The organism is Streptomyces sp. Ru72, from assembly GCF_002920635.1.
Lineage (GTDB): Bacteria > Actinomycetota > Actinomycetes > Streptomycetales > Streptomycetaceae > Streptomyces.
In genome coordinates, this window is sequence record NZ_PQSR01000067.1 from 1 (window position 1) to 44,448 (window position 44,448).

The following is a 44,448-nucleotide window of genomic DNA, read 5'->3' on the forward strand; positions in this document are numbered from 1 at the left end:
CCGACCGCGCCTCCGAGATCTTCGACGGTCCGCTGCCCAGCCCGTACATGCTGTTCGTGCACGACGTGGCCGAGGCGTGGCGGGACCGCATCCCGGCGGTCGTGCACGTCGACGGCACGGCCCGCATCCAAACCGTCGATCCGGCCAAGGAGCCGCTGGTCGCCCGCATGCTCGGTGAGTTCGAACGGCTCACCGGGCTGCCCGTGGTGGTCAACACCAGCCTCAACACGGCGGGCCGGCCCATGGTGGACGATCCGCGCGACGCGCTGGAGTGCTTCGGCTCCTCCCCCGTCGACCTCCTCGCCATCGGCCCGTACGCGGTGCGGCGCGGGGACTTCTTCCGCGGCGCCGACGCGAGGAGCACGTGATGGCCGGGCGCGGAGACGACATGGTGACCACCGCCTACGCCGACGACGCGTACGCGGTGGTGATACCGACGCTGGGACGGCCCAGCCTGAGTGCGTGCCTGCGGGCGCTGGCCGAGGCGTCCGGGCCCCGGCCGGTGCGCGTGGTCCTCGTCGACGACCGCCCCGGAAGCGAGGCCGAGCCGCTCACGGTCGACATCCCGGGGCCGCTGCGCCCGGTCACCACCGTGGTCCGCGGCCGGGCCCTGGGGCCGGCCGCGGCCCGCAACGACGGGTGGCGGGCGGCCGGGCGGATCCCGTGGATCGTGTTCCTCGACGACGACGTGGTGCCCGGCCGTACCTGGGGTGACGACCTCGCCCTGGACCTGGCGGAGGCGACGGAACGGACAGGGGCGATCACCGCCCGGATCGACGTGCCGCTGCCGTCCGACCGCCGGCCCACCGACTGGGAACGCAACACCGCCGGTCTCGCCGACGCGCGGTGGATCACCGCCGACATGGCCTACCGGCGCACGGCCCTTCAGGCCGTCGGCGGCTTCGACGAGCGGTTCCGGAGGGCCTTCCGGGAGGACGCGGACCTCGCGCTGCGGGTGCAGGCCGCGGGGTGGACGGTGACCTCGGGGTCCCGGACGACCACGCACCCGGTGCGCCCGGCCGACCGCTGGGTCTCGGTGCGCCTGCAGGCGGGGAACGCGGACGACGTGCTGATGACCCGGTTGCACGGCCACGGGTGGTGGAGCAGGGCGGGCGCACCACGGGGGCGGCTGCCCGGTCATCTGGGGGTGACCGGAGCGGCCGTGGCGGCCCTCGCCTGCGCGGCCCTGCGCAGGCCCCGGGCCGCCGCGGTCTGTGCCGCCGGCTGGCTGGCCGGTACCGCCGAGTTCGCCCTGGCACGGATCGGCCCGGGGCCGCGCACCCCGGACGAGGTGGCCACCATGGCGGTGACCAGCGTGCTCATCCCGCCCGCCGCCGCCTGGCACTGGCTGCGCGGTCACGTCGTCCACCGGGGAACGCCGCCGCACGCCGCATACGACGCCGCGGCGCAGCCGCCGGTGGGGCGCCGGTCGCTCGAGGAACGGGTGCACCCATGAGCGGACGTACCCTGCCGCCCCGTCACACCGAGGCCGCCGTGCCGTCGGCGACCGGGCCGTGGCTGTTCGACGGAGCCCGGGGCGGCCCGCCGCAGACGGGGGGCGCCGGGCCGGCTGCGGTGCTGTTCGACCGCGATGGCACGCTCGTGTCCGATGTGCCCTACAACGGCGACCCGGCGCGCGTCGTGCCGATGCCGACGGCGCGGGAGGCGGTCGACGCCGTCCGCGCGCGAGGCGTCCCCGTCGGTGTGGTCAGCAACCAGTCCGGCGTGGCCCGCGGCCGGTTGACGCGCACTCAGGTCGAGGCGGTGCGGTGGCGGGTGGAGGAGCTGCTCGGCCCCTTCGACGTGTGGGCGGTGTGCCCGCACGGCCCGGGCGACGGCTGTGGCTGCCGCAAGCCGGCGCCGGGCCTGGTGGTGGCCGCCTGTGCACGGCTCGGCGTCCCGGTGGAGCGCGCCGTCGTCATCGGGGACATCGGCGCCGACATGGGGGCCGCCCGGGCGGCGGGCGCCCGCGGCGTGCTGGTGCCGACCCCCGTCACCCTCCCGGAGGAGATCGAGGCCGCCGAGACCACGGCCGGCGACCTGCTGGCAGCGGTGCGCCTGGTACTGGTCCCCGAGGACGGCTCCGGTCACGGGCCGCGCGCCGCCTCGATCACGGGGGAGGCACGATGACGGACACCCGACGCCTTCCCCGCACCCTGGTCGTGCGCCTCGACAGCGCCGGCGACGTGCTGCTGGCCGGGCCCGCCGTGCGTGCCGTCGCGGCCGGTTCCTCGCACACGGCGATGCTGTGCGGTCCCCGCGGGGTGCAGGCGGCGAAGCTGCTGCCGGGCGTGGACGAGGTGCTGGAGTACGACGCCCCGTGGGTGGGGCTGGAACCGGCGCCGGTCTCCCGTGCGGCGACGCGGCAGCTCCTTCAGAGGCTGACCGCGGGCTGCTTCGACCGGGCCCTGGTGCTCGTCTCGTACCACCAGAGTCCGCTGCCGATCGCGCTGCTGCTGAAGCTGGCCGGGGTCGGCTGGACGGCCGCCGACAGCGAGGACTACCCGGGCGCCCTGCTCGACCTGCGGCACCGCCGGCTGCCGCACCGGCATGAGGCACTGGCTGCGCTGGACCTGGCGCGGGACGCCGGTTTCGCGCTGCCGCCCGGCGACGAGGGGGCGCTGCGGGTCACCACGCCGCCGGACACCACTCACCTCACCGGGTCGGAGCCGTACGTGGTGCTGCACCCCGGTGCCGCGGTGCCGGCCCGGGCGTGGAGCCCCGAGCGGGCGGCGCGGGCCGCGGCCGCCCTGGCCGCCGAGGGCTATCGGGTCGTGGTCACCGGGGGCCGTGGGGAGCGGGAGCTGACCGCGAAGGTGGCCGGATCGCACGGGCTGGACCTCGGGGGGCTCACCGATCTGCGGCAGTTGGCGGGGGTGCTGGCCGGGGCGCGGGTGGCGGTGGTCGGCAACACCGGGCCGGCGCATCTGGCGGCCGCGGTGGGCACCCCGGTCGCCTCCCTGTTCGCGCCGGTCGTACCCGCCGAGCGCTGGGCCCCGTACGGCGTCCCGCACGTGCTGCTCGGAGACCAGGGCGCCGCGTGCGCGTCGACCCGCGCCCGGCACTGCCCTGTGCAGGGCCACCCGTGCCTGGACGGCGTGAGCGATGCGGAGGTGCTGGCCGCCGTGGCGGCGCTGGGTGAGAGAAGGCCCACGGCGACGCATGACGCGGACCGGACGCGAAAGACGGACCGAGCGGATCTCGCCACGGACGCGTCGCCCGGGCCGCGTGACGCCTCCCGCCCGAAGGACGCGTCCGGCCCCGATGACGTGTCAGAGGCCGAGGGCGTCCCGGGGCCGGGGGACGCGTGCGGCCCGGCGGAGGACGTGTCCGGGCCGGGCCGCGGTCCCGAGACGGAACGAGGAGCGACCGTATGAACATCCTGTTGTGGCACGTGCACGGCTCCTGGACGACGGCGTTCGTCCAGGGTCCCCACACCTACCTCGTTCCGGTGACACCCGGCCGCGACCCTGACGGACTGGGGCGGGCCCGCACGTTCTCCTGGCCGTCCTCGGTGCGCGAGGCGACCCCCGAGCAGCTGCGGGACGCGGAAGTGGACCTGGTCGTCCTGCAACGGCCGCACGAGCCGGCGCTGGCCGAGCGCTGGCTAGGCGGCCGCCGCCCCGGCCGCGACATCCCCGCCGTCTACCTGGAGCACAACGCACCGGACGGCGACGTGCCGAACACCCGCCATCCCTTCGCCGACCGAAGCGACCTGACGCTCGTTCACGTCACCCATTTCAACCGGCTGTTCTGGGACTGCGGCAGAACGCGCACGGAGGTGGTCGAGCACGGCATCGTCGACCCGGGACACCAGTACACCGGCCGTCTCGCCCGCGGGGCCGTCGTCGTCAACGAGCCGGTGCGGCGCGGCCGTTACACCGGTACGGATCTGCTGCCCGCGCTGGCGGAGGCGGCACCGCTGGACGTGTTCGGGATGCGCACCGAGGGCCTGGCCGGCCATCTGGGGCTGCCCGAGGAGCGGTGCCGCAGCGCGGACCTGCCGCAGGCCGAGCTGCACCGGGCGATGGCCGAGCGCCGGTTCTATCTGCACCCGGTGCGCTGGACCTCCCTCGGCCTGTCGCTGCTGGAGGCCATGCACCTGGGCATGCCCGTCCTGGCGCTCGCCACCACCGAGGTGGTCGAGGCGGTCCCGCAGGGCGCGGGCGTGCTGTCGACCCGGCCCGACGTCCTGGCCCGGGCAGCCCGGCACTATCTGCACGAACCCGAAGCCGCGGCCGAGGCCGGCGCCCGTGCCCGCCAGGCGGCCCTCGGCCGGTACGGGCTCAAGCGCTTCCTGGACGACTGGGAGCGCGTGATGACGGAGGCGCGCTCATGACCTCATCCCTGCATCCCATCCAGCCGGACACCGTCGAAGCCGACGGCCCCGGTTCCCTGTCGATCGCGCTGGTCTCGGAACACGCGAGCCCCCTCGCCGTCCTGGGCGGGGTGGACGCCGGCGGGCAGAACGTCCACGTCGCCTGCCTGGCCGGGGCGCTCGCCGACCGGGGACACCGGGTGACCGTGTACACCCGCCGCGACGACAAGGACCTGCCGGACCGGGTGCCGCTGCGCGAAGGGGTCGAGGTGCGCCATGTGCCCGCGGGTCCGCCGGAGCCGCTGCCCAAGGACGAACTGCTGCCCCACATGGCCGAGTTCGGGCGCTATCTGGCCCGGGTCTGGCGGGTGCGGGCGCCGGACGTGGTGCACTCGCACTTCTGGATGTCGGGGCTGGCGTCGCTGCGGGCCGTGCGCGAGCTGGGCCTGCCGCTGCTGCACACGTACCACGCGCTCGGCACCGTGAAGCGACGGCACCAGCAGCTGGCGGACACCAGTCCGCCACGCCGGATCGCGTACGAGACCGAGGTGGGCCTCGGCTGCGACCGGGTGATCGCCACGTGCCGGGACGAGGTCGTCGAACTGGGCAGGATGGGCATACCCGCCGGGAAGGTCGGCATCGTGCCGTGCGGGGTGGACACCGAGCTCTTCACGCCGAAGGGGCCGGTCGCGGAACGCGGCACCCGTCGCCACCGGCTGCTCCAGCTGGGCCGTCTGGTGCCGCGCAAGGGCGCGGCGGTGTCCGTCGCCGCGCTGGCCCTGCTGCCGGACACGGAACTCGTCGTCGTCGGCGGGCCGTCGGCGGACCGGCTGGACGAGGACCCGGAGGTGCGCCGGCTGCGCGGCATCGCCGAGGAGCACGGGGTCGCCGACCGGGTGATCTTCACGGGCGGCGTGGCGCCGCGCGATGTGCCGCCGCTGCTGCGCGCGGCCGACGTGGTGGTGTGCCCGGCGGACTACGAACCGTTCGGCATCGTCCCGCTGGAGGCCATGGCCTGCGGCAGGCCGGTCGTGGCCAGCGCGGTGGGCGGCCAGCTGGACACCGTCGCGGATCCGACCACCGGGCGCCTGGTGCCGCCACGGGACCCGGAGGCCGTCGCCCGGGCCGTCGGTGAACTCCTCGCCGACCCCGACAAGCGGGAGGCGTGCGGCGCGGCGGGGCGCCGTCGCGTTCTGCGCAGGTACGGCTGGGGGCGGGTCGCCGCGGCGACCGAGGCGACGTACTGCTCCGTCCTGGACGCCCAGCCCGCCGCCACGGGGGTGGTGTGATCACGCACCGTCCGCCCGGCCCTCGACAGCGTTCCCGACCCACCGCGGAGCTCCGACGTCCGAAGGAGGTGCGGGTCCGGCCGCCGTCCCCGTGACGCGGTACGCCCGATCAGCATGACCGATTCCTCTTCTGCATCCCTTGCACTCGATGCCGCGCATCTGCACTGCCGTTCGCTGGAACAGGCGCTCGTCCGCCTGCGCCGGGACGGCCTGCACCGGATCGCGGAGTGGGGCGGCCGACTCGCGATCGTCCTTTCAGCCGGCGGCCGGCTGCTGGCCGCGGGCAACGGCGGCAGCGCCGCCCAGGCCCAGCATCTGACCGCCGAGCTGGTGGGTCGTTACCGGCAGGAGCGGCCGGCCTACTCGGCGATCTCGCTGCACGCGGAGACCTCCAGCGTGACCGCGATCGGCAACGACTACGGCTTCGACCAGGTCTACGCCCGGCAGGTGGCCGCACACGGCCGCCCGGGTGACGTGCTCGTGCTGCTGTCCACCTCCGGCCGCAGCGCCAACCTCATCAGTGCGGCCGTGACGGGCCGGGCGGCCGGGCTGCGCGTCTGGGCGCTCACCGGGCCGGGACCGAACCCGCTGGCGGAGGCGGCCGACGAGGCCCTCTGCATCGACGTCGGCAACACCGCGACCGTTCAGGAGGCCCATCTGGTGGCCGTGCACCTGCTCTGCGAGAGCTTCGACGCGGCGCTCGGCGCCGCCACCCGGCACGCCGCCGCGCCACGTACGGTCGGAGCGCACGGGAGGGCGTCGTGACGGGGCGAGGTCCGCTCGTGGTCGTCGGGGACGTCCTGCTCGACGAGGACATCGAAGGTGTCGCCACCCGGCTGTCCCCGGACGCCCCCGCCCCGGTCGTCGACGTGACCGAGGACCGGCGTCATCCGGGCGGGGCGGGACTCGCCGCCGCGCTCGCGGCCCGCGGCGGGCGTGAGGTCGTGCTGGTCACCGCGCTCGGCGACGACTCGGCCAGCGAGGCCGTACGCCGTGATCTGCGCGGCCGGGTGCGGCTGGTGGAGATCCCGCTGAAGGGCAGCCTGCCGGTGAAGACGCGGGTGCTGGCGAGCGGCCGGCCCCTGGTGCGGATCGACCGGGGCGGCGGCACGCCCGGCGAGCCGGACGCCGCGGTGCGGGAGGCGCTCGCGCAGGCGCACGCCGTGCTGGTCGCCGACTATGGGCGGCACACGGCCGGTGCCGTGCGGGAGCACCTGGCGGCCGTCGTCCCGCGCACGCCGCTGGTGTGGGACCCCCACCCCCGGGGCGACACTCCCGTGCCGGGGGCGCGACTGGTCACCCCGAACGCGGCGGAGGCATCCGCCCTGTGCCCCGGCGACGGCGACTCGCTGCGCGCGTACGCCGACCGGGCCGCTCGGCTCGCGGAGCGCTGGCAGGCGGCCGGTGTCGCCGTGACCCTCGGGGACCGCGGGGCGCTGCTGGCCAGGCCGGGCAACGGCACGCCGATGCTGGTGCCGCCGCCGTACCGGGCCAGCGGCGACCCCTGCGGTGCGGGCGACTGCTTCGCGGCCACGACGGCGGCGGCGCTGGCGGACGGCGCACTGCCGGAGGAGGCCCTGCAGCGGGGCGTCGCGGAGGCCGCCGCGTTCGTCTCGGCGGGCGGGGCCGGGAACCCGGCGCTGTGGCGGACCTCGCCCCCTCCTCCGGCGCAGACCCCCCGCACCGACCCCTTCGCTGTCGCCGAGCAGGTCCGCGCGCGGGGCGGCACCGTCGTGGCCACCGGCGGCTGCTTCGACCTGCTGCACGCGGGACACGTGGGCCTGCTCGAGAGTGCGCGCCGCATCGGTGACTGTCTGATCGTGTGCCTCAACTCGGACTCCTCGGTCGCCCGGCTGAAGGGACCGGGGCGCCCGCTGAACACGGTGGCGGACCGGGTGCGGGTCCTGGAGGCGCTCGGCAGCGTGGACGCCGTCGCGGTCTTCGAGGAGGACACCCCGGAGACGGTCCTGAAGCGGCTGCGGCCGGATGTGTGGGTCAAGGGCGGCGACTACTCCGTCCAGGACCTGCCGGAGGCCGAGGCGCTGCGGGCCTGGGGCGGGCAGGCGGTCGTACTGCCCTATCTCGACGGCCGCTCCACGACGGTGCTGGCCCGCCGGGCGGCGCGGGCCGCCGCTCCCCCGGTGCCGCCGTCGTGAGGACGGCCGAGGCGCACTCGCCGCGGGTGCTGGTGCTGCGGGCGCTCGGGCTCGGCGATCTGCTGACGGCGGTTCCCGCGCTGCGGGCGCTGCGGCGGCATCTGCCCGGCCACGAGATCGTGCTGGCCGCGCCGGGGCGGCTGGAGCGGGCAGCCGCGGCGACCGGCCTGGTGGACCGGCTGCTGCCCGCCTCCGCCCCTGGCCGGGCGGTGCCCGCCGAGCTGGCCTGGCCCGGGCCCGCGCCCGACCTGGCGGTCGATCTGCACGGCAACGGCCCGCCGAGCCACCTCCTGCTGCAGCGGCTCGGGCCGCGGCGGCTGTTCGCCTACGCGCACCCGGACACTCCCGATATCCCCGGTCCGGTGTGGCGGGAGGACGAGCACGAGCGGGAACGGTGGTGCCGTCTGCTCGCCTGGTACGGCGTTCGGGCGGACCCGGAGGACCTGTCCATCCCGGCGCCCGCGACGCCCTCCCCCGCACCCGGCGCCGTCGTGGTGCACCCGGGGGCCGACGCCGGAGCGCGCTGCTGGCCGCCGGAGCGGTTCGCGGCCGTTGCGCGGGAGGTGCGCCGCTCGGGGTACGACGTGGTGGTGACCGCGGGCGCCGGGGAGGGCACGTTGGCGCGGAATGTGGCGGCTCGGGCGGGGCTGCCGCCGGATGCGGTCGTGGGAGGGGACGGCGACGTGCCGTTCGACCGGTTGGCCGCGCTGGTGGCCGGGGCCCGCTGCGTGGTGGTCGGCGACACCGGGCTCGCCCATATGGCCACGGCGCTGCGCACACCCTCGGTGGTCCTCTTCGGCCCGGTCGCCCCTCGGCTGTGGGGGCCGCCGTCCGACGCCACGGCACCGGGTGCTCTGGCACCCGGGGGCCGACGACGCACCCAGGCCGGGGGACGCGCACGGGAGGGTGCCGGACGAGCGGCTGCTGAGGATCACGGTGGCGGAGGTCACCGAGGCGGTGCACTGCGTACTGGAGCGCGGGCGGGAACCGGAACCAGGCCGGGGAACGCGGGGCGATGGGCCCGGAGTACTGACCACGGGTCTGCGGGCCCGCGGCTGACGGAGGGCCCACGGCAGACGGAGCGCTCACGAGGGCTGCGCGGGCTGAGGGCCGACGGGCCGGGCAGGCTTGAGCCCTGGCGATCTGCCCGCCGTCCGCCACCGTGCGGCGGTCGGTTCCCGGAAGACGGGCGGCAGGGCCGTCCGGAAGCCGGTCCGGAATGTTCGGAAACTCCCTGCGTCGCGCAGGGACCGCGAACGGTGAGGGCCGCCGGCCGTCGATCCGGCCCTGGCCGGCCCCGGCCCCACCGCAGTGCCGTCCGACGCGACGGCCGCGCTCCGTTCGGCGCGCGGGCGGTGGCAGGCCGGGGCAGGCCCGGCAAACGGGCGCCGACGCGCACGTCGGTCCCGGCAACGGGCGCCGGCCGGCCGCCGCCCGGACGGCTCAGGCCGCGGTGCTCAGGTCCGGTACTCCGCGGTCCTCCGTGCGGAGCACCACCGCCGGGGTGGTACGGCGCCGGCGCAGGGCGAAGCCCGCTCCGATCGTGCCCGCGATGATCACGCCGCCGACGACGAGGGCGCCCCGGGCTCCGGCCATCTGCATGAGGAGACCGAGCGCGGGCGGGCCGCCCAGGCCCCACGCCGTGCTGATGGTCCTCCACACGCCGAGCACACGACCGCGCAGGTGGGCGGGCGGGTCGGTCTGCAGGACGGTCGTCCCGGCGGTGTCCGAGACGGACTCCACCACGGCCATCGGCAGAACCAGCACCAGCAGCACGGCGAGCGACGGCGAGAGCCCCGCCACGATCTGGAGGAGTCCGCCCACGGCGGCCAGCGTGCCCACCACCCGCACGGAGGGCCGGCGCAGCCGGGCACCGAGGACCGCACCGACGATGCCTCCGACGGCGAGGACGGTGGACACCGTGCCGAACGCCCCGGCGCCGCCCGCGAGCGGGCCGGTGACGAGGACGGCCAGGGTGAGGCCGTAGTTGCGTCCGAAGATCGCGCTGATCCCGGTGATGCCCGCAAGGGCGACCAGCCGCGGGCGGCGCGCGAAGAACGCCAGGCCCTGCCGCACGGTCATGTCCCCGCCCGCGGGCCGACCGCCGCGCTGGGCCGGGACGGCAGGCGCACGGCGCGCGGGAGCCCGTACGGCGCCGGGTGCCGGGCGCAGGAAGGGGATCACGGAAGCGACGAACAGGAAGGACACCCCGTTCGCGGCGTACGCGGCGGCCGTGCCGAAGAAGCCGACCGCCACACCGGCGAGCGCTGTACCGGCGAGCCGGCCCGCGCTGTGCACCAGCGAGCCCACGCCGATCGCGGAGGGGACGTCCTCCTCGCGGACGAGGTCGTTGCCCAGCAGCGCGCACGCGGGCCCGTCGACGGTGGCGATCAGGCCGGTGACGGCGGCCAGCACCATCAGCACCGGCACGTCGAGCCGGCCGAGCACGACGAGGACGGCCGTCGTGAAGGCGACGGCGCCGAGGAGCGCCTGGCTGACGGCGGCGGTCAGCTTCCTCGGCAGGCGGTCGACGGCGGCGCCGCCCGCGAGGCTCACGAGGAGAGCGGGGGCGGCCTGGACGGAGATCGACAGGCCGGTGGCGGCGGCGGACCCGGTGATCTTCAGGACCAGCAGGTTCTGCACCGTGAGCTGCATCCAGGTGCCGGCGTTCGAGACGAAGTTCGCCAGGGACCACCAGCGCATGCTGCGGTACTTCAGGGATCTCCAGGGCGAGGAGGACTCGGCCGCCGAGGCGGCGACCGGCGCCGAAGCAGCCGGCACGGGGGCAGAAGGGGACGCGGAAGCGACAGGGGAAGAAGGCACAGTGATCTTCGGGGACGGGTCCCGGAGGACTCACACGGAACATCGGCGGGAGCTCGGTACACCGGCTGCGCTGCGCGGTCGCTCCCCCGGATCTGGCGGGTGCCGTGCCGCCGGTGAGCCGCGGTGCGGGTCCCGGGAGGACGGCGTCGCCCATCGTGGCAGACGGGACCGGCGAGTCGTCGCCGCGGACCCCGGGCGGGGTGCCGAAAGCACACCAAGTCCCCGACACTGTCGGGGACTTGGTGCTCCTGTGTACTTGCTCACAGCGTCCGCGGCCGACCGCCGTGACGTCAGTCCTCCAGTTCCTCCTGGATCGGCGTCTTCGGCGCGTCCCGCAGGTGCTGCGACAGCCCGGGTTCGCCGCCCTCACGCGCCTGCTCGGCACGCTGTGCGGCGGTGTGCCCGAGGTCGGAGTCGGGGTCCACCCGGACCGACCGCGCCACGTCCTCCCGGCTGGTGTACTCCTCGGGCGGTATTCCGCGCAGCGCCTTGACCACCTCGTCCGAGGCGCCGGCCGTTCGCGCCGCCGTCAGCAACTGGTCCTTGTCGGCCGGAAAGTCGACGTCCCTGAGCGCGCCGAGCACCTCCGGCACATCGGCGTGCGCCATGGGGGGCCTCCTTGCTACCGCTCTTCGTAGTCCTCCCGCTGGATGCCCGCCTCCTCCATCGCCTCACGCATGGTGCGGCCGGAGGGACCGGTGGGGGCGGCCTTGCCGGCCTCCTCCTGCGCCGGTTCCACGACCACGTCGTCGGTGGTCTCGGTCTTCTTCCGGTTCTCCTCGGGAACGGTCATCGCGACGATTCCTCACATACGCCTTTCGCTTCCTGAACGACGGCGAGTACCCGAAGACCAGGCGGTGAACACCCTGAAGATCGGGAACACACAACATGCGCGCCGGGCGACGGCGAGCGCGGCGTCTGAGAGCCACCGCCCGGGCGGTGGCGGGGGGCGGGGGATCGCGCGTCCGGCCTGCGCATGGCCCCGCCGGGCCACGGGTACTCGGGGGTCCGGCGCTTTTGGCGGCGCCGTGTCAACCGGAACGTCTCACCGCCTGGAGGAGCCATGGCGGGTGTCAGCCCCACAGATCTGCAGAAAGCACTGTCCGGCGCGGAGTACCCGGCCGACACCGAGCAGCTCAAGAAGGTCGCCCGGGACAACCGCGCTCCCAGGGAGATCACCGAGCGCATCGATCACCTCGGGAAGAAGAAGTTCCAGAACCCGGCCGAGGTGAGCAAGGCGGTGTTCGAGAACGAGTGATCCCAAGTCGAAGGTGCGGCGGCCGGGGCGAGGTGCCCCGGCCGCGGTGCGTGCACCGGCGGTCAGCCGACGTACTTGCGGGCCGGAGAGGTCCGCCGCGCCTCCTCCAGGGCGACCAGCCGGGCCTCGAGGTCGGCGGGCACGGGATCACGCTGTTTCAGGACCCAGGGAAGCCCCGCCGCCGCCCGCGCGAACGCGCGCACGGACGCGCGGTCCCGGGGAACGGTGCGCATGAGGTACCAGGTACGGCGCAGCGCGGACGGCCAGGGACGGCGCAGCCAGGTGAACCACAGGGTGTTGCGCAGTCCGAGGACGCGCCGTTCGGTGCTGTCCCGCACCTGGGACGCGGCATGGTGAATGGTCAGTTCGGGTGCATAACTCAGCCAGTGGCCGCGGCGCAGCAGGTCGGTGGCGAGGAGTTCCTCCTCACCGCCCAGCCACAGTCCGGGGTGGAAGCCGCCCACCGCCCTGAAGGCGTCGACGCGCATCACGGTCGCGGCGGCGAGGAACGACCCCAGCGCGGGACCGGGCAGCCAGCCGGGGCCCGTGAGGGGCGAGTCGCGCAGTTCGGCGACGACGGGGTCCTCCTCCCCCGACGGCTCGACCACGATGCGGGCCGTCACGGCCGCGAGTCGGGGGTGGGCGTCGAGGAGGTCCGCGGCACGCCTCAAGGACCCCGGTTCCCACCAGGTGTCGTCGTCGCAGAACGCCACATACGGCGTCCGTACGTGGCGGACGGCCAGGTTGCGGCCGACCGCTCCCAGGTTGCGTCCGGGGCACAGCAGCCGGACCTCGGGGAAGTGCCGGGTGACGGCGTCCGCGGTGCCGTCGGTGGATCCGTTGTCGGTGACGACGACCTGAGGCCGCTCGGGAAGGTCCCGCAGGGCACGCAGGGTGCGCAGCAGTTCCGGGCGGCGATCCCGGGTGATCACGACGACCGTGGTCCGGCGGTCGGGGCGGGGGCCGTCGCCGCGCGGGGTGCCGGCGTCGCTCCGGGGTGTCGTGGCGGGCACACGGGAGGGGTCGTGGGGCATGTCCGCTCGTCCTCGGTCGTCGGTGCGGTCGTCGGTGCTCATGGCGTGGCCCGCTCCAGCAGGCGAACGGCGTGCTCGATCCGTGCGGGCAGCGGTTCTCGGTCCCTGAGGGCCGCGGGGAGGCGGGCGATCGCACCGCGCAACGCCGCCGCGGCGTCGCGCTCGCCGCGGGCCGCCGCCGCGGCGAGGCGGGCGGTGTGGCCCAGTGCCACCGTGACGGGCCGGCGGAGCCACGCGGTGAGCAGGGCGTTGCGCCGCTGGACCGCCGAACGGCCCGGTCGTCCGCCGGGATCCGGGTGGTGGTGGGCCGTCACCGACGGCACATAGCTGACGCCCCAGCCGCGGGCCGCGAGGTCGTAGGCCAGCAGGGTCTCCTCGCCCCCGAAGAACAGCACCCGGTGGTAGCCGCCTGCTTCCAGGAAGGCCCGGCGGCGGACCACCGCCGCGCAGGCGAGGAAGCCGAGCACCGGGCGGCCGGGGAGATCGGGGTCGGGCGGCAGCGGCGAGCGCGCGAGGACGGCGTTCAGCGGGTCCTCGGCGGCCTGGGGGCCGACCAGCGTGCGGGCGGCCAGCAGGCCGAGCCGCGGGTGGTCGTCGAGGACGTCCGCCGCGGTGTCCAGGGCGCCCGGCGCCCACCAGGAGTCGTCGTCGCTGAAGGCGACGTAGGGCGTGACCGCGTGCCGTACCGCGAGGTTGCGGCCCAGCGCGCCGGTGTTGCGTCCGGCGACCAGGACGCGCGCGCCCAGCGGGTGGTCGCGTACGGCGTCCACGGTCGCGTCGCTGGAGCCGTTGTCCACGACGATGACGGGGGGCCGCTCGGGCAGGTCGGCCAGCTGGTCCAGGGTGCGCAGCACGCTGTCACGGCGGTCGCGGGTGATCATGGCGACGGTGACACGGGAGGCGTGCCGCTCGGGCGCGTCGATGTGCTTCACCCGCCCTCCTGGAGCAGCTTCTGCACGCCGCGCAGCACGTCGTGGTCCGTGATCTCGTTCAGACCCGGGTGGACATTCGTGTCCGCGCGGGAACCGGTCTCGTCGCCGAGGAGCACACCGGGCACTTCGTAGGGTCCCCGGCGCGGATCCACCGGAGAGCGGAGCGAGACGACGGGGGCGCCGGTGGCGGCGGTGAGCGCCTTCACCGCGCCCCTCCCCCGTGCACCACTGGCTCCGGCATCCTGTCGGTGAAGGCGGCGATGGTCAGCTTGAGCCCTTCCTCCCAGGTCACCTTCGGTACCCAGCCGAACAGTTCGCGGGCGAGGGTCGTGTCGGGCCGGCGTCGCGCGGGATCGCCCGGGTCCCGGTCGACGAAGGTCAGGCGCGAGTCCGAGCCGGTGAGGGCGATCACCCTGCGCGCGATCTCCTCGACGGTGGTCTCCTCGTCTCCGCCGATGTTGACGGGCCGCACGGACCGGCTGGCGGCGACCCGCAGGATGCCGTCGACGGTGTCGTCGACGTAGCACAGGGAGCGGGTCTGGCGTCCGTCGCCCTCGATGGTGACCGGTTCCCCGGCCAGTGCCTGCCGGATGAAGGTGGGGATCGCCTGGCGGCCGTCCGCCCGCATCCGGGGGCCGTAAGTGGTGAACACCCGTACGATGCCCGCGTCGGTGCACCGGGCGCTCGCGTGGGCGGTGGTGAGCGCCTCGGCGAACCGCTTGGACTCGGCGTAGGCGCTGTGCGGTCCGACGGGGTCGACGTCGCCCCAGTGGTCCTCCCGCTGCGGGTGCACCGCCGGATCGCCGTAGACCTGGCAGGAGGAGCCCAGCAGGAAGCGGGCGCCGTCCCGGTCGGCGACGGCCAGCGCGTTGCGCGTGCCGAGGCCGCAGGCGGCGATCGTCTCCAGGGCGCGGCCCCGGGCGTCGGCCGGGGAGGCCGGACCTGCGAAGTGCAGCACCACGTCGTAGGGGCCGGCGAGGGCGTCGCGGCTCTCGGGCCGCGCGATGTCGCACTCCACGAACCGGAAGCCCGGCCGACCGGTCAGATGGGCGATGTCGGCCACCGATCCCGACCTCAGGTCGTCCACGCAGTCGACGTCGATCCCGCTGTCCAGGAGACGCTCGCACAGGTGTGAGCCGATGAACCCGGCGCCCCCGGTCACCACGGCACGGCCCCAGTAGGGCCGGGCCGTCGGCAGCGGGGAGAACGTGGTCGTCGGCGTCATCAGCACGTGGTCCTTCCGCCTTCCTTCCGCCGATGAGTGACGCATGCCTGCGCGCGGCGGCCGTCGAGTGCCCCGGCGAGTCGTTTTCATGCTCCGGCCTGCGGTGAGGGCGTGCCACAGGGGTGCGGGCACCGCACCGCCGACCGCGTGGCGGCCTCGGCGGCTCGACTCGGCTCCTCCTGGCTCTCCCGGCGCTCCCGGCTCTCCTGGCTCGTCGTGGCTCATGGTCGCTCGTGGTGGCTCGTACGAGTGAAACCGTGCGGTCGGATGGACCGCACGGCATCCCCCGCGCCGAACGGGGTACTTCGCCGCCATGCGGGTGAGCGTGATTGATGTGGGTTCGAACACGATCCGTCTGATGGTGGCGGACGCCGAGCGCGGTGTGCCCCTCCCGGTGCACACCGCGAAGTGGAAGCAGCGGCTGTCCGACCAGACGGACGCGGACGGGCGGATGGCGGACGCGGCGGTGGAGCAACTGGCCCAGTCGGTCGCCGATGCCGCCGCGACGGCCGAGCGGTGGGGCTCGGGGCCGCCCCTGGCGTTCGCGACCGCGGTGGTGCGCGCCGCGCCCAACCGACGGGAGGTCCTGGAGGCGGTGCGCGACCAGACGGGTGTGGCCCTGTGCACGCTGCCCGGCGAGGTGGAGGCGGAGCTGACGTTCCTCGCGGCCCGGCGGTGGATGGGCTGGCGGTCCGGGCCGCTGGCGCTGCTCGACATCGGCGGCGGTTCCCTGGAGGTCGCGCTGGGCCGGGGCAGCCTGCCGGACTTCGCCGCGTCACTGCCGCTCGGTGCGAACCGGCTGACCCGTGAGTTCTTCGCCGAGAACGACCCGCCCACCCCGGCCGACGTCAAGGCGCTTCGCCGCAGGGTACGCCACCAGCTGCGTGACGTGGCCACGCGCGCCCGTTGGGAGAGCCCCTGCACGGCGGTGGCCACCTCGCGCACGTTCCAGCAGCTGGCACGGTTGTGCGGGGCGCCGCCGGGACGGCACGGCCCGTTCGTGCACCGTGAGTTGCGCCGTGCGGATCTGCGGCGGGCCATCGACGACCTGGCCTCCCGCCGATCGGCGGAACGGGCCGACCTGCCGGGCATCTCCGCTCCACGGGCCCGCCAGAGCCTGGCCGGTGCCCTGGTCGGTCACACCGTCATGAAGCTGGGGAACTTCAGGACGGTGACCATCTGCCCGTGGGCGGTCAGGGAGGGTGTGCTGCTGCGGTCCATCGAGGACGGCCTCGGCTGGTGGTCGAAGGTCACGCGGGACGGTGAGGAGACGTTGTCGGGCGCCGCCGTTCCGCTGCGGGTGGCGGAACCGACGGCCTGACCGGGACACACGCAGGGCGACGACCGGGCCGCGTCCTCGCCTCCCGGTGCGCGGGTCGCCCGTCTCGCGAGTAGGGGGTTCTAGGGGGTCACGGGTCACCGTCTCCGCGCGCACGCGGTCACCTTGGAGCAGCGGACTCCTGGTGGGTGGCCGGCGGCCCGGACGCGGGGCGCCTCTCAGGCCCGGTCCGTCAGGGCCGCCACGAGTGCCGGGGCGTTGTCGTCGTCGGGGTCCTCCAGGAACTCGCGGCGCACCTGCCGGGCCGCGACACGGCCGGAGGTCAGGCACCACTGCCACCAGTGGTCCAGCCGCCGGGTGGTGAGACGGTCCGCGGGGACCAGGGCGGGCCAGCCGCAGGCCTCTGCCTGGGCGGTCAGCTTGGCGCCGCCCTCGACGGGGTCCACGGCCAGGGCCGGCACTCCCCCGCGCAGCGCGAGCACCAGCCCGTGCAACCGGTCGGTGACCACCAGGTCCATCCGGGACAGCACGGACTCGAACTGTCCGGGCGTGGCGCACAGCCGCCAGTCGTGGCTGTCGAGCCGGGTCTCCAGCTCCACTCGCGCGCAGTCCTTGCCGGCCAGCCACCGGGTGACCGTCTCGGCGGCCTCGTCGTGCCGGCGCCTCTCCCCGTACTCGTGCTGCCCGTGCGTGAGGATCACCCCGACGACGGGCGTGGTGGTCTCGCTCGGCGCGTGGGTGGACAGGTCGGGCACCGGGCCCATGGCGGGCGCGTCCCTCGGCAGGACCCGGTGGAATCCGGTGACGGCCGGGTCTTCGGCGTCCAGCACGGAGGTGCCGACCGCGATCCGCACGCAGTGCGCGAAGCGCCGGTGCAGTTCCTCGATCCCGGGCCCGTGCAGCGGCCCGCAGATGAAGATCAGATGCGAATACGCGGCGGGCCGTACGTCGTCCAGGTGCAGCGCCGACGGCCGGAAGCCGGGGCTCCATGCCACGTCGTAGGGGATTCCCTGGTGACGCAGCACGTCCTCGACCCGCCGCAGGGCCAGCACGTCTCCCGCGGTGGCCTCGCCGTCCACAAAGCTGAACCATCCGGTCAGCAGAGTCCTCAGATGCCTCGCACACACAACGCCTCTCGAGTGCCCCCTCGTCACGTGCTCACTCATCCCGACGGGGGTTCCGAGCCGTCCGGGCCGGCCTTCACGCTCACCGCGTCGGCGCACCGGACGGCTGCGGTATCGTCCGGGCCGTCGGAGCCCGTACGGCGCGGGCCGGGGAGTACACGGAGATCTGTCGACGAGGTGCCCGCCATGACCGAAGCCGATCAGGGACCCGGGGCCGCGGCGGCCCGGTTCACCGGCCGTCCGGTGACCGGTGAACGCCCGGGATCCGGTGCGCTGACGGAGGTCGTCCTCGACGGTGGCCGCGCGGTGATGGTCAAGCACGGCGACGCCCACGGTTCCTTGCGGGCCGAGGCGGCCGGGCTGCGCTGGCTGGCGGACGCCGGCACGGTACGCGTCCCCGCCGTGCACGGTCACGACCAGAACTGGCTGGTGACCGACCGTGTCCCCACCGGGCGACCCAGCGCCGAGGCTGCGGTGCGCTTCGGCCGCGAACTGGCGGCCCTGCACGCGGCGGGCGCGCCCGCGTTCGGCGCCCCACCGCCCGGTGGCCCCGAGGACGCGTACATCGGCCTCGCGCCGATGCGCAACATCGCCGGTGAGGACTGGCCGAGCTGGTACGGCGAGCACCGGTTGCTGCCCTACGTGCGCCGTGCGGTCGACGACGGCACGTTGCGGTCCACCGAGGCGGCCTTGTTCGAACGCATCTGCGAGCGGCTGCCGGAGCTGGCCGGTCCCGCGGAGCCGCCGGCCCGGCTGCACGGCGACCTGTGGAACGGCAACGTGCTGTGGGGCTCAGACGGCCACGTCTGGCTGATCGACCCGGCCGCGCACGGCGGACACCGGGAGACCGACCTCGCCATGCTGCACCTGTTCGGCTGCCCGCACCTGGAGCGGGTGCTGGCCGGATACCAGGAGGCGGCGCCACTCGCGGACGGCTGGCAGGACCGGATCGTGCTGCACCAGCTCTTCCCGCTGCTGGTCCACACGGTGCTCTTCGGCGGCGGCTACGCGGGGCAGGCGCTGGCGGCGGTCCGCGCGGCCCTGGCGGCCTGACCACCGCACACGTGCCCCCGGCCGGGTACGGTCTCCTGGTCACCGCATCCGGAGGAGCCGCCATGTCCCGCGCCACCGACGCCTCGTTCGACCTGTTGCCCGGCGCCGACGACTCTCCGGTGATCCTGCATGTGCCGCACGGGGCCCGGGAGATACCAAAGGACGTGCGTGAAGGCATCCTGCTCGACGACAAGGCCCTCGCCCGGGAGCTGGATCACATCACGGACGCGCACACCGGCGAACTGGCCGGCCTCGCCGCGAAGGCCGCCACCCTCAGGCCCTGGCGGTTCGTCAACCGGCTGTCACGGCTGGTGGTCGATCCCGAGCGGTTCCCCGACGAGCGGGAGGAGATGCTCGCCGTGGGGATGGGAGCCGTCTACACCCGCACCACGCACCGCGAGGCCCTGCGAGGGGCCGGCACCGACCCCGAACCGCTGCTGCGGCGCTACTTCCACCCGTACGCGCGGGCGATGACGGCAGCGGTCGCGGACCGGCTGGCCGCCACCGGGCGGGCCGTCGTCCTCGACGTCCACTCCTACCCGACCTCCCCTCTGCCCTACGAACTGCACGGCGAGGGACCCCGGCCTCCGGTATGCCTGGGCACGGACTCCTTCCACACGCCGCCCGAGCTGCTCGCTCTAGCACGCGAGGCGTTCGCGGGGTTCGGCGGCACGGGGGTCGACAGCCCTTTCTCCGGGGCGTACGTCCCCCTGGAGTTCCACGGCTCACAGCCCCGGGTCACCGCCCTGATGGTGGAGATCCGCCGGGACACCTACATGACCGAACCGGGCGGTGCCGCGGGCCCCGGTCTTCCCCTTCTCGCCTCGGCGCTGGCGGCCCTGGTGGACGCGGTGTCCTGACGGCCGCTCCCGCGGCCGGTCACTGAAGCAGGGGGAGCTTGCCCACAATCTTGCTGACGCGGTTGCGCGGGCCCACGACGCTCACGGCGCAGTACACGAGGTCGTCGGTGGCGGTCTTGCCCACGGCGGCCTGGTAGTCGGCGTAGACGAGCGTCTCCTGGGCCGCGACCGGCATGTCGGCGACGAAGGTGTCGGCGTACGAGGCCGCCTTGGCACGGATGGCGCGGAGGGTGTCGGCGTCCGCCGCCAGGACGGAGCAGCCGGCCCAGGGGAGGCCGGGGTGCACGGCGCCCTCGGCGTCGGTGGCGTCTTCGCCGAGCAGGCCGGTCACCGCGGACTGCGTGGCCGCCGCGACGCAGATGGCGGCGTTGACGGCGCGGCCCGAGGGCAGGTCCCGGTCGACGACCACCGCCCACTTGAGCCGGGCGGCGCGGGTGGAGACGGTGGGGTCCACTTCCTCGGGGGTGAAGCCGATCCGCGTTCCGGCCGTGCTTTCGTCGGTCATGAGCATGTCTCCTGAGCATTTCTGCGGCTGACGCCGAGAATGCTAGGCAGGTGTGCGGATCCAGCGCTCGGCTGTCGAATTTTCGGGGACCTTCGCCCTCGCAGGACCGCTGTCGGTGCACTTCGTGCGGCAAGTCTGCCGGATGGGGCGTCGGACGTACGGACATGGACGTGCGGACACGGAACGGCGGCCTTCACCGTTTCCTGCGCGGTGCCGCCGGGCGTTCGGCGGCGGGCTCGATACGGCGGGGCCGGACGTGCTCGTAGACCATCGTGGTCTGCACGTCCGCGACCTCGCGGCGTTCGGTCAGCCGGTCGATGACGAAGGCGTAGACGCCGTTGACATCCGGGGCGGCGACATGGATGAGGAAGTCGTGCGCTCCGGAGGTGACGAAGAGGCCGATGACTTCGGGCAGTCGGGCGGCCCACTCGCGGAACCCCTCGATGACGGGGCGGGCCGGCGGCCGGATGCGGACCGAGATGAGGGCCTGGACCGGGCGGCCCACCGCCTCCAGGTCCACGGCCGCGTGGTAGCCCGTGATGACCCCGCGCTCCCGCAGCAGCCTCACCCGCTCCAGCGAGGTGGACGGGGAGACCCCCGTCCGCGCGGCCAGCTCCCGGTTGGTCTGCCGTGCGTCGTCCTGCAGTTCCCGCAGCAGAGCGCGGTCCAGTGCGTCCATGTCCATGCCGCCCACTATTGCGCACGACGTTCGGCGGCAGCGGGGAATCTCCACACAGATGCTAGCGGCGGCGGGCGCGGCTCCGGTGACCGAGGGGCCGGTGAGGCAGCACCCCTTCGTGTTGACCACTTCTTGTCATCGGCCGCGTTCGGGGCGGTCTCCTGTGGACCGCCGCCGGCGTCACCGCGGTCGCGGGCGAGCTGCTCCTGCTGCGCCGCCGCGGGCGCGCCGGGCGCGACAGCGCGTGAGCCGAGGGCACGGCGGCCGAGCGTCGCACGACCGCCGGCACCTCCTCCTCGCACACCTTGAGCCTCCGGCCCGCGACTCACCGTAGCGGAGAGTCGATCCCGGCCCTTCCGGGATGCGCGCTGCGCCATCTGGGGGAAAGGTGAGGGGAGGATCGACTCGCAGAGGAGACAGAATGTCGACGTCACAGCCTGATGCGTCGCGTCGTCCGGCCGATGACCGTGCCACGCCGGACGAGCTGCTGCACGCGTGCCCGCTCGAGACCTCGGCGGAGGATCTGGTCCTCGCCTCGGGGCGGGACATCACCCCCAAGACCCTCGCCTGGGCGGAGCGGAAGCTCGCCTCCGAGGGGCACGCCGCGCTGGACAAGCTACTGCCTTAGTGACGCACGGTCCGGAATCACCGCGCCGGGGACGTGGCCGGGCCCCGGGGCCGTGATACCGGACCGTTGCGGCTGCTGCGGGGTGGGCTTCGCACTGCCGTCGAGGAGGGCGTCGGCGGCGGCGACGGCGTCGCGCACGTCCTTGGTTCCCGTCATGACGCACAGCGTGTAGCTGACATCCGCCAGCTCTCGTACCGCTTCCGGTGTCTCCCGCTCGGCGAGCGCGATCCGCAGGGACGCGTACCGGGTCAGCAGTCTTCTGACGGCTTTCGGATCGGGAACGAGCACAGTCGGGCCCTTTCTCTCGTTTTTCCGTCCCGGCTCCCCTGTCTCGGGGGAAGCATGCACAACTCGTCTCACATGGCCCGCTTTTGGCGCGATCTCGACCCTCCCCTCCCCCACGGCTCACCCCTCCGCGGACCGGGCCAGGGCGCGACACGCGATCACGACCCGCCCTCCCCTCCCGGCCGTTGACGTGCGCGGACCATACTGGGAGGCGCCCCTGTCCCCTTTCACCAGAGTGATCCATGCCGAAGTCCTCCACTGTCCGTGCCACGGCTCCCGACACCGTGTGGCTGGCCCGCGGGCGACACCCCGGCCCGGGCGCCGAGGACGCCGTCCGCCGCCGCCTGCGTGAGCTGAAGAACGAGAAGGTCATCCAGGACGAGACCGAGTACGACGGTTCCCGGGACGGCGCGCCCGCGCGCGCCTTCGAGGCGCGGTGGCTCGTCGCTGACGAGGTCGTCGTGCGGGCCCGCCTGGACGTCGGGGCGCCGGACGACAAGGACGGCACCCAGGACTGGGTGCTGGTGGCCGAGGCGGACCGGGCCTGGGATCTCCACTGGCCCTCTCCGGCCACCGTCTTCTGGCCCGACGACCCGGACGCGCCCTGGGACCACGACGTGGTGCCAGGGCTGCGCTTCAGGGACATCAACCCGCTGCCCACCGAGGACCGGGCGCTGCGGCGCCTGCTGAAGGACTGCGCGCGCCACTCGTGGAGCATCCACGTGGTCGTCCACGAGGCGATGACTCCCGACGAGCGCGGGCTGCGCCCCCTCGCACCGCTGCTGCCGCCCGGCCTCAGGCACCGGGTCGTGGAACACCGGGCCGCGCCCGAGCAGTTCCAGGTGGTCAACTGGGCCCTCTACGACCTCGGGGCACGGGTGCCCCGAGGCGGTGCCGTGGTGCTGCCCGCGGCGCCGTCCGGTCCCGGCGCCGACGACAACGGGTTCAGCGTACGCACGGTCTTCCTCGACGGTTCACGCCCGACGGAACTCCTCGACACCGTGCGGCGCTTCGCCGAGCAGCCCGCGCCCCTGCCCGAGGGCGCCGAGGAGGCCCTGTCCGCGCTGCGCGAGCAGTGGCATCTGACCACCCTCGAGGAAGAACTGGCCATGGCGCGCCGCAGGCTCGCCGCCTACGCCGAGGCGCTCGAGGCCATGACGAAGTCGCGGGACATGTACCGGGAGGCGGCCGAGCTCGCCCACGAGGCGCTCGCGGCCTACCAGGAGGCCGGCGCGCTGCCCGCACCGCGCCGGCCACGCAAGAGGGAAGGTTTCTCCTTGCGCACTCTGGCCAAGCCCCTGGAGCGCGTGGTGGACGGCGTGAAGTCGCTCGGCGTACCGGGCCCGCAGAACGGTGACACCGCCCCGGAGGCGGAGCCCTCCACGGACGCCTCTCCGCCCGGGCCGTCCGACGCCCGGGACTCCAAGCAGGTCTAGAGCCTCTCGTCCGGACCATGGTCGGCCACATGCCGACAGCAGAGGGCCCCGCCGCGTGCCGGGGGGAGGGACATCGGCGGGGCCGACGGCTCGAGGCGCCGGGGGGAGGGCACCCACGAGCGGTCTGAGGTGCTGCTGCCCGGCTTCTGGAGAAGTATGCGTGGCCGATTTTCCGCGTCGTGTGTCACCCGTCCGTGAGGGCCGGGTGTAGGGGGAGGTTTAGGGGGTACCCGGGCGCGAACTCGCTGTCGGGTGCCGCTCCGGCAACGAGATGTTGATCACCTCAGGAGCGCGGGTCGCGGTGCATCGGTTGCCCGCCCCGGGGTAGGCGAGCCCCGCCACGCCGTACGGATGGGAGGACATTGTGTCGGCTGAGCAGACGCCGCTGTCCATCGATGTGACGATGCCCCGGGAGGATGTCGCGCTGGTCACTGTGAAGGGTTTTCTGGACGTCGATACGGCGACGGAGTTGCACCACCACCTCGCCAACCAGATGCACCACGGCCGGCAGCATCTGTTGCTCGACCTGTCGGAGGTGCCGTTCATGGACTCTTCCGGCATCAACATCATTCTCAACGCCTACAAGGAGACCCGTCAGGTGGGTGGCTCGATCGGCCTCATCGACCCTGCCCCGGCCGTCCAGCGGATCCTCGACCTGACGGGGGTGAGCCTGACCGTCCCGTCCTTCAAGACGGTTCAGGACGCACTGGACGACACGGGCGACGCGTTGAGCCGCCCCTAGGGTCGTGGGCGGGGCGTCGCTCTCAGGCGCGGGGCCGGCCCACGGGTGCGCCGGCGCGGCCGGTCACCGTTCCCGTGACCGGCTGGGTGTGCTGACGGCCGGTCAACTCACGCGCCTGCTTCGGGGAACGTCTTCCGCCCGTATGGTCTCCGTGTTCGTCGTCGCCCGCCTCCGACGGTCCGACGCCGCACATACGGACAGCAGTTGGCCGGGTCCTCCGATCGTCGGATGATCCCCGGGACGCCCTCGGGTGCCGAGGGCGATCTCCCATGATTACAGTGGTCGCGCGACAAGGAACCGCGCTCTCCGGGCAGGCTCCCCAGCCGTCGGGGGAGGGTACGTACGAAGGAGACAGGGACGTGACGGACCAGGAGTCGGCAACGAACCCAGGAGCGTCGACACGGGTCGTGGGGGACTTCCTGCTACGCCGTCGGGAGCAGATCTCTCAACGCTGGGCCGACCAGACCCTCTTCCGTACGGTGTTCACGGTGTCGCGCGACGAGGCCGTGGAAGCCGCAGGCTCGCTGGTGGAGGCGCTCGCGGCGGTGGCCGCCTCCGGACGGATCGAGGATCTTCGGGCCCCGGGCTTCGCGGGGATGCGCGAACAACTCACGCGCATGGCTGCCTCGCGGGCGCGCGCGGGCGCGACGCCGTCGCAGATCGCCGACGAGGTCGCGGCCCTGGGCCCCTCGGTCAGGGAGCTGCTGAGCGCCGAGCTGTCCGGGTCGGACGGAGAGGCGAGCGGATCGCACGCCGTCGCGCTCACCGCCCTGCTGGGCACGCTGCGGGTGCTCGTCATGGAGACCGCCCTGAGCACGGGCGAGGAGATCATCGAGCGGCAGCGCCTGCAACTCCTCGAAGTCGCCACGCCCGTCATCAAACTGTGGAACGGCATCGTCGCCGTGCCGCTCATCGGCACCCTGGACAGCGCCCGCAGCCAGGTCGTGATGGAGAGCCTGCTTGAGGCCGTCGTCACCCAGCAGGCCCGGTTCGCCATCCTGGACATCACCGGAGTGCCCACCGTGGACTCGCTGGTGGCGCAGCACCTGATGAAGACCGTCGCGGCGGCCCGCCTCATGGGCGCGGAGTGCATCGTCTCCGGTATCCGGCCGGCGATCGCCCAGACCATCGTGCATCTGGGGATCGACCTGGGATCGGTCCTCACCCGGGCGAGCCTGGCCGACGCCCTCGCCTACGCCCTGCACGAGCTCGGCGCCGTGATCGTCGACCGGGCGGGCCACGGAGGAGGCCAGCGGTGACCGGCGGTTTCGAGGACCCGACGGGTGCTTCCGTCCCCGTACTCAAGCTCGGTGACGTGCTCCTCGTCACCCTTCAGGGCGAACTGGAGGACAAGGCCGCCGAACAGTTGCAGCAGGACATCAGCGAGGCCATCGCGGGCAGTTCCGCCGCCGGAGTGGTCATCGACGTCTCCGGCGTCGAGATCGTCGACTCCTTCCTGGGGCGCGTCTTCGCGGAGATCGCGGCGAGCGCCAGGCTGCTCGCGGCGGAGACCGTGGTGGCCGGCATGCGCCCCGCGGTGGCCATCACCCTGGTCGAACTCGGCCTCACGCTGCCGGGTCTGCGCACCGCGCTCGACACCGACGAAGCACTGCGGATGCTGACACACGCGTCCACGCCCCTGTCCCACGGTCCAGCACGCCAGGAGAACGCGTGACGGAGACATCGGGCCGCGTCACCACATGCCTGCCCATCCGCACGGACATGGATCTGGCGTGGGTGCGGCAGCATGTGCGGCAGGCGGCTGGGGAGATCGGTTTCGGGCTGGTGGAGCAGACCAAACTGATCACCGCGGCCAGCGAGCTCGCACGCAACACGCTCGTCCACGGCGGCGGCGGACAGGCGGAGATCGCCTTCCTGGACAACGGCCGCGCACGCGGGCTGCGCCTGTCGTTCGTCGACGAGGGGCCGGGCATCCCCGACATCGAGCGGGCACTCACCGACGGCTACACCTCGGGCGGTGGTCTCGGCCTCGGGCTCGGCGGAGCCCGGCGGCTGGTCCACGAGTTCTCGATCGACTCCCGTCCCGGCGAAGGCACCCGGGTCAGCGTGATCTGCTGGGCCGCCGGACCGCCGCGGCCCCGCGAGGAGGTCCGGTGAGCCGCGTCTGGGACGTCCCCGTGCACGACTCGACCCGGGTCCGGGACGTCACGGTCGCGGTGCAGGACACCTGCGGCCACGCGGGGTTCGACGACGGCCGTACGGCCGCGGCCGTGCTCGTCGCCACCGAGCTCGCCACCAACCTGCTCAAACACGCCGGCGGCGGTCGGATCCTCATCGACACGGTGGACGCGGACCTCACCTCGGACTCGGCCGCCGGCAAGCCGGCGCTGCAGATCGCCGCGATCGATCACGGTCCGGGCATCCCCGACCTCGCAGCCGCGCTGGGCGACGGCTTCTCCACCACGTCCTCGCTGGGCGCCGGACTCGGCACCTGCGGGCGCATAGCGGACGACTTCGACCTGCACAGCGCGCCCGGGAGGGGCACCATCGCCCTGGCCCGGATAAGGGCCGGGTCCGGTCGGCGGCGATACGGGCACGCCCGGCACCACCACGCCCCGGTGCGGGCCGGCGGCGTCAACATCCCCCTGAGCGGACGCCAATCGGGTGACGCCTGGGCGTGTGTCCGGTACGGGGAGCGGGTCACTCTCCTCCTCGCCGACGGACTGGGGCACGGCCCGGCCGCGGCCGAGGCATCCGACGCGGCGGTCCGGCAGCTGCGGGACAGCGCCCATCTGCCGCCGGCGGAGCTGCTCGCCGTACTGCACACGGTGCTGCGCAGCACCCGGGGCGCCGCCGTCGCGGTCGCCCAGGTCGACCTCGCAGAAGGGAGTCTGGCCTTCTCCGGCATCGGCAACATCGGTGCCCGGTTCCGCTCCGGCGGTGGCTGGCAGCACCTGCTGTCCCATCCCGGCATAGTCGGCGCCCACCGACCGACGCACATCCCCTGCCGACGGCTGCCCTGGTCACCCGACTGTCTCCTCGTGCTGCACAGCGACGGACTGCCCAGCCGGTGGTCCCTGCGGGAGGACGTGCCCACCGCGGAGCTGGACCCCGGGGTGACGGCCGCCGTGATCGTGCGGGACGCCAGCAGCGCCGCCCGGCCCGTCCGCGACGACACCACGGTGACCGTGCTGTCCCCCACACCGCCGAAGCGTGAACCATGACCGACACCTGGCAGATCATCACCGTCGTCGATGCCGCCCGGGCCCGGATCGCCACCGCCCGGCTCGCGGCCGACCTCGGCGTCTCCGCCGTCGACCGCACCCGCCTGGTCACCTCGCTCACCGAGCAGCTGCGCCAGTGCCTCACCAAGGGCGGCGCCTGGCGGCTGACTCTCGGGACCGCTCCCCCGTCGCGGCGTGAGGAGCAGCCGAGGCTGTGGGTCACCGTCCGTCCCGACCCGGACGAGCGCCCCCACGAGGAACCGACGTGGCAGGCGCAGGTTCCGGCACCGGAGCGGGGCGGCCGGGCGGACACGGTGACGGTGCGCGCCTCCCCGCCCGCCCTCGCCGAGGCGCTGTTCAGCGCCGACGAAGACACCGCGCGCGTCCTGGACGCGCTGACGGAGCAGGAGGCGCTGGTCGCCTTCCACCGCGAGGAGCTGCACCAGACGAACCAGGGCGTCCTCGCGCTGCACGCCGAGCTCGACGCCGCCGGCCAGGCGCAGCGCGAGCTGTTCGCCGCCGAGCGGGCCGCGCGCACCGAGGCCGAGGAGGCGCGCCGCCGGCTCACCTTCCTCGCCGACGCCAGCGCCGCACTGACGGCGTCCCTGAACCACGGCGAGATCGTGCGCCTGCTCCCCGAGCTGCTCACTCCGACGTACGCGCGGACCGCCGACGTATGGCTGTTCGGCGACGACGAGGCGGAGCCGAGCCACGCGCCCCGCCCGGCCGCCGCCGTGCTCGCCGCCCGCACGGGCCGCCCGCAGTACGCGGCGCCCCAGCCGGGCGGTCTGCCCGGCGTGGAGGACCGGCCGCCCTCCGCCCTGCACCCCACCCGGCCGCTGCTGTGCCTCCCGTTGTCGGCCCGGCAGGTGCCGCTCGGCGTGATCACCCTCACCCCGCCCGGCGACCGGTGGGATCCGGACGACGCGGTGATGCTGATCGAGCTGGCCCGCAGGGCCGCCATCGCGATCGACAACGCGCAGCGCTTCGAGCACAGCCGCGACATCGCCGAGACGCTGCAGCGGGCCCTGCTCACCGAGCTCCCCGCCACTCCCTGGCTCCGGCTCGCCGCCCGCTATCTGCCGGCGACCCACGGTCTCAACATCGGCGGCGACTGGTACGACGCCTTCCGGCAGCCCGACGGGAGCCTGATCGCGGTCATAGGAGACGTCACCGGGCACGGGCTGCACGCGGCGGTGATGATGAGCCAGCTGCGGACGGCCCTGCGCGCGTACGCCGTCGACGGGGGCAGCCCGGGCCGGCTCCTCACCCGACTGCACCAGTTCCTGCACCATCTGCAGCCGGATCTGTACGCCACCGCGGTGATCGCCCGTTTCCGACCCGGAGAACCGGTGCTGACCTGGGCCGCGGCCGGTCATCCGCCGCCGGTGCTGCGCACGCCCGACGGCCGGGTGCACACTCTCGACGCCAAGCCGGGCGCCATGCTGGGCGTTCCGGTGCAGCAGGAGATCGAGGACCACACCGCGCCCCTGCCGCCCGGCTCCACGCTCGCCCTGTACACGGACGGCCTGGTGGAGCGGCGGGCGTACGGCATCGACCCGGGCATCGAGCGTCTCGCCGAGGCCATGTCCACGCTCGCCGTGCCGGACCGGAACGACGGTCTGGAGGGCGCCGCGGACCGGGTACTCGAGCCGATGCTGAGGGATTCGGAGGGTGAGGACGACGTGTGCCTCCTGCTGTGTCACGTGGACGGCGAGACCGCCGGGGCTACCGGGGAACCGCCCGTGCCGTGATCCTGGATGCGTATCCTTCGGCTTTCTGGCAACCGTCATAAGGGGGGCCGGGCGACAGCGCGACGAACGACGAGAACCGGCCGGAGTGCCGGCCGGGGGAAGGACGGCATGGCAACCGAGCCGCGTTGGGACAAGGCCTGGCCGTTCGAGACGGTCGAGGCCCTGGTGGCGGATTTCGGCGGTGATCTGCCCGACGTCACCGGGGCACGGCTGGCCGCCGAGGAGTTTCTGCGTCGGCTGGCGCGGGCTTCGCCTCCGGCGAGTCCCGAGTACTGGAACGACATACTGCTGGTGGTCGACGAGCTGGCGGCGAACGCCGTCCAGTACGCACCCGGACCGTTCGGCCTGCGGATGCGTCCGACGTACGACGGTGTCCATGTGACGCTGCACGACACCAGTACGACGCCTCCGGCGCCGCGTCCCTTCAAGCCGGGCCAGAGCGGGGGCATCGGATGGCACCTGGTGCACACGCTGTGCCACCAGGTGAGCGTGGTGGTCCAGCCGGACGGCAAGGACGTGCACGTGTTCCTGCCCTGGTAGGGCGCGGGCCCTTTCGGTCCGCGCCCCGCCGAGGCGGGAGCTCCCCGCGGGGCCGTCGGCCGACCGGCGGTGAGCGCGGGGCGACCCGTGGAATCAGGCTGCCCGCCATCGCGACCCGGAGCCTTCCGGGGCGGTGCCGGCGGCGGCCCGCGTGTCTCCGGCCCTCTGTGCCGTGGGCTTCTCGCGGACCCGGGACCCGGCGTCGGTGCCGTCCGTAGTGGCGTGGGGCACGGCGCGCAGCCTTCGGCGCCCCGCGCGGCGGGCCTTCCTGGCGCCGCCCGGGGTGAGCAGGCGTTCCTCATAGCTGCCGAGCGCGAGCACGAGACACAGCATGGACACCGGCATGAGCAGGGCTACGGCGATCATGTGGGCTCCTTCACAGGGCGTCCTGTTCCGCGTTGCCCCGCTTCGCCCTTGGAAACACGATTCAGCCGAGTGGCACGAGCACGCTGACGGTCTTGCCGCCCACCCGGGGCTCGATGACGATGTCGCGCGCCAGCTTGATGATCAGCGGCCAGCCGAACCCGCCCCGGTCCTGCCTGTGGGGAAGCTCGCCGGTACCGAACGCCACGGAGGGGATGTCCGGGCTGCGGTCGCGCACGACGAGGCGGACGCCCTCCCGCGTGGGGACGGCCTCGAAACCGGCGAGCCCGCCCCCGTGGCGGATGGCGTTGGACACCAGTTCCGAGGTGACGAGCAGCAGGTCGGTGACAGCCTGCTCGGTCGGCCGCACGGGCGCGGTGTCCCAGTGGCTCCGGACGACCGCGAGCACGTACGCGCGCGCCGTGGCCGCGCTGGTCACCGGGCCGCCGGGCGGGGACGGATCGCTCTGCCGCACGCCGTCGGCCGTGTGCGCGTGCCGCGGGCTCACGGGGGCGCTGGTGCGGCGCTCGTCGGCGGCTCCTGGGTTCCCGCCGTCCCGCGGGGGAAGGTCCACCGGTTTCATCGCGTGTGCGGGGAGTCGGGCAGGTCTGCGGGCCCCGTGGCGTCGCGAGGACAGCACCGGGCCTCGGAGCCTGTGTCGAGGGTCGGCGTGGCGTGGTGTCGTTCATTCATCGCCCCACGCATACCCGTCCCTGGGCGAGCCATGAGTGCGAAATAATGCTCGGCGCGGGATCTTTGGGCCTCGACCGACCGGATCACAGGGTTGGCGACCGTTCCGCAGCCCCTGGCGATCGGCCCCCAGGTCTCCGGCGACGAGTCCGATGCCTCAGCCGGCCAGTGCGGCGGCGAGTTCGGCGGCGGCCTCGACGAGTTCGACGTCCTGCTCCGCGAGCAGTTGGCGCAGCACCCCCCGGTCGGCGTGCACCGCACGGCGCGCCGCGCGCTCCCAGCCCACGTAGTCCTGAGGGTAGTTGAGCAGTTTGGGGTAGACGGACGCGGTGCTCTCCCACTGGTGGGCGTCGGCGATGCTCCTCAGCAGGTGAAGGATCTCCACGCGGCAGGTCACCTGGGGAAGCCGGGCCAGCTCCCACAGGAACGGAACCGTGGCCGCCGTGGCCTGGTCGACGACGAAGCCGTACTGGCAGATGCGCTCCCGCAGGTGGCCGAGCGCCGCCCGGGCGGTGGCCTCGTCACCCCGGGCGACGTCGTGGAGCAGGACCGGGATGGCCTCGGCGGAGCCGCTGGAGTCCTTGATGGAGTCCCACGGCACGTGCCCCAGGTCCTTCAGTGATGTGGCCATTTCCACTCCCGCAGACAGTGTGGGGCCAGGAACGACACGGCATTGCTACGACACGGCACCGCCCTGATGCGACGTCAGCACGCGGACGTCTGTGAAGCGGTGGACGCCGCCGCTATTATCCACACAGTCAGTACCGCCGTGCAATTGCATGGGAAATTGCACGGCGGGAAACGGAAGGAGACTGTGGTGCCTTCAGTGCCGAACGGAGTGCAGGCGGGCTCGCTGGAGGCCCGCTGGATCAAGAGCGGGCACAGCAACGCCGAGGGCAACTGTGTCGAGCTGGCCCGCCTGGCCGACGGGGCCATCGCGGTGCGCAACTCGCGCGATCCGGAAGGACCGGCGCTCGTGTACACGCCCGCCGAGGTGGCCGCGTTCCTGGCAGGCGCCAAGGACGGGGAGTTCGATCACCTGGTGTGAGCCGGATTCCGCCGGGTCTGTCCTGCCGTCCCCTGCGACAGGGCGCGGTGGGATGCGATAATGAGGGCCTGTTGTCCGTCGGCTGACCGGGAGTCAGGATGTCCGCCTCGTCGCACCGCGTCTCCCGTCTCGAACCGTATCTCACCCGGACGCAGCCCGCTCCCACTCTCCTGAAGATGCTGGTCGGCGTGCAGTTGGCGGGCATGCGCGAGGACGCCGGCCTCTCCCAGGAGCAGGCGGCGCGGGCGCTGGGGTTCAGTCCCGCGAAGCTGTCGCGCATCGAGGCGGGCAAGGGACGCAGGCCGCCCACGGAGGACGACGTCCATGCGCTGCTGCGGCTGTACAAGGCCGATGACCACGAGGCCTCAGTGCTGGTCCAGCTGCTGCGGCGGGCCGGTGAGCCGGGCTGGTGGCAGCGCTACGACAAGCGGCTGATGCCCGAGTGGTTCGACCGCCTGGTCGGACTGCAGGAGGCGGCGACCGCGATCCGTACCTTCGAGATCCAGTACGTGCCCGGGCTGTTGCAGACCCCGGCCTACACCCGGGCCGTGGTGGAGCGCGGTCTGCCGACGGCGTCGGCCGCCGAGGTGGAGCGCCGGGTGGAACTGCGGATGCGGCGGCGGGAACTGCTGTCGCGGCCGGACGCTCCTCGACTGTGGGCCGTCGTCGACGAGTCGGTGCTGATGCGGGTGCTGGGCGGCCGCGAGGTGATGCGCGAGCAGCTCGAGCACCTGGTCGAGATGGCACAGCGTCCGCATGTGACCGTACAGGTCGTGCCGTTGGACGTGACGAACGCGTCGGCCCCGGCGATACCGGTCACCTATCTCCGCTTCGGTGGCGCGGACCTGCCGGACATCGTCTACCTGGAGCACATCAGGAGCGCGAACTTCCTGGAGGACCCGGACGAGACGGAGGAGTACCGGGTGGTACTGGACCGGCTCGCCGACGAGGCACTCGATCCGCGCGAGTCACTGGCCCTGTTGCGCAGGACGCTTCGGGAGCGTTACCCGGCCGGGTGACGTCGCTCGGCCAGCTGACCGGGGGCGTGGGCGCCGGCGGACGCCCCCGGTGTGGTGCGGCCCGTCAGCGGATGCGTCCCACTCCTCCGAACTCGATCCACTCCTGGGTGAGTTGACGGGGAGCTACCTCGGAGTCCGGCCGCCAGGTGGACACCTCCACCAGACCGGGCTCCAGGATGTCCATGCCGTCGAACCAGGCCTCCACGTCCTTCTCCTGCCGCACCCGCCCCCAGTGCCCCTGTGTGGCCTGGTCCATGAAGTTCGTGACGAAGTCCCTGACTTGGGCGTCCTCGCTGACGAGCTGGCACATCACCATGAAGCTGCCGGGCACGAGCCGCTCGGCCACCCGGCGGACCAGGGCGGGCGGTCCGTCGGTCTCGCTGTCCGGGATGCAGTGCATCACCGAATTGAAGAGCACGGCGACCGGCTGGGAGAAGTCGATCAGGCGTCGGGTCTCCGGGTGGGTGAAGATCGTCTCCGTGTCCCGCATGTCGGCCTGGATCACGGCGGTGCGCTCGTCCTGCTCCAGCAGAGCCCGGCCGTGCACCAGGACCATCGGGTCGCTGTCGACGTACACGACGTGGGACGACGGGTCGATGCGCTGGGCGACCTGGTGGACGTTGTCCTGGGTGGGCAGTCCGGATCCGTGGTCGAGGAACTGGCGGATGCCGTACTCCTGCGCCAGCGTCCGCACGACCCGCTGCAGGAACCGCCGGTTGTTGAGCGCGAGCGCCCGCGTGCTGGGCACGACCTTGTCGAGCTCTTCACACGCGGCCCGGTCGGCCGCGTAGTTGTCCTTGCCGCCCAGGTAGTAGTCGTACATACGGGCGGCCGTCGGCACCGTGGCGTCGATCGACGTGGACAACTGCCTGCCAGACTGCATCGTTCCCCCAGATCCGGGCCGCGCCGTCGAACCGGCTCGGCGGGCACACCATCCTAGGGAACCGGTGTTCGCCGGTGCCAGTCCCCGAACGAAGGACGCGGCGCCAACTTCACTGCCACTCCCGCGTGTTACGGGAGAGGGCCGGAGTGACTGCCGTGGCCAGTGCGCAAAATCCCCCGGTTTGAGATGCAGTCGGTCGCCGGCCTGGGGACCCGGCCGGAGCCGCCGGGGGCCGCCGGGGTCGCGCACGACACGGTCGAAGTCGACGACCGCGTCGACCTCTCCGCGGGCCCGGATCCGGGTGTTGACCGCCTGCCGGTCGCCTCCCGCGGCCTTCGGTGTCGTCGCACGGGGTGTTGCCGCCGAACGGCAGCAGTGCGGCCCCGTGCACTCGGATGCCCTGGCCGTGCACCCGGACCACGATCTGCTGCTCACTCGGCGATCAGGTCGCCGGCGACGGCCTGTCGGGCGACCACGGCAAGTGTGGGGAGTCCGAGAGACATCCCCTCCGTACCTACCGCTGATCCCAGCGTGAAGGGTCACCGGTGCATGGACGATCCGCACGCGTGAGCGTAGTCCTCGCGGTCGCTCGACCGCCGGCTCGGCCTCGGCACCGACGGCTGCGGGCCCCGCCGCACGCCCGATCGGACCGTCCCGTAGGATCGGCCCGGGCGGGCCCCGGGACGGGCGTCGGCATCGGCGAGGACGAGGAGATCCAGTGATGGCGGATCGTGTCGACGTGGGCGCCAAGGTCGAGGACTTCACCCTGCCCGACGAGACGGGTACGGAGCGACGCCTCACCGAACTGCTCGCCGACGGGCCGGTCGTGCTGTTCTTCTACCCCGCCGCCCTCTCCCCGGGCTGCACCGCCGAGGCGTGCCATTTCCGGGATCTGGCCGCCGAGTTCGCGGCCGTCGGTGGACGGCCGGTCGGTATCAGCGGGGATGCGGTCGACCGGCAGCAGGAGTTCGCCGGACGCCACACGCTCGGCTTCCCGTTGCTGTCGGACACGGACGGCGCCGTCCGGGAGCGGTTCGGAGTCAGACGGGGCATCTCCCTGGCTCCCACCAAGCGGGTCACCTTCGTCATCGACCAGGACCGCACCATCCTGGAGGTGGTGCGCAGCGAACTGCGCATGAGCGCACACGCCGACCGTGCGCTGGCGGCGCTGCGCGCCCGCAGCAGCTGACGACCGGAGGGAAGCCGGGCCACACGCACAGCAGCCCGCCGCCCCGTGGTTCGGGGCGGCGGGCCCGGGCCGGCCCGGTCAGTGGGCGGGCCAGCCGTCCAGGTGGCGGTGGAGGGTGACGGTGGGCCGCTCATCACCCTTGGGAGCGTTGACGACCGCCTCGCGCAGCACGGTGTTCACCTCGGCGGCCAGGGCGTCGGCGCGCTTCTTGAGGTCGGTTGCGGGCAGGTTCGAGCGGGTCAGTGCGTCCAGCCGCCGGTGGATGTCGGTGAGCCGCCGCTGAGTTGCCTGGTCCAGCGTGAAGGGGCGGGGGGTGGAGACGACGAACTGGTAGGCCCCGGCGAGGGTCTGGCAGCCGTCGCAGTGCTCGTTGACCGCGTCACCCCGGTTGACCGCGGTGAGATGCGTGTGCTCCCCGGCCATCGTGACGATCTGGAAGGACAGCGCGACCGAACGGCAGTGGTCGTCGACCGAGCAGCCCACCCCGACGGCGTTCGCCTGGTTGCGTACGCTCGCGGCGTCGACCGTGCCGAGCTGGCGCACGGTGAAGGAGTCCCTGGCCTGTGTGTGGTGCCGGAAGTCGGCCCGGCTGAACGTCTGGTCGGTGGCGACCGCGGTGTGGTGCGGCATCCCGGTCGCCGCCTGCGCCGGGACGGCCGTCGCGAGTCCGGCCGCCCCGGCGGCGAACAGTCCGACGCGGACGGCGCGCCTGCTGAGGGCGGACTGCGGACGGGGTTTGCGATGCTGGTTCATATGGTCTCCCGCTGGAGTGGTGTCGTTGGACCCCGGGCCCTGGCCGGGGCGATCAGGAGGCGGTGGGCGACGGCGATCCGGCCGGCGGCGCGCTCGAACTGACCGGCGCGGACGGGCTGTCGGCCGGGGACGACGGCGCCGACGGCGAGCCGGAGGCGGGCCCCGCCGAGGCGGAGGTGGGCGGCTGCCCGCTCGGGACGGAACTGCCGGAGGGCCGGCCGGCCGTGCCCTGCGGTGACGCCTTGGAGTCGCTCGGGTGCGGGCTCGCCGAAGTCGACGGGCCGGTCGTGGCCGACGGATCGGCCGAGACGTTCGGGAACGCCGTGCCGGACGGCACGGTGGTGGCCGTGGCCGACGGTGCGGTCGTGTGCCGGTCCGGGACCGTGGCATGCCGGGCGGGCGGGGGCGAGGTGGACACGCCGGGCTGCAGGATCGGGGCGATCGGCGGTTGCTTCGGCAGCGGACGCGGAGTCAGACCCGAGACCCAGGCGTAGCTCAGGCCGCCGAGGCCGGCCAGTACCAGGGCGCACAGCGCCAGGCGCAGCCGTGGCCGGCCGGCCGTCGCCTTCGCGCCTCCTCGCCACAGGCGCCCGCCGAGCTTGACCGACAGGTAGACCACGCCGGCCATCGGGCACAGCAGCATCACGCAGCCGACCACGCCCATCAGGCCCGCCGCGATCTGGCCGTGCGCGAACGCGCCGCCGGTGCCGAGGAGTTGCACGGTCAGCGAGCGGATCATCGTGGTGGTGATACGGGGCAGGTTCCACAGGGCGTAGCCGAGCTCGCCGATGATCAGCGGCACCATCGTCAGCACCCAGGCGGCGACGACGGCCCGCGCGGACTTCTTGAGCGCGGCGACCTCGGCACGGGCCCTGCGCCCCGCGGTCCCCGGGACCAGACTCAGCAGGATCGGCTTGATCTTGCCGTAGAGGTCGGGCACTCCTGCGAGGTCGCCGAGGATGTAGTAGCCGTCGAGGCGGACGGCCGGCATGAGCTGTTCGAGGATCTCGAAGTGGCCGAGGTAGACGGCGGCCAGGAAGAAGGCCTGGCCGCTCAGGGCGTAGGCGCCGGCCATGGCGAGCATGAAGACGACGTTGAAGTAGACGCCGCCGAGGTCGGTGCGGAGCCGGCCGCCCCTGCCGATGCGATAGACGTCGGTGACGTCCGTGTACATCGAGGGCCAGATCAGGAACAGCCCGCAGCCGATGCAGCCGGGCCGGGCACCGCCGTAGCGGCAGGCGGACGCGTGGCCGAACTCGTGGAACACCAGGGACGCCACGGTCAGCACGAACACGACGAGCAGCAGGACCGGTTGGTCCAGCACCTGCAGCACGGGGGTGATCGCGCCGAAGAACACGAACAGCCACACGTCCAGGACGGCGATGCCCGCGAGCACGGCCGCCACGACCAGGGGGCGGTGCAGCCAGGCGAGCGCGCGGGCGATCTTGGCCACGCGCCGCTCGTTGAACAGGACGCGGTGTCCCTTGAGCGCGAGGAGCAGGTCCGATCTCGGCGCGGAGACCTGGTCGTCCTCCTGGCCCTCGGGGACCGTCACGCCGAGCGGCTCCAGCTTGTTCTCGATGAGATAGCGGATGTTGTCCGCGCTGACCTCGCGTCCGAACCGGGCGCTGACCCGGTGGGCGATCGTCTCGAGGTCGCGGCTGCCGTCGATCGACGACGCGACCAGATGCAGCAGCCGTGTCAGCTGCACGACCTGCCCGTCCCCCCGACGGGCGATGTACCTGGGCTCGGTGAACCCCGATCCCTGGTACTCGCCGTGCAGTCGGAGCCCGGCGCTCAGCCGCGGTACGAGCGGCTTCTCCGGGCCGACGACGGGGAGGTCGCCGGTGGCGACCTGCTCGTACGTCACCGGGATCCCCCCGGGCCCCGGCACCGGTCCGGTGTCGTACAGTGCCGCGGCGTTGTCCCCCAGCAGCGTCATGTGCACCTTTCCTCCCCCCGGTGCGGACCGCGCCTGCCCCTGGCGCGGTCCGCTGAACGTGCCCTCGTGGTGCGGGGGTTACTGGTGGATGGTGATGGACTGCGTGGCCTGGGACTCGGCGACCGACCACGAGGAGTGGTCGTTGAGCGCGGCCGACTGGTTGCTCGCGGAGACGTTGGCGACGTGCTTGGTGACGTTCACCGTCTTGCCGAAGCTGAACTTCAGCCGGCCCAGGGCCTCGCGGCCCGGCAGCAGCTCGGCGGTCTCGGCGTCCAGCTCGTGAGCGTTCATGCTCATGGCGTGTCCTTTCTCGAAGTCGTTCGTTGTACGGCGTGGTGGGGCTGGACGGACGCGGATCGCCGCCCGGCCGATGTGGGGTGACAAATCGTCAGGTGTTGCCGCCCGGTGGTGGTACCGCCGCGGCGAGCGGAGGTGTGGTGAGGTGTCGCCGCGGCGGTACCGGGTGCCGCACGGTGCCGGGGCGCCGGGCCGTGCGGCACCGGATCACTGGGTGATGGTGATGGACTGGGCGGCGCCGGAGTCCGCCACCGACCACGACGAGTGGTCGTTGAGCGCGGCCGACTCGTTGTGCGCGGAGACGTTGGCGACGTGCTTGGTGACGTTCACCGTCTTGCCGAAGCTGAACTTCAGCCGGCCCAGGGCCTCGCGGCCCGGCAGCAGCTCGGCGGACTCGGCGTCCAGCTCACGCGGATCCATCATGGTCGATTCCCCCTCGGGGTTCGGAATGCGGTGCCGTTGGACACGGTCAGGTCCCCCCGGATCGCGTCCAACTCCGTCGGACGGGCTGTCCAACGAGATTGGACACTAGGGGCCGAGGCGGGTGTGACGCAAGCGGTACCGGAGAACACCTTCCGTCACGCACCCAAGTCGCCCCTAGAATGATCCGACGCGGAAGAGTTCCGCCCGGCGGCGAGCAGGAAGTGACCATCGGTGGCCAACGCACTGCAGCAGATCATCCGCGACCGGCTGGACAGTGAGCGCTGGTCGTACGGCGACGTCGCCCGCCGCGGAGGCATCCCCCGCTCGACGGTGCACCACCTCGCCACGACCGATCACATGGCCCGGATGCCGCAGCCGGCCACCCTCGAAGGGCTGGCCCAGGGTCTGGGTCTGCCGTTGGACACGATCCGCCGGGCAGCCGCCGAGGCATGCGGCATCCACCTCTACGCCCCCGCCGCCGAACCGGCACCCGCGTCCGAGTCCTCCGGAGATCCGGAGGTGGACGTGCTCATCGCGAGTGTGCAGCGACTGTCGGCCGAGGACCGCCGCCATGTCGCGGCCCTCGTCGAGTCACTGCTCGGCCGGTCCTCGGGCGCGTCCTGAGCGCGACCGGGCGAGCGGGGCTACGGCGAGCGGACCCCCGCCCCACCGGTCACTTGCACCAGAAGACGTCACTTCCACCCGAACGCACATGATCCGCCGCTAGTCTCTCCTCCTGCCCGGGGCCCCGTGAGCCGCACGCCCCAGGCCCACTGGGGGGAACTTTGCTCTTCGTACACGGCGGCCCCACCACCGCCATCGTCAAGGGACCGACGGGAGAATCCGTGGTCCTGCTCTCCGGCGAACTGCCGGCCGACCTCACCGAGGCGTCCATCGGGGAACTCCTCGATCTCGCGGCGGCCGTGCTCAGCGAGGAGGAACTGACCCTCTTCGACCAGTGCCTCGCCCTGCTGCGCCGTGGCGAGGGCCCCACCCCCCAGCGCATCGAGATCAACGGGGCCGTGCTCACCGTCTACCGCGAGTGAGCCATGCCCGCTCGTACACAATTCCAGGCGTCCAGACCATGGCCCCGCGCGCCGAAAACAGGCACGATCAAGCCATGGCAACGCCCCCGCACCGCCCCTCCGTTCCCCTGGCACACCGATGAGCCCGGCCCGTATCCCCGGCCTGATCGTGCCGTTGGTCTTCCTGTGCGCCCTGGCGGCCGGTGCGGTGTGGTACTGGCGGCATCGCGGCGACTAGGCCATCGATCGCGAGTGTCACGGCCGCCTGGCGTGCCGGCTGAGCACGACGGTTCGCGGTGGTGCGGGGATGCGCTCGAGGGCCGAGCGGGCGGCTACTTCTCCTGACGCGCCGTCACCAGGACCGACTGCGCCGCCTGCAGGAAGCGGCGGACGGCGTCCAGTTCCCTCTCGTCGAAGTCCTCTTCCGTCGCGACCAGCCGGCCGATCAGCGGCCCGAAGAAGGACCAGCCGAGGTCGGTCGCCTGCTCGGTGACGGTGAGGAGGACCCGGCGCCGGTCGCGGGGGTCGTGTCCGCGGTCGACCAGACCGCGTCGTTCCAGCCGGTCGACGACGGCAGTGACGGCCGAGGAGTTCAGTCCCAGCTGCGCACCCAGCCGACCGGGCGTGGCGTCGGTCCCCGTCCGGTCGAAGTCGAGCAGGTGGATCAGTGCGCGCAGATCGGTGGGGTGCAGGCTGTTCCGCGCCGCGAACTCGGCGCCCAGCAGGTCTAGTTCGACGGTGATGCCGCGCAGCAGGTGCACGAGCTGCAGACGCGGGTCCCGGTGGTCCACGTGGGGCCTCTCCACGGTTCGATATCTCAGTGAGTGAGTATATCGTTCAGTGATGTAGTCTCGAAAGCCGCTTCGACCGGGGGTCCCATGTCCGCTGCACCGCGTTTCCGCAGTTCCGAAGCCGAGGAGCGCTTTCTGGCCGCGTACGACGCCGTGCTGGGGAGATGGCCGGTGCCGGTCGAGTCGGCCGACGTACCCACCACGTACGGCACGACGCGCGTGAACTCCTGCGGCCCGCGCGACGCACCGGCGCTGATCCTGCTGCCCGGCGGTGGCGCCACGTCGACGGTCTGGCTCGCCGATGTCGAAAGGCTCAGCGCCCGGTACCGGGTCCACGCGGTGGACATCATCGGCCAGGCCGGACGAGGCGTCGCGGACGGTCGCGCGGTGCGCGGCAAGGGCGATCTGACGGCATGGCTGGACGAGGTGCTGGGTGCGCTGGGGATCGAGCGCGCGGCCTTGTGCGGGCACTCCTACGGGGCCTGGCTGTCCCTCACCTACGCCCTGCACGCACCGCAGCGGGTGAGCGGGGCTGTGCTGCTGGATCCCACGCGCTGCTTCGGCGGATACCGGGCGCAGTACCTGCTGCGGGCCGCGCCGCTGTTCCTGAAGCCCAGCGAGCGGGCGGCGCGCGGGTTTCTGGAGTGGGAGACGGCTGGGACGACGTTGGACGAGGGGTGGCTGGAAGTGACCGCTCGCGGCACGGCCGGCTATGTCCCGAAGATCGTCGATCCTCGCCCGCCCCGCCGGGAACTCCTGCGCCGTTCCACAGTCCCCCTGCTGGTGGTGCTGGCGGCGCGCAGCCGCGCGCACGATACCCGCACCATCAGTGAGCGCGTAAGGGAACGAGCGCCGCACGCGCGGATCCATGTGCTGCCCACAGCGACCCATCACACGCTGCCTCTCGCCCATGCGCAGCAGATCGACCGGCTGGTCCTCGACTTCCTCGTCTGAGCGCCGTCCGCCTTCGCGGAGTGGCGCGCAGACGCTACTGTCACCTGCCATGAGGCATCCGCATCTGCCCACCACGGAGTCGGCCGTCACGGCGATACGCGAGATCGCGCGGGAGTACAACCTGACGATGACCGTCACCCACGACATCGGCGCGGACCAGACCTCCCACCGCGCCTCGGCCGGAGCGTTCGCGGTTCTCGATCCGGACGGTTCGCTGCCGCACGAGGCGTTCGTCGAGCTGGGAGGCTCACCGGCCGTCACCGTCCGGCTGTTCCCCGACGACGACGCGCAGATCACCGTCGACGGCGTTGATTTCGAGGATCTTCCCCGGGACGTGGTCCCGGCGTTCCTGCGGTCCGTCTACGGCGGCCTTGCCCATGTGACGGGCCGATTCTTCCCGCCCGGTCAGTGGCTGGTCGTGCCGCTGCCCGGGGACGAGACGTACAAGGAGCTGATCCTGCGCATCTCGCTCACGCCGTGGCTGGCGCGCGCCGTCCGAGGCTAGTGCCGCGACAGGCCCCGAACCCTCCGGCCCTCAGTGCTGGCCGCGCTCCGCCTGCTCGCGCAGGAACGTGCTGATCTGGCCGGCCAGGGTCTCGGAGATGCCGTCGGCGCGGGTGGCCGTGCCCTGCGGGCCGTCCGTGACGGTCATGTCGCCGGACCACAGATACCGGTCCGTCCATTCGTCGTCCGCCTTCAGCTGGACCTGGATGTCCACGAGGCTCAGAGCGGATTCCGGGGCGGCGGCGTACAGGACGGCGGTCGCACGGCGCAGGGGATAGACGTCGAAGCCTTCGATGAAGTGCGAGTTGCGCCAGTCGAGAAATGCGCTCTCGCCGTCGGAACCGGTCCTCACGTCGAGTTGGCCGTCTTCCAGATGAATGCCGACCGGTTCCGCCGACCGGTTTTCCACGGTCACCCGGAAGCGGAAATAGGTGAGGCCTTCGGCCGAATCGTCACGCCCACGCGGCGGCTCCGCCTTTTCCAGCCCGTGGACACGGACGCGGAGACCGGCATGCTCGTCCCCGCATTCCTGCCAGTCACCGATCACATGGGGCTCGTGCACGGTCCACCTCTCCACTTCCGGCCATGTTCCTATCCGCGCACGCAACTAAGTGTCAAATGCAAGCAAGATCGGACGGCCGATGGATTTGCCTGGCTAGATCACTGATCAAGCCGTGCCCAGCATGAATCGCTTCAGGGCCGTGGGAAAGGCGATCGCGCACGTGTCGCACATCACGTGCGCGACAGCCCGGGCACCGGGCCCCCCGCAGCGCTGGCAAACTGCACGCCATGGCCCCGATCACGCCCGCCCGCGCCCTTCTTCTGCTCGTCACCGGGCTGGTCTGTCTGACCACCGCGAGCGGTGCCCTCATCGGTGCTCTCTTCGGTGGCGCGCGGGGTGCCCTCGTGGCCGCGGTGTGCGGGGGCGCGGCGGGCGCACTCGGCGCTCTCGTCTTCCGCCGGCGTGCGCTGGCGCACTTCGCCGCGGCCCGGCGGCAGGCGGGAATGCGCGGCTACGCGGAAGGGATCGCGCACGGGGTGCTGGTGCACGTCGCCGCGTACGAGGCCGCGGTCTTCCCCCGTACGGGCCCCCTCGGTGTCACCCGAGAGGAGCGTGCCGCACGGCGCACCCTCGCCTATCGGATGGCCGCCCTGGACGAGGTGCCCCAGCGCGTCCGGGAGGTCGCGGCGGACGCCCTGGCGGTGCTCGACACCGCCGACCGCACCCGCGCCGAGGAGGCCCTCGCCCAACTCGCCGCCGTCGTCCGGGAGGAGTACGCCCGCCCCTGACCGGTCACAGGGCTCCGGAGGATCTTCGGCCCACCACCACGCCCGTGGGCCGATTCGGCGACACACCGCGCACTACGCCGCCGGGGCGAGAACAGTCCACTCTCGCGAGGGAATCGGCCGCTGACGTTCCAGCCCCGGGCACTCACGAAAAGGGATCCGCCGCCTGAGTGATCCGCACGGTCATCCCGGGCGGCGTGCGCGCGTCCGCGTCCTTCCGATCACGACACGCGTGCGATTGAGCAAGGTAGTGCCGTGCCGACGTAGCAAGAGTCATGGCAGCATGCAGGGGCGCGGACGGCTCGGACGCGACGTACGACCGGGGGGCGCGGACGATGACGCACGACCGGCAGCCGCTCGTCACGTCCGACGGCGACGGCCCCCCGGAACCGGCCGGCTCCCCCTCCCGGGCGGACGCCGGACGCCAGGGCGGCTGGGCGGCGCTGCGGCGGCACCGGCGGCCGCTGCTCGTGCTCGCGGTGTGCGCGCTGCTGGTCCAGATGGCCTTCGCCATGGCCACCACTGCGGTGCGGCAGACGCCGACCATCGACGAACCCGTGTACGTCGGCACGGCGGTCGTGTACGTGCGGGAGCACAGTCTGCGCTTCAACCCCGAGCACCCACCGCTCGGCAAGCTGCTCATCGCCACCGGCGCGGTCTTCGCGCACCCGCACCTCGAGCCGGGCTTCCGAGGCGATCAGGGAGAGTTGGGGCGGCGACTGCTGTACGCGTCGGGCAACGACCCGTGGCGGGTGATGTTCTGGGCCCGGCTGCCGGTGATGGTGGTGACGCTGCTGTTGGGGCTGGTGGTGTTCGGTTTCGCCCGCGAACTGACCGGTTCGGTCGGCGGGTTGGCGGCGCTGGCCCTGTACGCGTTCTCGCCCGACCTGATCACGAACGGCTCCCTGGCGACCCTGGACGTGCCCGCGGCGGGGCTCGTGGTGACGGCGGCCTGGATGGTGTGGCGGGCGCGGCGGCGGCCGCTGCCGTATCTGCCGCTCGCCGGGGTGGCGACCGGGGCGGCCGTGGCCACGAAGATGAGCACGCTGCCCGCGGTGCCGGTCCTGCTGGCGCTGGCCGGGTGGTCGTACTGGCAGGCGCGGGGCCCCGGCGTGCCACTGCCGCGGCGTGCGGCGCGTGCCGGGGCGGCGGCCTTCGGCGTCGCGCTGGTCCTCGTCGCCGTCGTGTGGGCCGTCTATCTCGTCGTCGATCCCCGGCTGCGGTGGACGACACCCGCCCACACGCCCGCGGTGCACGGTCCGGGCGCCCTCCTCGTCCACGCGTTGCCGCTCCCGGAGCCGTACCGCGACGGGATGCGGATCCAGTTCGGGTTCGAGAGCGCGCGGTGGCGCGGCTATCTGTTCGGCCGGCTCTACACCGGCAACCGGTGGTACTACCTGCCGGCCGCGCTGCTGGTGAAGACGCCGCTCGGCATGCTCGCGCTGTGGCTCGGCGGGGCGGTGGCCATGGCGGTGGTGCCCCGGCTGCGCCCGGCCGTCCCGTACGTGCTGCTGGTGCCGGGGGTGCTGCTGGCCGCGGCCATGCAGGGCTCGCGGGACCTCGGGGTGCGTTACGCGATCTTCGTACCGGTGTTCCTGGCCGTCGCGGCGGCCTGCGCGCTCGCGCTGCGGCGGCGGTGGGCGTACACGGCGACGGCGGCCCTGGTCACATTCGTGGCGGTCAGTTCGGTGCGGGCGTACCCGTACTACCTGCCGTACTCCAACGAGGCGTTCGGCGGGCCGGCGAAGACGTATCTCAGACTGCACGACTCGAACGTCGACTGGGGACAGGACCTCGGACGGCTGGCGGACCGGCTGCGCGAGCGGTACCCGGACGAGAAGAGCGTCTGGCTCGTCTACAAGGGGAGCGGAGTGCCCTCCTGGTACGGGATCCACGGGCGCGACCCGCTGAAGGTGCCTGCGAACCGGGTGCACGGGCTGCTCGTCGTCTCCGACACCTCGATCGCCAAGGCCGATGCGCGGCTGAAGCAGCTGATCCGCGGCAGCAGGGCGATCGACGACGTCGGTCACTCCGTCACGATCTTCCGGCGCCCCTAGGGGTTGCCGGAAAGCCCCCGGGGGCCTTACAGCCGACCCGATCCGGACAGCGGGGCCCCGTTCGGGGGAAATCGCATGGCCGGGACGCGTGGGGGTGTGCGGAGGTGTCCACAACTGA

51 protein-coding genes and 1 pseudogene are annotated in these 44,448 nt (G+C 73.2%); 31 read left to right on the forward strand and 21 right to left on the reverse strand.

From position 1 onward, the window contains the following. The 9 genes and pseudogenes from C3488_RS26380 to C3488_RS26420 all read left to right on the forward strand — a co-directional run. The coding region (locus C3488_RS26380) for a carbamoyltransferase C-terminal domain-containing protein (protein ID WP_308460692.1) at window positions 1-368 on the forward strand (368 nt) is incomplete at its 5' end. Between the two features lie 20 nt (window positions 369-388). Continuing rightward, window positions 389-1,456, forward strand: coding sequence for a glycosyltransferase family 2 protein (locus C3488_RS26385; protein ID WP_103843449.1), 1,068 nt, complete (start codon window positions 389-391; stop codon window positions 1,454-1,456). Beyond that, complete coding sequence (locus C3488_RS26390; RefSeq protein WP_103843414.1) at window positions 1,453-2,130, forward strand: HAD-IIIA family hydrolase; 678 nt, start codon at window positions 1,453-1,455, stop codon at window positions 2,128-2,130. Before C3488_RS26385 ends, C3488_RS26390 begins: the two co-directional genes overlap by 4 nt. Next, on the forward strand, window positions 2,127-3,377 hold the full coding sequence (locus tag C3488_RS26395) for a glycosyltransferase family 9 protein (RefSeq protein WP_374955459.1): 1,251 nt from the start codon (window positions 2,127-2,129) through the stop codon (window positions 3,375-3,377). The genes C3488_RS26390 and C3488_RS26395 overlap by 4 nt, the downstream gene beginning before the upstream one ends. Next, the gene (locus C3488_RS26400; RefSeq protein WP_103843415.1) at window positions 3,374-4,339 is read left to right on the forward strand and encodes a glycosyltransferase; all 966 of its coding nucleotides are present in this window, start codon (window positions 3,374-3,376) and stop codon (window positions 4,337-4,339) included. Before C3488_RS26395 ends, C3488_RS26400 begins: the two co-directional genes overlap by 4 nt. After that, window positions 4,336-5,607: a glycosyltransferase gene (locus C3488_RS26405; protein WP_103843416.1), complete on the forward strand. Its 1,272-nt coding sequence runs from the start codon at window positions 4,336-4,338 to the stop codon at window positions 5,605-5,607. The genes C3488_RS26400 and C3488_RS26405 overlap by 4 nt, the downstream gene beginning before the upstream one ends. Before the next feature lie 114 nt (window positions 5,608-5,721). After that, window positions 5,722-6,372 (forward strand): SIS domain-containing protein, encoded by a 651-nt coding sequence (locus C3488_RS26410; RefSeq protein WP_103843417.1) that lies wholly within the window; start codon window positions 5,722-5,724, stop codon window positions 6,370-6,372. Then, window positions 6,369-7,763, forward strand: coding sequence for a D-glycero-beta-D-manno-heptose 1-phosphate adenylyltransferase (gene rfaE2, locus C3488_RS26415; RefSeq protein ID WP_103843418.1), 1,395 nt, complete (start codon window positions 6,369-6,371; stop codon window positions 7,761-7,763). The genes C3488_RS26410 and rfaE2 overlap by 4 nt, the downstream gene beginning before the upstream one ends. Then, window positions 7,760-8,822, forward strand: a pseudogene (locus tag C3488_RS26420) (glycosyltransferase family 9 protein). The gene rfaE2 and the pseudogene C3488_RS26420 overlap by 4 nt, the downstream one beginning before the upstream one ends. 384 nt (window positions 8,823-9,206) lie before the next feature. Here C3488_RS26420 and C3488_RS26425 read toward each other — a convergent pair. The 3 genes from C3488_RS26425 to C3488_RS40745 all read right to left on the reverse strand — a co-directional run bounded on the left by C3488_RS26425 (window position 9,207) and on the right by C3488_RS40745 (window position 11,379). After that, window positions 9,207-10,544 (reverse strand): MFS transporter, encoded by a 1,338-nt coding sequence (locus C3488_RS26425; RefSeq protein ID WP_308460693.1) that lies wholly within the window; start codon window positions 10,542-10,544, stop codon window positions 9,207-9,209. Window positions 10,545-10,876: 332 nt separating this feature from the next. Next, entirely contained in the window at window positions 10,877-11,194 is a 318-nt protein-coding gene (locus tag C3488_RS26430; RefSeq protein WP_103843420.1) for a DUF2795 domain-containing protein, read from the reverse strand. 14 nt (window positions 11,195-11,208) lie between these two features. Continuing rightward, complete coding sequence (locus C3488_RS40745; RefSeq protein WP_181139206.1) at window positions 11,209-11,379, reverse strand: hypothetical protein; 171 nt, start codon at window positions 11,377-11,379, stop codon at window positions 11,209-11,211. Between the two features lie 270 nt (window positions 11,380-11,649). Between C3488_RS40745 and C3488_RS26435 the strand changes: the two genes are divergently transcribed. Beyond that, complete coding sequence (locus tag C3488_RS26435; protein WP_103843421.1) at window positions 11,650-11,844, forward strand: DUF2795 domain-containing protein; 195 nt, start codon at window positions 11,650-11,652, stop codon at window positions 11,842-11,844. 62 nt (window positions 11,845-11,906) lie between these two features. Here the strand turns inward: C3488_RS26435 and C3488_RS26440 are convergent, their stop codons facing one another. From C3488_RS26440 to C3488_RS26455, 4 genes are read right to left on the reverse strand one after another with little or no spacing between them, the layout of a single operon-like run. Then, entirely contained in the window at window positions 11,907-12,920 is a 1,014-nt protein-coding gene (locus C3488_RS26440) for a glycosyltransferase family 2 protein (protein ID WP_258053651.1), read from the reverse strand. Further along, window positions 12,917-13,759 (reverse strand): glycosyltransferase, encoded by an 843-nt coding sequence (locus tag C3488_RS26445; RefSeq protein ID WP_103843451.1) that lies wholly within the window; start codon window positions 13,757-13,759, stop codon window positions 12,917-12,919. Before C3488_RS26445 ends, C3488_RS26440 begins: the two co-directional genes overlap by 4 nt. Before the next feature lie 47 nt (window positions 13,760-13,806). After that, complete coding sequence (locus C3488_RS26450) at window positions 13,807-14,016, reverse strand: hypothetical protein (RefSeq protein ID WP_103843422.1); 210 nt, start codon at window positions 14,014-14,016, stop codon at window positions 13,807-13,809. Continuing rightward, a complete protein-coding gene (locus tag C3488_RS26455) occupies window positions 14,013-15,035 on the reverse strand; it encodes an NAD-dependent epimerase/dehydratase family protein (protein ID WP_103843452.1) in 1,023 nt (340 codons plus the stop codon). The genes C3488_RS26450 and C3488_RS26455 overlap by 4 nt, the downstream gene beginning before the upstream one ends. Window positions 15,036-15,348: 313 nt before the next feature. On the opposite strand from C3488_RS26455, the gene C3488_RS26460 reads away from it, so the two are divergent. Beyond that, window positions 15,349-16,356, forward strand: coding sequence for a hypothetical protein (locus C3488_RS26460; protein ID WP_103843423.1), 1,008 nt, complete (start codon window positions 15,349-15,351; stop codon window positions 16,354-16,356). Window positions 16,357-16,532: 176 nt separating this feature from the next. On the opposite strand, the gene C3488_RS26465 is transcribed toward C3488_RS26460, so the two are convergent. Continuing rightward, window positions 16,533-17,480, reverse strand: coding sequence for a polysaccharide pyruvyl transferase family protein (locus C3488_RS26465; RefSeq protein ID WP_103843424.1), 948 nt, complete (start codon window positions 17,478-17,480; stop codon window positions 16,533-16,535). A gap of 144 nt (window positions 17,481-17,624) precedes the next feature. Between C3488_RS26465 and C3488_RS26470 the strand changes: the two genes are divergently transcribed. Then, the gene (locus C3488_RS26470) at window positions 17,625-18,491 is read left to right on the forward strand and encodes a fructosamine kinase family protein (RefSeq protein WP_103843425.1); all 867 of its coding nucleotides are present in this window, start codon (window positions 17,625-17,627) and stop codon (window positions 18,489-18,491) included. Window positions 18,492-18,553: 62 nt separating this feature from the next. Further along, the gene (locus C3488_RS26475; protein ID WP_103843426.1) at window positions 18,554-19,351 is read left to right on the forward strand and encodes an N-formylglutamate amidohydrolase; all 798 of its coding nucleotides are present in this window, start codon (window positions 18,554-18,556) and stop codon (window positions 19,349-19,351) included. A gap of 19 nt (window positions 19,352-19,370) precedes the next feature. Here the strand turns inward: C3488_RS26475 and C3488_RS26480 are convergent, their stop codons facing one another. Together C3488_RS26480 and C3488_RS26485 are read right to left on the reverse strand one after the other, a co-directional pair. Then, window positions 19,371-19,856, reverse strand: a complete 486-nt coding sequence (locus C3488_RS26480) for a DUF2000 domain-containing protein (protein ID WP_103843453.1) — start codon at window positions 19,854-19,856, stop codon at window positions 19,371-19,373. A 193-nt stretch (window positions 19,857-20,049) separates the two neighbouring features. Further along, window positions 20,050-20,535, reverse strand: coding sequence for an Lrp/AsnC family transcriptional regulator (locus tag C3488_RS26485; protein WP_219822340.1), 486 nt, complete (start codon window positions 20,533-20,535; stop codon window positions 20,050-20,052). 421 nt (window positions 20,536-20,956) lie between these two features. Here C3488_RS26485 and C3488_RS26490 point away from each other — a divergent pair, with 421 nt between their 5' ends. Continuing rightward, window positions 20,957-21,163, forward strand: coding sequence for a hypothetical protein (locus C3488_RS26490; RefSeq protein ID WP_103843427.1), 207 nt, complete (start codon window positions 20,957-20,959; stop codon window positions 21,161-21,163). Here the strand turns inward: C3488_RS26490 and C3488_RS26495 are convergent. Then, window positions 21,152-21,451 (reverse strand): DUF5133 domain-containing protein, encoded by a 300-nt coding sequence (locus C3488_RS26495; RefSeq protein ID WP_103843428.1) that lies wholly within the window; start codon window positions 21,449-21,451, stop codon window positions 21,152-21,154. The genes C3488_RS26490 and C3488_RS26495 overlap by 12 nt on opposite strands. Window positions 21,452-21,690: 239 nt before the next feature. On the opposite strand from C3488_RS26495, the gene C3488_RS26500 reads away from it, so the two are divergent. The 8 genes from C3488_RS26500 (at window position 21,691) to C3488_RS26535 (ending at window position 29,105) form a co-directional block, all read left to right on the forward strand. Then, window positions 21,691-22,884, forward strand: a complete 1,194-nt coding sequence (locus C3488_RS26500) for a hypothetical protein (protein WP_103843429.1) — start codon at window positions 21,691-21,693, stop codon at window positions 22,882-22,884. Between the two features lie 364 nt (window positions 22,885-23,248). Continuing rightward, window positions 23,249-23,626: an anti-sigma factor antagonist gene (locus C3488_RS26505; RefSeq protein WP_374955460.1), complete on the forward strand. Its 378-nt coding sequence runs from the start codon at window positions 23,249-23,251 to the stop codon at window positions 23,624-23,626. Between the two features lie 359 nt (window positions 23,627-23,985). Beyond that, window positions 23,986-24,885 (forward strand): STAS domain-containing protein, encoded by a 900-nt coding sequence (locus tag C3488_RS26510; protein ID WP_258053654.1) that lies wholly within the window; start codon window positions 23,986-23,988, stop codon window positions 24,883-24,885. Then, entirely contained in the window at window positions 24,882-25,301 is a 420-nt protein-coding gene (locus C3488_RS26515) for an STAS domain-containing protein (RefSeq protein ID WP_103843431.1), read from the forward strand. The genes C3488_RS26510 and C3488_RS26515 overlap by 4 nt, the downstream gene beginning before the upstream one ends. Before the next feature lie 47 nt (window positions 25,302-25,348). Then, window positions 25,349-25,744, forward strand: a complete 396-nt coding sequence (locus C3488_RS26520; RefSeq protein ID WP_103843456.1) for an anti-sigma regulatory factor — start codon at window positions 25,349-25,351, stop codon at window positions 25,742-25,744. After that, window positions 25,741-26,811 (forward strand): ATP-binding SpoIIE family protein phosphatase, encoded by a 1,071-nt coding sequence (locus C3488_RS26525; RefSeq protein ID WP_103843432.1) that lies wholly within the window; start codon window positions 25,741-25,743, stop codon window positions 26,809-26,811. Before C3488_RS26520 ends, C3488_RS26525 begins: the two co-directional genes overlap by 4 nt. Next, window positions 26,808-28,565 (forward strand): PP2C family protein-serine/threonine phosphatase, encoded by a 1,758-nt coding sequence (locus C3488_RS26530; protein ID WP_103843433.1) that lies wholly within the window; start codon window positions 26,808-26,810, stop codon window positions 28,563-28,565. Before C3488_RS26525 ends, C3488_RS26530 begins: the two co-directional genes overlap by 4 nt. Window positions 28,566-28,673: 108 nt before the next feature. After that, complete coding sequence (locus tag C3488_RS26535; RefSeq protein ID WP_103843434.1) at window positions 28,674-29,105, forward strand: ATP-binding protein; 432 nt, start codon at window positions 28,674-28,676, stop codon at window positions 29,103-29,105. Between the two features lie 93 nt (window positions 29,106-29,198). On the opposite strand, the gene C3488_RS26540 is transcribed toward C3488_RS26535, so the two are convergent. The 3 genes from C3488_RS26540 to C3488_RS26550 form a co-directional block, all read right to left on the reverse strand. After that, window positions 29,199-29,471, reverse strand: coding sequence for a hypothetical protein (locus C3488_RS26540; RefSeq protein WP_103843435.1), 273 nt, complete (start codon window positions 29,469-29,471; stop codon window positions 29,199-29,201). Between the two features lie 61 nt (window positions 29,472-29,532). After that, complete coding sequence (locus C3488_RS26545) at window positions 29,533-30,042, reverse strand: ATP-binding protein (protein ID WP_308460695.1); 510 nt, start codon at window positions 30,040-30,042, stop codon at window positions 29,533-29,535. A 273-nt stretch (window positions 30,043-30,315) separates the two neighbouring features. Further along, a complete protein-coding gene (locus C3488_RS26550; RefSeq protein ID WP_258053656.1) occupies window positions 30,316-30,789 on the reverse strand; it encodes a hypothetical protein in 474 nt (157 codons plus the stop codon). A gap of 186 nt (window positions 30,790-30,975) precedes the next feature. Here C3488_RS26550 and C3488_RS26555 point away from each other — a divergent pair, with 186 nt between their 5' ends. Continuing rightward, complete coding sequence (locus C3488_RS26555) at window positions 30,976-31,206, forward strand: DUF397 domain-containing protein (protein WP_103843436.1); 231 nt, start codon at window positions 30,976-30,978, stop codon at window positions 31,204-31,206. 98 nt (window positions 31,207-31,304) lie between these two features. After that, entirely contained in the window at window positions 31,305-32,225 is a 921-nt protein-coding gene (locus C3488_RS26560; protein WP_103843437.1) for a helix-turn-helix transcriptional regulator, read from the forward strand. Window positions 32,226-32,289: 64 nt separating this feature from the next. Here the strand turns inward: C3488_RS26560 and C3488_RS26565 are convergent, their stop codons facing one another. Next, a complete protein-coding gene (locus tag C3488_RS26565; RefSeq protein WP_103843438.1) occupies window positions 32,290-33,108 on the reverse strand; it encodes an SAM-dependent methyltransferase in 819 nt (272 codons plus the stop codon). Window positions 33,109-33,829: 721 nt separating this feature from the next. Here C3488_RS26565 and C3488_RS26570 point away from each other — a divergent pair. Continuing rightward, complete coding sequence (locus C3488_RS26570) at window positions 33,830-34,297, forward strand: peroxiredoxin (RefSeq protein WP_103843439.1); 468 nt, start codon at window positions 33,830-33,832, stop codon at window positions 34,295-34,297. A 78-nt stretch (window positions 34,298-34,375) separates the two neighbouring features. Here the strand turns inward: C3488_RS26570 and C3488_RS26575 are convergent, their stop codons facing one another. The 4 genes from C3488_RS26575 to C3488_RS26590 all read right to left on the reverse strand — a co-directional run bounded on the left by C3488_RS26575 (window position 34,376) and on the right by C3488_RS26590 (window position 37,712). Next, on the reverse strand, window positions 34,376-35,050 hold the full coding sequence (locus tag C3488_RS26575; protein WP_103843440.1) for a hypothetical protein: 675 nt from the start codon (window positions 35,048-35,050) through the stop codon (window positions 34,376-34,378). A 52-nt stretch (window positions 35,051-35,102) separates the two neighbouring features. Next, complete coding sequence (locus C3488_RS26580; RefSeq protein ID WP_103843441.1) at window positions 35,103-36,992, reverse strand: hypothetical protein; 1,890 nt, start codon at window positions 36,990-36,992, stop codon at window positions 35,103-35,105. A gap of 78 nt (window positions 36,993-37,070) precedes the next feature. Continuing rightward, on the reverse strand, window positions 37,071-37,289 hold the full coding sequence (locus C3488_RS26585) for a hypothetical protein (RefSeq protein ID WP_103843442.1): 219 nt from the start codon (window positions 37,287-37,289) through the stop codon (window positions 37,071-37,073). 207 nt (window positions 37,290-37,496) lie between these two features. Next, a complete protein-coding gene (locus tag C3488_RS26590; RefSeq protein ID WP_181139207.1) occupies window positions 37,497-37,712 on the reverse strand; it encodes a hypothetical protein in 216 nt (71 codons plus the stop codon). A 231-nt stretch (window positions 37,713-37,943) separates the two neighbouring features. Here C3488_RS26590 and C3488_RS26595 point away from each other — a divergent pair, with 231 nt between their 5' ends. Then, window positions 37,944-38,336 carry a helix-turn-helix transcriptional regulator gene (locus C3488_RS26595; protein WP_103843443.1) on the forward strand — a complete coding sequence of 131 codons (393 nt, stop codon included), beginning with the start codon at window positions 37,944-37,946 and terminating at the stop codon, window positions 38,334-38,336. A 161-nt stretch (window positions 38,337-38,497) separates the two neighbouring features. Beyond that, on the forward strand, window positions 38,498-38,758 hold the full coding sequence (locus C3488_RS26600; RefSeq protein WP_103843444.1) for a hypothetical protein: 261 nt from the start codon (window positions 38,498-38,500) through the stop codon (window positions 38,756-38,758). 311 nt (window positions 38,759-39,069) lie between these two features. Here the strand turns inward: C3488_RS26600 and C3488_RS26605 are convergent, their stop codons facing one another. Then, window positions 39,070-39,528: a MarR family winged helix-turn-helix transcriptional regulator gene (locus tag C3488_RS26605; protein ID WP_103843445.1), complete on the reverse strand. Its 459-nt coding sequence runs from the start codon at window positions 39,526-39,528 to the stop codon at window positions 39,070-39,072. Between the two features lie 87 nt (window positions 39,529-39,615). On the opposite strand from C3488_RS26605, the gene C3488_RS26610 reads away from it, so the two are divergent. Together C3488_RS26610 and C3488_RS26615 are read left to right on the forward strand one after the other, a co-directional pair. Then, window positions 39,616-40,482, forward strand: coding sequence for an alpha/beta fold hydrolase (locus tag C3488_RS26610; RefSeq protein WP_103843446.1), 867 nt, complete (start codon window positions 39,616-39,618; stop codon window positions 40,480-40,482). Window positions 40,483-40,531: 49 nt separating this feature from the next. Continuing rightward, entirely contained in the window at window positions 40,532-40,987 is a 456-nt protein-coding gene (locus C3488_RS26615; protein ID WP_103843447.1) for a hypothetical protein, read from the forward strand. A gap of 30 nt (window positions 40,988-41,017) precedes the next feature. On the opposite strand, the gene C3488_RS26620 is transcribed toward C3488_RS26615, so the two are convergent. Beyond that, a complete protein-coding gene (locus C3488_RS26620; RefSeq protein WP_103843460.1) occupies window positions 41,018-41,548 on the reverse strand; it encodes a hypothetical protein in 531 nt (176 codons plus the stop codon). A gap of 227 nt (window positions 41,549-41,775) precedes the next feature. Between C3488_RS26620 and C3488_RS26625 the strand changes: the two genes are divergently transcribed. Both C3488_RS26625 and C3488_RS26630 read left to right on the forward strand, forming a co-directional pair. Then, entirely contained in the window at window positions 41,776-42,276 is a 501-nt protein-coding gene (locus tag C3488_RS26625) for a hypothetical protein (RefSeq protein WP_103843448.1), read from the forward strand. Between the two features lie 332 nt (window positions 42,277-42,608). Continuing rightward, window positions 42,609-44,330, forward strand: coding sequence for a phospholipid carrier-dependent glycosyltransferase (locus C3488_RS26630; protein WP_103843461.1), 1,722 nt, complete (start codon window positions 42,609-42,611; stop codon window positions 44,328-44,330). The last annotated feature ends 118 nt before the right edge of the window (window positions 44,331-44,448 follow it).

What these genes read in the sequence shown, in the direction of transcription:
- C3488_RS26590 (WP_181139207.1), bottom strand. Translation starts at nt 37,712, where the DNA reads ATGATGGATCCGCGTGAGCTGGACGCCGAGTCCGCCGAGCTGCTGCCG.
- C3488_RS26475 (WP_103843426.1), top strand. Translation starts at nt 18,554, where the DNA reads ATGTCCCGCGCCACCGACGCCTCGTTCGACCTGTTGCCCGGCGCCGAC.
- C3488_RS26465 (WP_103843424.1), bottom strand. Translation starts at nt 17,480, where the DNA reads ATGAGTGAGCACGTGACGAGGGGGCACTCGAGAGGCGTTGTGTGTGCG.
- C3488_RS26410 (WP_103843417.1), top strand. Translation starts at nt 5,722, where the DNA reads ATGACCGATTCCTCTTCTGCATCCCTTGCACTCGATGCCGCGCATCTG.
- C3488_RS26585 (WP_103843442.1), bottom strand. Translation starts at nt 37,289, where the DNA reads ATGAGCATGAACGCTCACGAGCTGGACGCCGAGACCGCCGAGCTGCTG.
- C3488_RS26455 (WP_103843452.1), bottom strand. Translation starts at nt 15,035, where the DNA reads ATGACGCCGACGACCACGTTCTCCCCGCTGCCGACGGCCCGGCCCTAC.
- C3488_RS26480 (WP_103843453.1), bottom strand. Translation starts at nt 19,856, where the DNA reads ATGACCGACGAAAGCACGGCCGGAACGCGGATCGGCTTCACCCCCGAG.
- C3488_RS26445 (WP_103843451.1), bottom strand. Translation starts at nt 13,759, where the DNA reads ATGATCACCCGCGACCGCCGTGACAGCGTGCTGCGCACCCTGGACCAG.
- C3488_RS26560 (WP_103843437.1), top strand. Translation starts at nt 31,305, where the DNA reads ATGTCCGCCTCGTCGCACCGCGTCTCCCGTCTCGAACCGTATCTCACC.
- C3488_RS26570 (WP_103843439.1), top strand. Translation starts at nt 33,830, where the DNA reads ATGGCGGATCGTGTCGACGTGGGCGCCAAGGTCGAGGACTTCACCCTG.
- C3488_RS26460 (WP_103843423.1), top strand. Translation starts at nt 15,349, where the DNA reads ATGCGGGTGAGCGTGATTGATGTGGGTTCGAACACGATCCGTCTGATG.
- C3488_RS40745 (WP_181139206.1), bottom strand. Translation starts at nt 11,379, where the DNA reads ATGACCGTTCCCGAGGAGAACCGGAAGAAGACCGAGACCACCGACGAC.
- C3488_RS26550 (WP_258053656.1), bottom strand. Translation starts at nt 30,789, where the DNA reads ATGGCCACATCACTGAAGGACCTGGGGCACGTGCCGTGGGACTCCATC.
- C3488_RS26565 (WP_103843438.1), bottom strand. Translation starts at nt 33,108, where the DNA reads ATGCAGTCTGGCAGGCAGTTGTCCACGTCGATCGACGCCACGGTGCCG.
- C3488_RS26630 (WP_103843461.1), top strand. Translation starts at nt 42,609, where the DNA reads ATGACGCACGACCGGCAGCCGCTCGTCACGTCCGACGGCGACGGCCCC.
- C3488_RS26400 (WP_103843415.1), top strand. Translation starts at nt 3,374, where the DNA reads ATGAACATCCTGTTGTGGCACGTGCACGGCTCCTGGACGACGGCGTTC.
- C3488_RS26470 (WP_103843425.1), top strand. Translation starts at nt 17,625, where the DNA reads ATGACCGAAGCCGATCAGGGACCCGGGGCCGCGGCGGCCCGGTTCACC.
- C3488_RS26520 (WP_103843456.1), top strand. Translation starts at nt 25,349, where the DNA reads ATGGATCTGGCGTGGGTGCGGCAGCATGTGCGGCAGGCGGCTGGGGAG.
- C3488_RS26535 (WP_103843434.1), top strand. Translation starts at nt 28,674, where the DNA reads ATGGCAACCGAGCCGCGTTGGGACAAGGCCTGGCCGTTCGAGACGGTC.
- C3488_RS26490 (WP_103843427.1), top strand. Translation starts at nt 20,957, where the DNA reads ATGTCGACGTCACAGCCTGATGCGTCGCGTCGTCCGGCCGATGACCGT.
- C3488_RS26485 (WP_219822340.1), bottom strand. Translation starts at nt 20,535, where the DNA reads ATGGACGCACTGGACCGCGCTCTGCTGCGGGAACTGCAGGACGACGCA.
- C3488_RS26580 (WP_103843441.1), bottom strand. Translation starts at nt 36,992, where the DNA reads ATGACGCTGCTGGGGGACAACGCCGCGGCACTGTACGACACCGGACCG.
- C3488_RS26540 (WP_103843435.1), bottom strand. Translation starts at nt 29,471, where the DNA reads ATGATCGCCGTAGCCCTGCTCATGCCGGTGTCCATGCTGTGTCTCGTG.
- C3488_RS26405 (WP_103843416.1), top strand. Translation starts at nt 4,336, where the DNA reads ATGACCTCATCCCTGCATCCCATCCAGCCGGACACCGTCGAAGCCGAC.
- C3488_RS26435 (WP_103843421.1), top strand. Translation starts at nt 11,650, where the DNA reads ATGGCGGGTGTCAGCCCCACAGATCTGCAGAAAGCACTGTCCGGCGCG.
- C3488_RS26625 (WP_103843448.1), top strand. Translation starts at nt 41,776, where the DNA reads ATGGCCCCGATCACGCCCGCCCGCGCCCTTCTTCTGCTCGTCACCGGG.
- C3488_RS26395 (WP_374955459.1), top strand. Translation starts at nt 2,127, where the DNA reads ATGACGGACACCCGACGCCTTCCCCGCACCCTGGTCGTGCGCCTCGAC.
- C3488_RS26575 (WP_103843440.1), bottom strand. Translation starts at nt 35,050, where the DNA reads ATGAACCAGCATCGCAAACCCCGTCCGCAGTCCGCCCTCAGCAGGCGC.
- C3488_RS26615 (WP_103843447.1), top strand. Translation starts at nt 40,532, where the DNA reads ATGAGGCATCCGCATCTGCCCACCACGGAGTCGGCCGTCACGGCGATA.
- C3488_RS26430 (WP_103843420.1), bottom strand. Translation starts at nt 11,194, where the DNA reads ATGGCGCACGCCGATGTGCCGGAGGTGCTCGGCGCGCTCAGGGACGTC.
- C3488_RS26440 (WP_258053651.1), bottom strand. Translation starts at nt 12,920, where the DNA reads ATGAGCACCGACGACCGCACCGACGACCGAGGACGAGCGGACATGCCC.
- C3488_RS26610 (WP_103843446.1), top strand. Translation starts at nt 39,616, where the DNA reads ATGTCCGCTGCACCGCGTTTCCGCAGTTCCGAAGCCGAGGAGCGCTTT.
- C3488_RS26530 (WP_103843433.1), top strand. Translation starts at nt 26,808, where the DNA reads ATGACCGACACCTGGCAGATCATCACCGTCGTCGATGCCGCCCGGGCC.
- C3488_RS26390 (WP_103843414.1), top strand. Translation starts at nt 1,453, where the DNA reads ATGAGCGGACGTACCCTGCCGCCCCGTCACACCGAGGCCGCCGTGCCG.
- C3488_RS26500 (WP_103843429.1), top strand. Translation starts at nt 21,691, where the DNA reads ATGCCGAAGTCCTCCACTGTCCGTGCCACGGCTCCCGACACCGTGTGG.
- C3488_RS26385 (WP_103843449.1), top strand. Translation starts at nt 389, where the DNA reads ATGGTGACCACCGCCTACGCCGACGACGCGTACGCGGTGGTGATACCG.